At 43.2% G+C, this 51809-nt stretch carries 40 protein-coding genes; 22 read left to right on the top strand and 18 right to left on the bottom strand.

Annotated features, from left to right (window positions below; translation table 11 throughout):
• From AC1DXF_RS27065 to AC1DXF_RS27075, 3 genes are all read left to right on the top strand, one after another.
• Window positions 1-393, top strand: a 393-nt coding sequence (locus tag AC1DXF_RS27065; protein WP_477451811.1) for a transposase, incomplete at its 5' end; no start/stop codon positions are given.
• A 463-nt stretch (window positions 394-856) separates the two neighbouring features.
• A complete protein-coding gene (locus tag AC1DXF_RS27070) occupies window positions 857-1405 on the top strand; it encodes a flavodoxin domain-containing protein (RefSeq protein WP_477451812.1) in 549 nt (182 codons plus the stop codon).
• Window position 1406: 1 nt separating this feature from the next.
• The gene (locus AC1DXF_RS27075) at window positions 1407-1859 is read left to right on the top strand and encodes a pyridoxamine 5'-phosphate oxidase family protein (protein ID WP_477451813.1); all 453 of its coding nucleotides are present in this window, start codon (window positions 1407-1409) and stop codon (window positions 1857-1859) included.
• 891 nt (window positions 1860-2750) lie between these two features.
• Here the strand turns inward: AC1DXF_RS27075 and xth are convergent.
• The 6 genes from xth to AC1DXF_RS27105 form a co-directional block, all read right to left on the bottom strand.
• Window positions 2751-3527 carry an exodeoxyribonuclease III gene (gene xth / locus AC1DXF_RS27080; protein WP_477451814.1) on the bottom strand — a complete coding sequence of 259 codons (777 nt, stop codon included), beginning with the start codon at window positions 3525-3527 and terminating at the stop codon, window positions 2751-2753.
• Window positions 3528-3618: 91 nt separating this feature from the next.
• Window positions 3619-3795: a hypothetical protein gene (locus tag AC1DXF_RS27085; protein ID WP_477451815.1), complete on the bottom strand. Its 177-nt coding sequence runs from the start codon at window positions 3793-3795 to the stop codon at window positions 3619-3621.
• 398 nt (window positions 3796-4193) lie between these two features.
• On the bottom strand, window positions 4194-5315 hold the full coding sequence (locus tag AC1DXF_RS27090) for a glycoside hydrolase family 76 protein (RefSeq protein WP_477451816.1): 1122 nt from the start codon (window positions 5313-5315) through the stop codon (window positions 4194-4196).
• Between the two features lie 101 nt (window positions 5316-5416).
• Window positions 5417-7219, bottom strand: coding sequence for a RagB/SusD family nutrient uptake outer membrane protein (locus tag AC1DXF_RS27095; protein ID WP_477451817.1), 1803 nt, complete (start codon window positions 7217-7219; stop codon window positions 5417-5419).
• Window positions 7220-7238: 19 nt separating this feature from the next.
• Window positions 7239-10574 carry a TonB-dependent receptor gene (locus AC1DXF_RS27100; RefSeq protein WP_477451818.1) on the bottom strand — a complete coding sequence of 1112 codons (3336 nt, stop codon included), beginning with the start codon at window positions 10572-10574 and terminating at the stop codon, window positions 7239-7241.
• 237 nt (window positions 10575-10811) lie between these two features.
• Entirely contained in the window at window positions 10812-11990 is a 1179-nt protein-coding gene (locus AC1DXF_RS27105; RefSeq protein WP_477451819.1) for a FecR family protein, read from the bottom strand.
• A 226-nt stretch (window positions 11991-12216) separates the two neighbouring features.
• Here AC1DXF_RS27105 and AC1DXF_RS27110 point away from each other — a divergent pair, with 226 nt between their 5' ends.
• Window positions 12217-12435 carry a hypothetical protein gene (locus tag AC1DXF_RS27110; RefSeq protein WP_477451820.1) on the top strand — a complete coding sequence of 73 codons (219 nt, stop codon included), beginning with the start codon at window positions 12217-12219 and terminating at the stop codon, window positions 12433-12435.
• 26 nt (window positions 12436-12461) lie between these two features.
• Here AC1DXF_RS27110 and AC1DXF_RS27115 read toward each other — a convergent pair whose 3' ends face one another.
• Complete coding sequence (locus AC1DXF_RS27115; protein WP_477451821.1) at window positions 12462-13043, bottom strand: RNA polymerase sigma factor; 582 nt, start codon at window positions 13041-13043, stop codon at window positions 12462-12464.
• A 303-nt stretch (window positions 13044-13346) separates the two neighbouring features.
• On the bottom strand, window positions 13347-15521 hold the full coding sequence (locus AC1DXF_RS27120; protein WP_477451822.1) for a glutamine synthetase III family protein: 2175 nt from the start codon (window positions 15519-15521) through the stop codon (window positions 13347-13349).
• A gap of 623 nt (window positions 15522-16144) precedes the next feature.
• Between AC1DXF_RS27120 and AC1DXF_RS27125 the strand changes: the two genes are divergently transcribed.
• From AC1DXF_RS27125 to AC1DXF_RS27135, 3 genes are all read left to right on the top strand, one after another.
• Window positions 16145-17767: an ammonium transporter gene (locus tag AC1DXF_RS27125; protein WP_477451823.1), complete on the top strand. Its 1623-nt coding sequence runs from the start codon at window positions 16145-16147 to the stop codon at window positions 17765-17767.
• Between the two features lie 185 nt (window positions 17768-17952).
• Complete coding sequence (locus AC1DXF_RS27130) at window positions 17953-19020, top strand: porin (protein ID WP_477451824.1); 1068 nt, start codon at window positions 17953-17955, stop codon at window positions 19018-19020.
• Window positions 19021-19243: 223 nt separating this feature from the next.
• Complete coding sequence (locus tag AC1DXF_RS27135) at window positions 19244-19837, top strand: DUF4468 domain-containing protein (RefSeq protein WP_477451825.1); 594 nt, start codon at window positions 19244-19246, stop codon at window positions 19835-19837.
• A gap of 557 nt (window positions 19838-20394) precedes the next feature.
• Here AC1DXF_RS27135 and AC1DXF_RS27140 read toward each other — a convergent pair.
• Both AC1DXF_RS27140 and AC1DXF_RS27145 read right to left on the bottom strand, forming a co-directional pair.
• Complete coding sequence (locus AC1DXF_RS27140) at window positions 20395-21702, bottom strand: ammonium transporter (RefSeq protein ID WP_477451826.1); 1308 nt, start codon at window positions 21700-21702, stop codon at window positions 20395-20397.
• A 331-nt stretch (window positions 21703-22033) separates the two neighbouring features.
• Window positions 22034-22390 (bottom strand): hypothetical protein, encoded by a 357-nt coding sequence (locus AC1DXF_RS27145; RefSeq protein ID WP_477451827.1) that lies wholly within the window; start codon window positions 22388-22390, stop codon window positions 22034-22036.
• 296 nt (window positions 22391-22686) lie between these two features.
• On the opposite strand from AC1DXF_RS27145, the gene AC1DXF_RS27150 reads away from it, so the two are divergent.
• The 3 genes from AC1DXF_RS27150 (at window position 22687) to AC1DXF_RS27160 (ending at window position 25777) form a co-directional block, all read left to right on the top strand.
• Entirely contained in the window at window positions 22687-23544 is an 858-nt protein-coding gene (locus tag AC1DXF_RS27150; RefSeq protein ID WP_477451828.1) for an energy transducer TonB, read from the top strand.
• A 207-nt stretch (window positions 23545-23751) separates the two neighbouring features.
• On the top strand, window positions 23752-24588 hold the full coding sequence (locus AC1DXF_RS27155) for an energy transducer TonB (protein WP_477451829.1): 837 nt from the start codon (window positions 23752-23754) through the stop codon (window positions 24586-24588).
• A 361-nt stretch (window positions 24589-24949) separates the two neighbouring features.
• Entirely contained in the window at window positions 24950-25777 is an 828-nt protein-coding gene (locus AC1DXF_RS27160; RefSeq protein WP_477451830.1) for an energy transducer TonB, read from the top strand.
• Between the two features lie 117 nt (window positions 25778-25894).
• On the opposite strand, the gene AC1DXF_RS27165 is transcribed toward AC1DXF_RS27160, so the two are convergent.
• Entirely contained in the window at window positions 25895-26350 is a 456-nt protein-coding gene (locus AC1DXF_RS27165) for a GNAT family N-acetyltransferase (RefSeq protein ID WP_477451831.1), read from the bottom strand.
• 163 nt (window positions 26351-26513) lie between these two features.
• On the opposite strand from AC1DXF_RS27165, the gene AC1DXF_RS27170 reads away from it, so the two are divergent.
• The 4 genes from AC1DXF_RS27170 to AC1DXF_RS27185 all read left to right on the top strand — a co-directional run bounded on the left by AC1DXF_RS27170 (window position 26514) and on the right by AC1DXF_RS27185 (window position 32176).
• Complete coding sequence (locus AC1DXF_RS27170; protein ID WP_477451832.1) at window positions 26514-27035, top strand: hypothetical protein; 522 nt, start codon at window positions 26514-26516, stop codon at window positions 27033-27035.
• A gap of 132 nt (window positions 27036-27167) precedes the next feature.
• Entirely contained in the window at window positions 27168-27359 is a 192-nt protein-coding gene (locus AC1DXF_RS27175) for a cold-shock protein (protein WP_090648758.1), read from the top strand.
• Window positions 27360-27580: 221 nt separating this feature from the next.
• Window positions 27581-29395: a cell envelope integrity TolA family protein gene (locus AC1DXF_RS27180; RefSeq protein WP_477451833.1), complete on the top strand. Its 1815-nt coding sequence runs from the start codon at window positions 27581-27583 to the stop codon at window positions 29393-29395.
• Window positions 29396-29626: 231 nt separating this feature from the next.
• Window positions 29627-32176, top strand: coding sequence for a DUF5686 and carboxypeptidase-like regulatory domain-containing protein (locus AC1DXF_RS27185; RefSeq protein ID WP_477451834.1), 2550 nt, complete (start codon window positions 29627-29629; stop codon window positions 32174-32176).
• A gap of 205 nt (window positions 32177-32381) precedes the next feature.
• Here AC1DXF_RS27185 and AC1DXF_RS27190 read toward each other — a convergent pair whose 3' ends face one another.
• Both AC1DXF_RS27190 and AC1DXF_RS27195 read right to left on the bottom strand, forming a co-directional pair.
• Window positions 32382-32936, bottom strand: a complete 555-nt coding sequence (locus AC1DXF_RS27190; protein ID WP_477451835.1) for a hypothetical protein — start codon at window positions 32934-32936, stop codon at window positions 32382-32384.
• 71 nt (window positions 32937-33007) lie between these two features.
• The gene (locus AC1DXF_RS27195; protein ID WP_477451836.1) at window positions 33008-34015 is read right to left on the bottom strand and encodes a dienelactone hydrolase family protein; all 1008 of its coding nucleotides are present in this window, start codon (window positions 34013-34015) and stop codon (window positions 33008-33010) included.
• A 605-nt stretch (window positions 34016-34620) separates the two neighbouring features.
• Here AC1DXF_RS27195 and AC1DXF_RS27200 point away from each other — a divergent pair.
• Genes AC1DXF_RS27200 through AC1DXF_RS27210 form a run of 3 tightly spaced genes read left to right on the top strand, consistent with a single transcriptional unit; the run spans window position 34621 to window position 41806 of the window.
• Window positions 34621-37911, top strand: coding sequence for a tetratricopeptide repeat protein (locus AC1DXF_RS27200; protein ID WP_477451837.1), 3291 nt, complete (start codon window positions 34621-34623; stop codon window positions 37909-37911).
• Window positions 37911-39833 carry a DUF3857 domain-containing protein gene (locus tag AC1DXF_RS27205; protein WP_477451838.1) on the top strand — a complete coding sequence of 641 codons (1923 nt, stop codon included), beginning with the start codon at window positions 37911-37913 and terminating at the stop codon, window positions 39831-39833. The genes AC1DXF_RS27200 and AC1DXF_RS27205 overlap by 1 nt, the downstream gene beginning before the upstream one ends.
• On the top strand, window positions 39830-41806 hold the full coding sequence (locus AC1DXF_RS27210; RefSeq protein ID WP_477451839.1) for a DUF3857 domain-containing protein: 1977 nt from the start codon (window positions 39830-39832) through the stop codon (window positions 41804-41806). The genes AC1DXF_RS27205 and AC1DXF_RS27210 overlap by 4 nt, the downstream gene beginning before the upstream one ends.
• A 219-nt stretch (window positions 41807-42025) precedes the next feature.
• Here AC1DXF_RS27210 and AC1DXF_RS27215 read toward each other — a convergent pair whose 3' ends face one another.
• The 4 genes from AC1DXF_RS27215 to AC1DXF_RS27230 all read right to left on the bottom strand — a co-directional run bounded on the left by AC1DXF_RS27215 (window position 42026) and on the right by AC1DXF_RS27230 (window position 44746).
• A complete protein-coding gene (locus AC1DXF_RS27215; RefSeq protein WP_477451840.1) occupies window positions 42026-42595 on the bottom strand; it encodes a dihydrofolate reductase family protein in 570 nt (189 codons plus the stop codon).
• A 71-nt stretch (window positions 42596-42666) separates the two neighbouring features.
• The gene (locus tag AC1DXF_RS27220) at window positions 42667-43542 is read right to left on the bottom strand and encodes an alpha/beta fold hydrolase (RefSeq protein WP_477451841.1); all 876 of its coding nucleotides are present in this window, start codon (window positions 43540-43542) and stop codon (window positions 42667-42669) included.
• A 334-nt stretch (window positions 43543-43876) separates the two neighbouring features.
• Window positions 43877-44308, bottom strand: a complete 432-nt coding sequence (locus AC1DXF_RS27225; RefSeq protein WP_477451842.1) for a hypothetical protein — start codon at window positions 44306-44308, stop codon at window positions 43877-43879.
• A gap of 156 nt (window positions 44309-44464) precedes the next feature.
• Entirely contained in the window at window positions 44465-44746 is a 282-nt protein-coding gene (locus AC1DXF_RS27230; protein ID WP_477451843.1) for a hypothetical protein, read from the bottom strand.
• Between the two features lie 484 nt (window positions 44747-45230).
• Here AC1DXF_RS27230 and AC1DXF_RS27235 point away from each other — a divergent pair, with 484 nt between their 5' ends.
• On the top strand, window positions 45231-45803 hold the full coding sequence (locus AC1DXF_RS27235; RefSeq protein WP_477451844.1) for a hypothetical protein: 573 nt from the start codon (window positions 45231-45233) through the stop codon (window positions 45801-45803).
• A gap of 266 nt (window positions 45804-46069) precedes the next feature.
• Here AC1DXF_RS27235 and AC1DXF_RS27240 read toward each other — a convergent pair whose 3' ends face one another.
• Entirely contained in the window at window positions 46070-46285 is a 216-nt protein-coding gene (locus AC1DXF_RS27240; RefSeq protein WP_477420782.1) for a hypothetical protein, read from the bottom strand.
• 674 nt (window positions 46286-46959) lie between these two features.
• Between AC1DXF_RS27240 and AC1DXF_RS27245 the strand changes: the two genes are divergently transcribed.
• From AC1DXF_RS27245 to AC1DXF_RS27260, 4 genes are all read left to right on the top strand, one after another.
• The gene (locus AC1DXF_RS27245) at window positions 46960-47919 is read left to right on the top strand and encodes a hypothetical protein (RefSeq protein ID WP_477451845.1); all 960 of its coding nucleotides are present in this window, start codon (window positions 46960-46962) and stop codon (window positions 47917-47919) included.
• 35 nt (window positions 47920-47954) lie between these two features.
• Window positions 47955-48542 (top strand): hypothetical protein, encoded by a 588-nt coding sequence (locus AC1DXF_RS27250; RefSeq protein WP_477451846.1) that lies wholly within the window; start codon window positions 47955-47957, stop codon window positions 48540-48542.
• 58 nt (window positions 48543-48600) lie between these two features.
• On the top strand, window positions 48601-49326 hold the full coding sequence (locus AC1DXF_RS27255) for a hypothetical protein (RefSeq protein ID WP_477451847.1): 726 nt from the start codon (window positions 48601-48603) through the stop codon (window positions 49324-49326).
• A gap of 483 nt (window positions 49327-49809) precedes the next feature.
• Window positions 49810-51084 (top strand): glycosyltransferase, encoded by a 1275-nt coding sequence (locus AC1DXF_RS27260; RefSeq protein WP_477451848.1) that lies wholly within the window; start codon window positions 49810-49812, stop codon window positions 51082-51084.
• Window positions 51085-51809: the final 725 nt, after the last annotated feature.

Raw genomic sequence — 51809 nt, forward strand, 5'->3', positions numbered from 1 at the left:
CCCGAACAAATTATCATCACTACCGCATCTGAGAGCGATTTGAACGTCTTTAAGCAGGATTGGGGCGGCATAACAAACCGGACCTTCTTTGGAGACAAAATATATCATGATATACCATACTTTAAAGACTTAGAAATAAAAGCAAACGCAACTATGCTTACACCTGTCAAAGCTGTAAAGTGTCAAGCAGAAGAACTTAAACAACGAGATAAAGCTGCAAATGATTTATTTGGAACGGCCGTTTCAACGRTTAGGCAACCTATTGAATCCCTATTTAATTGGTTGATTGAAAAAACAGACCTGCAAAGAGCAAGTAAGGTCAGGTCTACCAACGGGCTGCTCGTACATGTATTCGCCAAAATCGCCGCCGCTTTCATCTATCTTATTTTTTAACCCTTGATTCGCATTAGTTAGTATCAAGTATCAAGATTTTTTTGGGGAAAGTATGGAGTAGTTGGTATTCGACGAGGGATTTTTAGGGTTCATTACGATATGACTTTATGACCAAATAACCGCCATGCATAGTTCGCGATTGCCGCGCTGCGCTCGCAATGACATAGGTTTATGACCGGATATATTACCGCAGCTGTTTTGCGACTTGCTACTTGCTACTTGCTACTTTTTCATGCAACTGTCTTGCTACTTGATACTTGCTACTTGCTACTTTTTCATGCAGCTGTCTTGCTACTTGCTACTTTTTCATGCAGCTGTCTTGCTACTTGATACTTGCTACTTGCTACTTGACACTCGCTACTTGATACTAAAAGAGACGCCCATCAGCTATTCCCATGACCATGGTCATTTTCCGCAAGGACGCGGTTACCTAAATTGCCGAAAATAAAAACCGGGAAAAGCCATGAATGGGATCATTATATATCAGGGTAAATACGGCGCAACTGAGCAGTATGCGCAATGGCTGGCGGGTGCGCTGCATATGCCATTTTTGAAAGCAGACCAGGTTACGCCCGCAATACTTGCCAGTTATGACCTGGTTATTCTTGGCAGTTCTGTTTACGTTGGTAAATTTACCATTGGAAAATGGCTGAAACGGAACATTAGCTTACTGACGGGCAAGAAGCTATTCTTATTTATTGTGTGCGGTACGTCGGCTGAAGATAAGGCAGAGCAGCAGCAGTTGCTGCAGACGAACCTGGAACCCGGGGTTATGAAAACGAAGGGGACATTTTTTCTGCCCGGGCGGTGCGTTGTTTCCAAACTGTCGTGGAAAGATCGCTTTGTGTTAAAAATGGGGGCCATGCTACAAAAAGACCCACAAAAGAAAGCTGTTATGAACCATGGGTTTGACCATATGGACAAAAAATGTTTGCGGAGCCTGATTTTGGCGGTAGGCCTGGAACGTGAATTGAAAGGGGCGACGATGCCTAACGCAAACGGGAGACACTGAAATGTTAGGGAAACTGAACGAAACGCAGATAGAAGAACTACTTAAACGACAGGTTACCGGCCGCATAGCCTGTACTGACGGTGGCATGCCTTATATTGTGCCCGTGAATTATGTTTACGATGGAAAACAGGTTATCGGGCATAGCACAACGGGTAAAAAGATGGAGATGATGCGTAAGAACCCGCGGGTGTGTTTCCAGGTTGACGACATAAAAACTATTTTTAACTGGCAAAGCGTGATTGCCTGGGGGCGGTTTGAAGAGATTACCGATATTACAGAAAAGGAGCAGGCCATGACGGCCATTACCCACCGTTTAATGCCCTTTGCCGAAAAAACGGCCAATCACCCTTCCCACGGTTTGGCCGAACGAGAAGAGGACATCGGCACCAAACTCGACCTCATCCTATACAAAATAGTACTTGTTAATAAAACAGGCCGGTTTGAACGGAATTAATCGGGGGTATCCTGGCTGGATTTTTAGAGGGCATGGGCGCATTGTGCTTATAACGATGTGTTTGTAAGTTATTGATTGTCAGTATTATTAAAATTTAATTATGTCATTGCGAGGAACGAAGCAATCGCGAACTATGCAAAGCGGACCAGCACAGTTCGCGATTGCCACGCTGCGCTTATAATGACATGTTTGTAAATAGCTGACTTTCAGCTCTATATTTTTTAGTGATTTATGTCATTGCGAGGAACGAAGCAATCGCGAACTATGTATGGCGGACCTGCACAGTCCGCGATTGCCACGCTATCGCTTATAATGACATCGATATAAGTTATTGATTATCAAATGTATTTTTTATTCCCCTCTCGAGAGGGGGCGGGATGGGGAGTGCGTTGGCAGGGGTGTGTTTTTCCGCGTTCATTGCGCGTGCATAAACACACCCCTCCGCCCCTCTCAAGAGGGGAATCGCACATTTCCACCGCTTTTTAAAAGGGATCCGCAAAATTTTTCATCTCTACATTAAGTCCCATTTGCAATCATGTCATCCCCATTTTTTCCAGGTTTTACCTGATGGTTACTCGCAATGACATAGTTGTTGTGATGCTCTGGAACCAACACGTCATCCCCATTTTTTTCTGGTTTTACCTGATACTCACTCGCAATGACATGGGTTTATCATGCCAGCGATGTGTGGCACCGAAATAAATTCCGCATAATTGCGAAAATCTAAAACAAACCCTGTCGTGAGCAATTTTCACCACTCACCACTCACCACTCACCACTCACCACTCACCACTCACCACTCACCACTCACCACTCACCACTCACCACTCACCACTCACCACTCACCACTCACCACTCACCACTCACCACTCACCACTCACCACTCACCACTCACCACTCAATCTCAATCCACACCGGGCAATGGTCGCTGGTTTTTTCCCAGCCGCGTACGTGGCGGTCGACGCCGGCGGATTGGAGGCGGTCGGCTACGTGGGGGCTGAGGAGGAAATGGTCGATACGGAGGCCGGCGTTGCGGCCGTAGGCATTGCGGAAGTAGTCGAAAAAGGTATAGATCACCTCGGTGGGGTATAGTTTACGGATGGCATCCGTCCAGCCCTGGTCGACCAGGTTTTTGAAGGCCAGGCGCACTTCGGGGCGGAAGAGGGCATCGTCAAGCCAGCGCTCGGGTTTGTAAACGTCCAGTTCGGTGGGCATTACGTTGTAATCGCCGGTAAGTATAGCAGGCATACCATGCGCCAGCAAGCCCGATGCATGACTGGTAAGGCGCTCGAACCAGCGCAGCTTGTACTCCAGCTTGGGGCCGGGCGCCGGGTTGCCGTTGGGCAGGTACAGGCAGCCGATGACAATGCCGTTTACAAAAGCTTCGATGTAGCGGCTGTGCTCATCGTCGGGGTCGCCGGGGAGGGCATTACGGAGTTCTTTGATCTCGTAATCTTTACGGGCCAGGATGGCTACACCGTTCCAGCTTTTTTGGCCATGCCATATGGCGTTGTAGCCGGCATCGGTAATGGCCTCCAATGGGAATTTATCCTGGGGGGCTTTTAGTTCCTGCAGGCAAACTACATCGGGCGTGGTTTCGGCAAGCCAGCGCAACAGCACCGGCAGCCGGCCGTTTACACCGTTAACATTATAGGTGGCAATTTTCATTTGTTATTAGTTGATTTTTAATGAAAACCAGTTACGAAAATTAGTCCATAAATGTCAAAAAGTATCATTTTTTTGCATAAAATTTGATAGGCTAAGAGAACAACCCGTGTGTGACTTCTTCAGTTTCGGAGTCGCCATAATAAAAGATGGTTAAGCCGCGTGGGCCATCGGTGATGGTAAGAATGTCCTGGCGTTTGATATTGTTTTCGTTGATAAAAAGCGCCAGCCGGTCTGGGGTGTTGAAAGAGTCGGTTTTTACGATGATCATGGGAGCATATTTTTGTATTAAGATAGCGTTTCCGGTAGTTTGTTACAGCGGTTACGGGGGAGTCTTAAGTCGGAAGTCTGCAGTCCAAAGTCGGAAATGTTTTGGGTATTAAGCCGGAAGCCCTGGGTTGAAAATCCTGAGCCTGTTGAAGCAGAAAATATGACTTTGGACTTAAGACTTATGGTTTTTTGATCGAATTGTTAAAGTGTTGATTTTCAGGCTAAAGGTGTTCCATGTCTTGTTTTTGCAAATATGTAAAGTGTTGATAATGAACGATGAAGATGTTCCACCCGTTCCATGCGTTTCACCCGTTCCGGTGGAACGCTGCAGCGGTAATATCCTGCAAAAAAGCCCGCCGTTTTTCAACGGGCAGGCCTATCATAGGTACAGGTAGGGTGTTACTTTGTTGTGGGCGGGCAAAGCTGCATAAAGGTTACTATACTGCTGGCCTCATATGATTGTATGTTGCCGGTAGGGCAGGCTACCGCGTAATTGCGGTAGGTGAGGTTGCGGCTAGCGTCTCGGTTTTTCCAGCCGGTATTTACATTGTTTTGAATCCAGCTTAAATACTGGCTTTGGCCAGCCTCGGTTATCAGCTGCATTACGTACTGGGCAAATATGGCTTTGAGTACGCCCTGCTCATTAAAGTCGCCCTCGGCGGGTAGTATGCCATTGGTACACAGGCTGTTCTTTACATAATCGGTGTATAGTTTGGCGTCGTTAAGGTAGGCGGCATCGTTAGTTTGCTTGTACAAAGCTAGTGCGGCCCCAATTGCCGTGCCCGAGTTATAGGTGTAGTCCTGGCCGCCGGCGGGGTTATTGCCAATTTTGTTATCGTTCACCTTGCCCGTCGCATCAACCAAATTGGCTTTGCTCCAGGCATATATGGATTTGGCTTTATCAAGGTAGCCGGTATCGCCGGTAATGTTATACAGGCGCATGGCCGCTATCACGGTAGGGAAGTTGATACAGGCGTTTTTGCCGCTATGCTGAAAATCCCAATACATGCCACCATTCACAGGATCATATGAGCCCGCCCATACATGATCAAACCCTTCTTTGGCTTTTTGCAGGTAGGTAGCATTGCCGGTAACCTGGTGGGCGCGGGCCAGGGCCATTACCCACCACATCATATCGTCGTAAATAAACCATACGGTGTGGTTGGTCCAGTTGTAGGCATCGTAGTGGTTATAGTTGCCCTGGTAAACATCGCCAATCATAGTCATCTGGGCGGGGGCTTTGGTGCGCTGGTATACGTTCATGGCCATATCCCAGTAGATGGCCTGTGTCCAGATAGCGGCCACGCCATCCTTTTTAGTCGTGCTGTAATACAGCTTGTTAGCCGTATCATAAAATGCGCTGTTAAATGCGCTGTAAGCCAGGTCGGCATCGCCTGCGGTAAAATCCTGGTTAATGGGTTTAACCACCGAGGTTTTGGCGGGCTTGGTATCTTTGCCCTTACTGCAGCCGGCAAAGCTTATAAACAAACTCAGTGCTAAACAACAGGTTAACTTTTTCATAGTGAGGTTTTAAATGGAACAATACCCCTGGATAGGATAGGGGGACCGGTTAAAAAAGCAGCAACGGGTTTTCCGCTGCTGCTGCAATTGTGCGGCTGGTATTACCAGCCCGGGTTTTGGACTAATTTTTTATCAGTATCCACGTCCCTCTGGGGAATTGGGAAAAAGTAATGCCGTTTGCTGAATACGCGTGTTTCAAACGTTACCACGTTCAAAAAGTCGGGTAAATCGGCATTGATATTAAGGCCTTTGATAGGGCCGTTATCTGTTTGCTCGGCAATTTTCCAACGGCGTACGTCAAAAAATCTTACGTTTTCAAATGCAAGCTCAACCCGGCGTTCCTTGCGGATGGCTACACGCATTTCGGCCTGGCCGGCGGGTACCGGCAGGTTTGTTGATCCGTATACCGGGATACCCGCCCTATCGCGGATGAGGTTCAAATATTTAAGGATATCGGGGTCGCCGGGAGCGGCCTCGTTCAGCGCTTCCACGTAATCCATGTAAATGTTGGCTAAGCGCAACAGCATAAGCGTACGGCCGCCAACGTTCCAATTGCCCAGTCCCATCATTTTGCGTACTACGTAGCCGGTAGGGGTATAGTCGTTACCGCCGGTTGCCTTGCCCGAGTTTCCGTGGTTGTACAGCTGCGTGATAAGTTCGCCGCCGTTGGTGTTTAACCAGGTGCTGCCATTGTAAGTGATGTCAACATAAAACCTCGGCTCGCGGTTCACCCATTGGTTGTAAATGCCGGCTTTGGTGTATTTGGTATCGGTAGTTGAGTTGCCACTGCTTACATAGCCCGAACCTGCATCGGTAATGCTTTTGCCATTGGCCATAAAAAAGGCATCAACTATGTTTTGCGTGGCACCCAAACCTCCGGAACCCCGTTTTTCGGACGGAGCGCCATTATGATAGGGCGTCAGCTCGTACTGGCGGGAGTTTAAAGAATTGTTGGCACGGGCCAGGATAACCTCTTTATTCCAGTCGGTTAACCACAAATCGCGGCAACTGAGGTAGGGATCATAATTGCCCGAACCATCATTTTTGCGGAACAGGTCGTACACCGTAGGTACAAACTGGGTTATAAAGTCCTTATAGGCATCGGCTGCCTTTTTCCATTTGTTAACATCGGCGGTCTGGCTTATCAATTGTTTACCATCCGCGTTTTTTAATGCGGCCTCATCGGTATTGCCATTATATAACGGACTTGCCGCCATCAACAGTGTTTGCGCCCTGAAAGCTAAGGCAATACCTTTGGTGATACGGCCGTAGTTGCTATCGTTATTGGGGGTAACCGGCAAATTATCAGCTGCTGCTTTCAACTCGGTTTCAACATAGGCAACGCACTCATCAAATGAGCTACGGGGCAACTGTACATCATCAAAGCCGGCATCGGGGGCTATAACTTCATCTCCTAATAACACTACCGGGCCATAAATACGCATCAGGTAATAATAAAACATGCCGCGTAAAGCTTTTGCTTCTGCTCTGTATTGTGCTTTAAGCTGATCGGACATATCCTTTACTTTATCTACATTGGCAATAAAAAAGCTTGCCGAGCGGATGCCCTTGTAATAGTTAACCCAGTAATCAGATACGAAGCCGGAGTTGGCATCCCAGTTACCAATGTTTACATCGTTTGATTGTACAAAGCCCCAATCGTAGTCGGCTTCGTCACATCCTCCTGTCCATAAGCCGGCATTGCGGTTGCCGCCGGGGTTGCGCTGGCCAAATTCATCGGGTATGTTATTGTATATATTGGCCAAAAACTTTTCAGCGCTGCTGCGGCTGTTAAAGGTTTCATCTAATGATAACCTGTCGTTTGGTACCTGGTCTAAATATTTTTTGCAGGAAGTGGTGACCGTTAAGACCAATACCGTTGCGAATAATAATATCTTTTTCATGATGCTGTCTTAATATTGATTAAAATTTCAGGTTAAGGCCTAATGAAAGCGTTTTAACATTTGGATATTTGGCGCCCGTTGCGCGGCCATTGCGGTCGGTGTTCAACTCCGGGTCCCAAAGTTTAAAGCTGCTGAAGGTTACCAGGTTGTAGCCGATAAAATAAATCCTGGCGTTTTTGATTTTGAATTTGCTGAACAGATCTGTTGGCAGATTGTAGCCAAATTCTGCAGTTTTCAGCCGTACAAACCCGACATCTTTTACCCACCATGAGCTTGCCTGCGAGTTGTTGAAGTTTTCGCTGTCGCCATAAGCCAAACGCGGGTAAAATACATTCTGGCTTGGGTTTTCCGGCGTCCACCTGTTGGTTGCATTGTTGTAAATATTGCTGCCGCCATCGCCATTAAACGGAATAGCGCCCGCGCCGCCCAGCATAATATCCGCATGGGCCACGCCCTGGAAAAAAGCACCCGCATAAAAGCCTTTGTAGCCTACATTAACGCCAAAGCCATACACTGTTGATGGTACATCGCCATTGCCAATTTTGGTTTGATCGTAAGCGTTTATCAGGCCATCGTTATTGATATCCTTATACTTAATGTCGCCTGGTTTTACCTTAGTTTTATCGCCCGGTACTGCGCTTTTGTCAATCTCGGCCTGGTCAACAAATAAACCTTCGGCCTGGTAACCATAACGGGCCAATATAGGGTTGCCACGGTGTTCGAGCCATGGATACAGCTGGGTAGGCCTGTCATCCTCAACTATTACTGCTTTGTTATAGGTAAAAGTACCGCGCAGACCTACTGATACTTTGCCAAACTGCGCATTGTAATCGAGAGTTGCATCAATACCTTTGTTATCGGCTACACCCAGGTTGCCCTGTGGCTGACTTACCAAACCAACAAAGCCCGGTACCGACTGTCTGTCTAAAAAGATTCCGGTGCGGTGTTCTTTAAACAAATCCACAACCAACGAAAGGTTATCGTGTAGCGTCTTTATTTCGAAACCCAGATCCTGCTTGTGCGATTTTGCCCAGCTTACCGCTACACCATATTTAGTTACGTTGATACCATTAATGCTTTCGAAGTTTTTGCCGAAAGTATAACCGCCATCGTTTGAGCCAATTTCAGATACGATGGTTAAATAGCCAAAGCGCTTATTCTGCCCAAGATCATCGCTGCCTACAAAGCCGTCGGAGTAGCGAAACTTAAGGAAGGTTATGGCATTTTTAAGCGGATCGAAAAACTTTTCGTTTGATACTATCCAGCCGGCGCCGAATGACGGAAAGAAACCGAAACGCCTGTTAGGATCAAAGTTTTCTGACCCGTTATAACCAAAGTTGGCTTCAAAAAAGTAACGGTCATCATAAGAGTAAGTTCCCCTGCCGGCCAGTCCAAGATACCTGAACGGTATGGAACCCTGGAAATCGCCCGCAAACGCTAAAACCCTGTCGCGCGCGTTGCCCAGCACCAGGCCGCTTACACGATGTTTGCCAAAGCTCCTGTCATAGTTAATGGCTGCTTCGGTGTAAGTTTGTCTTCGGCCATCGTTGCTTCGGCCATAGCTTAAATAATTGCCGCTGCCAGTATAGGTACGCACCAGGTTTAGGGTACCATCTGCATTGTATGGGTTATTTGAATCGGGGAAATAAGTATCCTCACGTTTTGACCGGTTAATGTTATGCGAGCTATAATTGTCAAACGCAAACATGGCGGTGGCGCTTAAACCCGGAGTAATAAATTTAAGATCCTGGGTTAAGCGGAGGTTGGAGTTTACCGTATTTTCGAAAAAAGTATTGTAGCCCCTGCGGGTTAAGTCGGCATAGGGGTTACGGAAACCGCCGTTGGCCGATTTTCCGGGAATAAAACCGCCCGGGTAGGCTATGGGGTACTCTACCGGTGGTACAGATAAGGCATTAACAAACAAATCCTGGGTTGCAATTGATGGCCCGTTTGAATTTGCCGTATAGCCCTGTACGCCCAAATCAAGCTTGGTTGTGCTGGTAAGTTTAAGATTTAAATTACTCGTAAAGTTGTACCTGGTATAAGTTACATCGGAGTTATATTGTGCCAGGTCGTCTGTTTTCAAAAAACCGGCTTCGTTATAATAACCTACCGATACGTAATACTGCGCGTTATCAACACCGCCGCTTGCGTTAAAATTTGCCCGCCTGTTATGCCCGAATTTATTGAAGGTAGCATCCAGCCAGTCGACATTAGGGTACAATAGCAGATCTGTTTGATTGGCCGTATTGTTAATATAATCCTGGGTATATTTTGGTTGCTGGCCACGGGTAGTAAGGGCCTCATTGGCAAGGTTCATAAAAGTTACACCATCAGCCAGTTTAGGGCGCCTGGTAAAAGTGGTAACACCTTCGTTATAATCAAGGTAAATTTGTGTTTTGCCAACTTTTCCGCGCCGGGTTTGCACCAGTACTACGCCATTGGCGCCGCGTACCCCATACACAGCGGTACTTGATGCATCTTTTAAAATAGTAAAGGAAGCAATATCGGTGGGATCGATGGCACTTATGCTGCGCTCAACCCCATCAACCAAAACCAATGGGGATGATGAGCCCCCGCCAAAGGTGGCAATGCCCCTGATCCAGATATCGGCCACATCCTTCCCCGGTTCGCCGGAGCGCTGTACGCCAACCACACCCGAAATGCGGCCTGCCAGCGAAGCTGTAATATTTGAGGTAGGAAGCTTTAATTCCTCGATGTTTACCGTTGATTGTGCGCCTATGAGGCTTACCTTACGTTGTACGCCATAGCCTACTACAGCAACCTCGTTGAGGATATTGCCTGCCTCTTTCATTTTTAAGCTGATTACCGTTTGAGTGCCTACCGGTACCTCGATAGTTTCAAACCCAATGAAGCTAAACACCAGTACCGATTCAGGCGATGGCGCGGATATGGTATACTTTCCATTCGCGTCAGTTGATGTGGCAGAATATGTCCCTTTTATACCAACAGTAACGCCTGGCAAGGGCAAATCCTTGCTATCGGTAATTGTACCGGTTACTACAATAGCCGCCCGGCTTTCTTTAACTATTTCTTCGGACGTCTTGCGTTTAACTACTATGGTATTGCCGTCAATAACATAAGTTAAACGTTTACCGGCCAGGCAAACAGAAAGGGCATCCCGGATGGATGCATTGTGTAAGTTAACATTTATTGATGTCGATTGCTGAATAATCTCGGCATCGCATAGGATATTGAATTTAGTTTGTTTTTGTATTTCGCGAAACACTTCCTCGAGCGAAACATTTTTTTGCGACAGGCTTATTCGCTGGCCATAGCTTTTTGCGCTAACCTGCAATAAAAATCCTATCATTATAACTAAAGTTAGCTTCATTATTAGCAATATCTTAGTATAGATGCCGCTTGGTTTACGGCATAAATAATGAGGAAAAAAATTCATAATTTTGAATAGTTTGGGTTTATAACTGAATATGGTTTGTCAAGATTTATATAAGGGTAACCCGGGCTATTGCCAACAGGCATTTAATTGTCCAGGAGTGTTGCAACCACTTCTGGATTTTTTTTGCACTGTAATAAAATAGCGGGTTTTAATCCCCGGAAGTGTGTATAACTATTTCATCACCGTGATCCTCCTTCCTTCAATGGTAAAGTGGGCAACCCCTGTTAATTCAACCACCTTTAGCACTTCAGATACATTATCAAATTTGGATACTGTACCCCATATCGCTTTTTTAGGTGCGTTTTCCTGGTACACAATATCTACGTTGTACCACCTGGACACTTTTCTTAATATGCTTTGAATATCTTCACTGGCAAACATAAAATTGTCGTTTTTCCATGCTACGGCTTCTTCAACGTCAGCTTTGGCTACACGGAAGTTGCCGGCTTGTTTATTAAAGCTTCCTTGTTGGCCTGGTGCCAGCATTACCTGCCCGCTATTGCTGGTCAGCTTAACCGAGCCTTCCAATAGTGTGGTTTTTAAGGTATTTTCATCGTCATAGGCATTTACATTGAAGTGGGTGCCCAATACTTCAACCTGTACTTTATTTGCCGTAACTTTAAATGGCATGGCCTTATTTTTGGCTACTTCAAAATAAGCCTCGCCGGTAAGCTCCACATTCCTTTCGGTACCGGTAAAAGCAGTTGGGAACCTTAACGAAGATGCTGCGTTTAGCCAAACCGCTGTTCCATCAGGAAGTATAACCTGGTATTCGCCACCTCTTGGGGTTGATACGGTATTGTATTGAACAGCAGCAACGCCGGCGCCCGATGTTTTGTAGGAAACCAGTCCATTATTTACTTTATTGATGATGGTTTGCCCCTGTTTGGTTATCAAGCCATTTTTTGCCTGGTTAAGAACAATTGTTTGCCCGTTGGCAAGCGTAAGTATAGCCTTGTTGCTACCGGGGGCCACATCGTTTTTAAACCTTTCTTTGCGCGATGCCAATTGATAATTATGGGGCTTTTGCTTAAATAAAAACAAGCCTGCGGTAAGTAAAATGATTGCAGCCGCTGCAACTGAGATCCATTTTTTAAACGGATATGGTTTGCGATGTTGTTCCTGGCCGATGCCAGCCTCCAGCCTTTGCCAAACGCTGTTACTTATTTCAGGATCGATGGCGCGGTGCTGGTTTATTTCCTCGTTGAAACCGGTTTGCAAATTTTTAAGCAGTAAGCGGCCTGCCTCATCTTTTTTGAGATGATCGAATAGTTCTTCTGCTTCGGCAGGAGTACATTCATTCAATAAATACTTGTTCAGCAGGTGCTGGTAATTCTTTTTAGGATCCATAATCGTTTGTATATATCCTAAAGACTGATAGCCGGGGGGGTATAGGCGAAAATATTTTTTTGGCAAATCACAGGCTATGGTGCAACCTTTTGCTCAATGCAAGCGTCACATAACATATAACGCTTATGTATTATTGAATAATTTAATATATAATACAACGTTTATATAGGTATTTATACAATTACATGCTACCCGCACCGAAAAATAACCAATAGCCCCGAATTATATGGAAGATCATATTTGGATGCTTGTTACCAAAAAAATGGCAAATGAGGCTACCGGGGAGGAGTTAGATGAATTAGACAACTTGCTTAAACAAAATCCAATTGCCCATAATTCGTTGAAATTGCTTTTTGATTGGTGGGATACTGATGATAAGCCGGGCGAAGGCAACACCCATTTGCAGTTTAAAAAGATATTGGAAAGGATAAGTTATAAAAAGTAAAACCGAGGCACACTTGCCACTTACTACTATTTCATCAATTCGACAATTAACAAACTAAATACAATATCGGCGTTTTGCCTGAAATATTTTTTAATACTTTTCATGGCGGCCATCATATGCTCTTTAACAGTATGTTTGCTGATGCCCAGTATTTGAGCGGCTTCATCATAGGTTTTGCCTTCCTGGCGGCAGAGGTTAAAAACTTTTTTGCATTGTGGCGGTAACTGTTCAACCGCGCCGCCAAGTAGTCCGGCATATTCGTTCCATTGTAAATCGGCTTCGCTTTCTATGGCCTGTTCTTCAATAATGCTTATTACTTTGGCCCTTAGTTCGGTTTCGACGGCAATTTTTTTAATCAGTTTAAATACCTGGTTCCGGCTTATTTTATACAGGTAACCAGCTATACCGTATTCGGGCTTTAGCTGTTCGCGAATTTCCCATAATTTTAAGAAAACATCGTGGATCACATCTTCTGCCAGCTCAGGCATTTTCAAAAACCTTAATGCGTAATAATATAACTGACTATGGTACTTGTCATAGATTTGCTTATAAGCTTCTACATCGCCGCCCTTTAGGCGTTCGCAAAGCACAATGTCATTAACGGTCATTTAAATAGGTAATTGGATGATGGTAATACAATTATCGCTCAAAAAAATTGGTTTATACAAAAAACTTTCTGAAAAGGCATTTAGCTGAATCCGGATGCGTGTTTATGGAAGTTCCGGGCATGAGTTACACACAGACGACAGCCAACCCGGTAACACGGTACCTTTTTAAGCCGATGCGGGTTTTTAAGTGAAATCCACCCCATATAATATATATAAATAAAAAGCCGCTAATTCCTAAAAATTAGCGGCTCTGTAATAAACAGGCATTCGTAAAATCCGCCTAAATCCGCGTAATTAGTGTGTCTATTTCAAAAATAACAGCTCCCTGAACTTAGGCAACGGCCACATGCCATCGTCTACCAGTTGCTCCAGCTTATCAACCCGGTAACGGATAGGGGCAAAAAATGATTTTACCTTTTCATCATAGTCAATGGCACGCTGGCGGATGTCTTCCACTGCGTTTGCTGTTTTACGTGCATCAACCATTTGGTCAACATTGGTTTTAATGAAGTTTACGTGGTCGGCAATTTTTGTGATTATATCAAGCTGGGCTTCATAGGATGACGGGGCAAGTCCTAAATCTTTTAGGCCTTTCACATTATCTATCAGCTTGGTTTGATAGGCTATTGCCGCCGGGATAATCACATTTTGCACCAGTTCGCCTATTACACGCGCTTCTATCTGTAGTTTTTTGTAAAAGCTGTCTAATAATATTTCGTGACGCGCATGTGCTTCACGCGGAGTAAACACACCCGTTTCGGCAAACAGGATCTCGGCTTTTTCGGCCAAAAATGCGTCCAATGCTTTTGGTGTGGTCTTAATATTAGCTAAACCGCGCCGTTCGGCTTCCTTTTCCCATTCCTCGCTGTATCCATTGCCTTCAAAACGGATGTTTTTTGATTCTTTGATGTATTTTTTAATAACGATCAATAAGGCAAGATCTTTCTTTTCGCCTTTTTTGATCAGTTTATCTACATCATACTTGAATTTCCTGAGTTGCTCGGCCACAATCAGGTTGAGGATGGTCATCGGGCTGGCCGAATTGGCTGATGACCCAACTGCTCTTAATTCAAACTTGTTACCGGTAAATGCAAATGGCGAGGTACGGTTACGGTCGGTGTTATCGGGTAGTATCTGCGGAATCTTCGGAATGCCCTGCCATAACAGGTTATCCTCTTTTATTTTTTTGCTGATGCGCGATGTTTCTATCTCATCCAGCACATCATTTAGCTGGCTGCCCAGGAAAATAGATATGATGGCAGGAGGGGCCTCATTGGCGCCCAAACGATGATCATTGTTAACAGATGCTATCGATGCCCTTAACAGGTCGGCATGTTCATGAACGGCCTTTATGGTATTTACAAAAAAGGTTAAGAACATAAGGTTGTTCTTAGGCGTTTTACCCGGCGATAACAGGTTTTTACCCGTGTTGGTAATTAACGACCAGTTATTGTGCTTGCCAGATCCGTTTATGCCGGCGTACGGTTTTTCGTGCAGCAATACTTTAAAGTTATGCCTGCGCGCCACGCGGTCCATCAAATCCATCAAAAGCTGGTTATGATCAATGGCCAGATTTATTTCCTCGTAAATTGGGGCACACTCAAATTGCGATGGGGCAACCTCATTATGGCGTGTTTTTAACGGTATACCTAATAATAAGGCCTCGGCTTCCATATCCTGCATGTAAGCATACACCCGCTCCGGTATCGAACCAAAGTAATGATCTTCTAACTGCTGGTTTTTGGCAGATATATGGCCAAAAAGGGTGCGGCCGGTTAAATAAAGATCGGGGCGTGCGTTAAATAAGGCAATGTCGACTAAAAAGTATTCCTGCTCTAACCCTAATGAGGCATTCACCTTCTCAATTCCTTTATCAAAATAGTGGCAAACGTCAACCGCTGCTTTATCAAGTACGCTTAAGGCTTTTAATAAAGGTACCTTATAATCTAAAGCCTCGCCGGTGTATGATACAAATACGGTGGGGATGCATAAGGTACGCGCCATTAAAAAGGCAGGAGACGATGGGTCCCAGGCGGTATAGCCGCGGGCCTCAAAGGTGTTACGGATGCCACCGCTTGGGAAACTGGATGCATCGGGCTCCTGTTGCGATAAGGCATCGCCGCTAAAACGCTCAATAGCGCCGCCATCAGCTGTAGATTCAAAAAAAGCATCGTGCTTTTCGGCGGTGGTGCCGGTGAGCGGCTGAAACCAGTGCGTATAATGAGTGGCCCCTTTGCCCAAAGCCCATGATTTCATGGCCGAGGCTATTTGCTCGGCCAGGTCGCGGGGAATAGCTTCACCTTTTTCTATGGAATTAACGATACCCTGGTACGCTTCTGTAGAAAGGTATTCCTTCATTTTCTTTTTATCGAAAACATTGGCGCCAAAATAATCTGAGATTTTGGCGGCAGGCGGTTTAACTTCAGGGATGGTCCTGTTCAGAACGTCCTGAAGCGCTTTAAATCGAATGTTAGGCATTTTTATATATAGGTTTATATACGGTTTTAAATAAAGACAAATTCAAAAATAGAACTATCCTTTAAAATATGCATTAAAATTTGACGAAATAAAATGATTTGAGCTGCTATTGTACCGTAGAAGCCATAATCTGTTTGAATGATGATGGCTGTTTTTTTTGACCAGATGGGATGGAAAATTACTTTTTATGTTAATTTATTTCGTTTTTATTGGTAAAACAGGCTGTTTTTGTCGTTTTGTATGCTAAAACACCTTATTTAAATGTTTAAATCTGTTTTATTGGTATTTATAGCTTTTTGGTATTTAAAATTCATTAAAATTTATCCTCTTTTTGGGTTTTGAATTGCGATTTTTGTAATTTTTATAATTTTTATTATGTTTTTTTTGTTAAAAATTTGTTATTGTTAAAATTACTACCTAATTTCAGGAAATAATTTAGATAAACCCTGTAAATATTATGTTTTTTATAAAAAAGTGTAGGGTTTATTGGTCAAAACCTAAAGAGCGGTTTTTTAAGGTTGTTTTTTGAAGAATTTATCCCTTGCAATCAGACTATTAATATAATACAACAATCAAACTAAAATTAAACTATTAAAAAACAATCAAACTAAATTAAAAAACAAATGAAAGTAAGTTCTACAAAATTAGACCTCCTAAGTTCAGTCCGACAGCTGACACGTGAGAAATGGGCGCTGGGAGCTACCATTTTTACAGGAAAAATGATTGGCCTATTGCTGGTTTTTGCCGCAATGATGGTTTTACCCGGTGTATTTGGCACATCTGCGCATGCTGCCGATACGTATACGGCCCATGAAACGTCGTTAATTAATACAGTTAACACTGTGTGGACACTGGTTGCTGCCTTTTTAGTATTTGGTATGCAGGCGGGTTTCGTAATGCTTGAAGCAGGTTTTGCCCGCAAAAGAGAAACGGTGAACGTTTTAATGGAGTGTATTTTTGATACTTGCCTTTGCGGTTTGTTATTTTACGCCATAGGTTACGCCTTTATGTTTGGCAACGGTAACGGCTTTATTGGCTGGGGCGGCTTAGGTGCTGATGGCAAAACCATCACCAACTGGTTCTTCCTGCAAAATACGCCCGAAACTTATGGTTCAACAGGTATCCCCGTTTTGGCACACTGGATATTCCAGTACGCTTTTGCCGATACTTGCTCAACTATCGTATCTGGTGCAATGATTGGCCGTACCAGCTTCCGTGGCGATATTCTTTACAGTATAGGTATTACAGGTTTTATTTATCCAATAATTGGCCACTGGGCCTGGGGACCGGATGGTTTCCTTGCGTTAATGGGTACTTCTGGTATTTTCCAATCAATAAGCGCTCAGCCTTTCCGTGACTTTGCTGGTTCAACAGTGGTACACACTATTGGTGGTGTTGCTTCCCTGGCAGGTGCAATGGTATTAGGCCCGCGGTTAGGCAGGGTTTTTGCCCGTGACGATAAAGAAAAAGGCGGATTACCTCCGGGTCACAACTTATTGGTTGCCGCTGTGGGTGGTTTCATCCTTTGGTTTGGCTGGTATGGTTTTAACCCTGGTTCAACATTATCGGCAATGGATATGCAGGGTATTGGCCGCGTAGCTGCCAACACTACGCTTGCTGCCTGCGCCGGTGGTTTTTCTGCAATGTTATTTGCATTATGGTTTGGCCCAACAAAAGGAAAGTTTGACCTTGCTTTTACTATCAATGGTTTCTTAGCTGGTTTAGTTGCTATAACCTGCCCTTGTTACTGGGTTAGCCCGTTGGGTTCAATCCTGTTAGGTGCGGTTGCTGGTGTTATCATATTTGCAGGTGTTTACCTTATTGAGTGGTTCCGTATCGACGATCCGGTTGGTGCGGTATCTGTACACGGTTTAAACGGTATCTGGGGTACTTTATCATTAGGTTTCTTTGCATCCGGTCAATATGGCTTCACAGGCCCAACTGGTCCTGATAATACAGCACCGGTTACCGGCTTATTTTATGGTGGTGGTTTTGGTGTGTTAAAAGCGCAGTTTATTGGTAGTTTAACTATCACGCTTGCTGTGTTTGTTGTAACCTTTGCAATGATGTTTATCATCAACAAACTGCCTAACCCATGGAAACTACGTATTGAAGAAGAAGGCGAAACAGGTGCCGGCGGTATCGATGTATTTGATCATGGTATTGAAGTTTACCCTGCTCAGGATGATGAGATCAGCTTAAGCGGCCTTTTTGATAAAGATGTAAAATCTCCATCTGCAGTATAATAAAATTCTATAATGCCTTGTGCGGTTGGTTATTAAATACCGACAATCTTTTATCGCCAACCGCACAGGTATTTTTTCACAATCTTATAAATTCAACCAGCTTCACTAAGGGCTATTGTTGTGCATTAGCCTAATGGGGAAGCTTTATTCAACCAAATCAAAATCAAATCAATTAAATCGTTATCATGAAAAAAACACTTTTACTTTTATCTGCCCTTTCAATTGCTGCTTTTACGGTTAAAGCACAGGATACGGTGAAAACCACATCGGATGCCCCTTTGGTTATCTACGGTTCGGTAGATACCTACTTCAAAAAAGATTTTGCTAATAAACCAAATATTCAAACCTCTTTCGGATCTGATAATAATTCAGTATCAATTGGTATGATCGATTTGGGTTTGAAGAAAAAAGTAGGCAAAGCAGCGTTTGTAGGCGAAATGTCTTTTGGGCCGCGTGGCCAGGAGCAATCAATTCCTGATGCTATTTATGGGTCATTGCCGGCTGGTACTTCAAGCTACCACATTCAAAACTTATACGTTTCTTATGATGTAACAGATAAGTTTAACTTAACCGCTGGTTACATGGCTACATTTGTAGGTTACGAGGTAATTAGCCCTGTGGGTAACTTTAACTATTCAACTTCTTATTTATTCAGCGCAGGCCCGTTCCAAAATGCAGGCTTTAAAGCAACTTACGCTTTCTCTGATAAAGTAAGCTTGATGGCCGGTATTTTTAACGACAACTGGAATACCTACAAATCAAATTCAGCTACACCAGAAGTATCAACCTTTGGTACGCAGTTATTTGTATCGCCTGTTAAAGGCTGGACCGCTTATATTAACTTTGCAAGCGGCAAATACTCTGGTACTATATTGGATTTAACCACCGCTTACCAAATAACCGATGCGTTTAAATTAGGTTTAAATGCTGCGCGTAAAACCGGTATGGGTGCTTATAATTACTATGGTTATGCTTTGTATCCTCAATTGGCTGTTTCAAAAGCAGTTACTTTTGGTTTAAGAGAAGAATATTTCAAAGCCAAAGCAACAAATGGTGGTCCTGATATCGGCATTACTCCGGGCAACTCGGTGTTTGCTTCAACTTTAACTTGCAGCATCAAATCAGGTCCTTTAACTTTTATCCCTGAGTTTAGGTTAGACCATACTAAAACCGCTGATGTTTTCTGGAAGAGTGATGGCACTCCTTCAAAATCAGCCGGTCAGTTTTTATTAGCCGCTGTATACGCGTTCTAAATTTAAATTAAAACATTATTTTACAAAAAGCCTCCCGATATAACCGGGAGGCTTTTTATCTTTATAGCTGCGTAGAGTCAAGAGTTAAGAATCAAGAATTAAGACAAGGACTTCAAAGTTGAATAGATTTGAAGCCCTTGCCTTGGTTTGCTGATCTCTAAATAGCAAAGCAGGTGTGCTTTTTATCTTGACTCTTGATTCTTGACTCTTGATTCTTATTTATATGAAAAACATCTTCATTGCTCTAATCTGTATTCTTTCTGTAAAAAATGCCGTCGCCCAAAAAGACACGCTGGCTTTTGATGAACATAATAAATATATTTATTATCAAACCGCTGATCAGCCGGGGTTAAGGAAGGATACCTTGTACAGCCGGGGATTGTATTTTATGCACAAAGCTTATCCAAAGGGTAAGCTAAAAATTACCAAAGCTGATGAAACCCAGGGTGTGTTGAACGGAGAGGGTAGCTTCGTAGTGTCAAAACGGTCGCTGTTATCGGGCAGTCTGGGCGGCGAGATAAGCTACACGTTAAGAATAGAAGTTAAAGATTCGAAATACCGCTATTGGTTTACCGATTTTAAGTTTACCCCTTATAAGCGCGACAGGTATGGTATGGAGGTTTTAGATCCTGGCATTACATTCCCGATGGAAGAGGCGAAAAACAAGCTGGAAAAAAGGGATGTTGCCGTTTATTTGGATAAGATACTCAATTATAGCAGGCAAAACGGTACGGTTTTAAAATCATATATGCTAAAAACAACGCCAGCGAAAAAAACAATCCAGGAATTAAAAAAGATATCAACCAAGGATTGGTAGTTCATGGTATTAGTTCATTGGTTCACTGGTTCATTAGTTCATTAGTTCATTGGTTCATTGGTTCATTGGTTCATTGGTTCATTGGTTCATTGGTTCATTGGTTCATTGGTTCATTGGTTCATTGGTTCATTGGTTCATTGGTTCAAACTGCGGGGGCGATTTTGTTTTAAATATTTTATTTTTGGCCATTGTTGCCGTGCTGGTTGTTTGATGCTTGATATTCTTTTCTTCGATACGATAACCCGTAAGCGCCTCCTCTTTATTAACAGACTTTGAAGTAGATTGGTGAAATTCGACCCAATTCGTGAAATTCGTGTAAATCAATTCGTGTGAATCAAAAAAGCCGCCCCTTAAATTTAGGGCGGCTTTAGTTTTTAAATTAGCCTTGGCGAGACAATAGTAAAAACGTGAATTCTGTTTTGTTAATTGATATTATGTTTGATTTTCTTTATCCAATACGATAATTTGTAAAACAGCTCCTTTTTTGTAAAAGTTTTTAAAGCTGATTAGTGAAATTCGATCCCATTCGTGAAATTCGTGTGGATCAATTCGTGTTATTACAATTCCTCGTCGTGCTGGCTGATATCCAAACCTGCTAATTCCTCTTCAGGTGTAACGCGTAATGTGCTTATCATATCTGTTATTTTTAACAGTAATAATGATCCGAAGAAGGCAAATGCCGACACGCCAACTAAAGTGATCAGATGAAGAAAAAACAAATGAGTTTCGCCATAAAATAAACCATTACCTGTAGTGTTGGCACTATTTACATTTTGATGCGCGAATACACCGGTTAACAGCATACCAACCATACCGCCTACACCGTGGCAAGGGAATACATCAAGTGTGTCGTCAATGCTGGTTTTGCTTCTCCAGATAACTACAAGGTTGCTTACAACCGCAGCAACAATACCAATTATTAATGAGTGAGGAATGGTTACAAAGCCTGCTGCAGGTGTAATTGCAACCAGGCCAACTACGGCACCAATACAGGCACCCAGTACACTCGGCTTTTTGCCGCGCAGGATATCAAAAAACATCCAGGCCATTGCTGCTGCTGCAGATGCTGTTGTTGTAGTAGCCAAAGCGGTAGCTGCAAGTGTGCCCGAGCCTAAAGCAGAGCCGGCGTTAAAGCCAAACCAGCCAAACCATAATAAACCTGTACCTAATAATACGTAGCTGATACGGGCAGGAGAGTGCGCTGTTTGGTTACGGCCTTTTAAGTATAATGCTGATGCAAGGGCTGCCCAGCCGGCGCTCATGTGTACAACGGTACCGCCTGCAAAATCAAGCACGCCTTTGCCAAACAGGAAACCATCAGGATGCCAGGTAGAGTGGGCCAAAGGCGCATATATAAATACCATGAACAGGCAAAGGAAAATAACATAGGAGTTAAACCGGATACGCTCGGCAAATGCGCCGGTAATAAGGGCCGGGGTAATAACCGCGAATTTTAACTGGAACATGGCAAACAATACCAATGGGATGGTAGGCGCAAGTTTCCAGGTGGCGTTCCCAAGGGTGCCCTTCATCATAAAAAAGGTACGCGGATCGCCAATGAAACCGCCAATGGTATCGCCAAAGGCAAGGCTAAAGCCAAAAATAACCCAGATAACGGTGATAACGCCCATACAAACAAAGCTTTGCAGCATGGTTGATAGTACGTTTTTTTTGCTCACCATACCGCCATAAAAAAAGGCAAGTCCGGGTGTCATGATCAAAACAAGAGCGGTACTAACCAATAGCCAGGCAGTGTCGCCGGTATCAATTTTACTGTCTTTAACGGTTGTTAATGTAACCGATGGAAATATAAGGGCAAGTACTATAATAAGTATTAGTATGCCAAATGGTATGAATTTTTTCATGCTTGGGGTTTTAGGGAATGGTTAATAAAAAGCTGAAAGCTTAGTGCCTAAAGCAGAAAGCTTTTTTTACAAAAGCCAGGTTTATACAGAATTAGTGAGCCCTGATTGTACGGGCTTGCCATGATTATGTATAAACAAGAATTAGTTAATAAATGATTTTAGTTTAATTGATAGTTTAAGAAACTGCCCGGTACCCAATCAAAAATACCGGGCAGTTCAACAATTATACCGCAGGCATCCAATCAAAATGCCTTTGGATATTTAAACTAATTTTTAAAAAACAATAAACACGGTTGTGTAATCAGCACAGCCGCGTGTAATTGTTTAACTATTACCAAAAAGCGTGGAATGGAAAAAGGATGAGTTTGCGGAACCGCGATAGCTCGCTTGTACCCCTGCCGCAAATGAAGTTGAGATACTTAACGTGTATGGTGTAAAAGTTGGGGCTTGTATAAAGGAATGGCAGCGAATGCGGGCCACGATGTTGCTGCAGGTTTATAACCTGTACCGGTGCGTTATTAAGGCTGTAATCATAGTTAAAAGGAGTGTGATGATTGACAGCGGCCGATACTGATGTCTTTTTGCTCTCTTTATGGTTAATATGATACAATCCTCCCCTTGCCGAAGCAGAAAGCCCCGAAACTAAGAGGAAAATTGTGACTATAAACCGATAAAGCCTGCTGATCATGTCTAAAAGTAAGAAAAAAATAAAATAAACGTGATTTTTTTACAAGTATTTTAACTTTTTATCGGTTTGTATATAAAATATGTAGCGGTTTTGATTTTTAATATACTGATTATGAAAAAAATGTACGCAATAAAAGCCCTTTTTAACTGATTTATAAGGCAAAATATGGTCTTGATGATTTTTTTGTTGGCGAGGTAATTTTTGTCATTTCTGTTTAATAATAAATGGATTATTGCTTGTTTGTAAAATATAATGTATGTAAAATCGTTATATTGATGTAATTAATTCTTGAAAAAATGCATTCGGCCAAATTTGATTTGTACAGGGTTGAGTGGCTCGACTTTGTATTTGACCATCGTAACAAAGTGTACGGTGCTTACGAATTAAGGCAGCATTACGGGCGTACTATGACGAGAGCACTGGCCATAACATTAGCCGGTGTTGCGGTTTTTGTAGTGCTAAGCTTGATTTTTAAACCAAAACCGCCCGAGATTTTTAAAATAACCGTGGTTGATTTAAATCCGCAGCTTGTAAAGCCTGCCGAGCCTTTGAAACCAGCCGAACCGGTAAAGCCTGCTGAACCACCAAAACCAGTGGCACCGGTTAAGGCCGCGCAACAGGTAGCAACCACCAGGTTTGTTACGCCTGTGGTTGTGAATACCGAACCAACTGTTGAGCCGCCGGTAATTAGCAAAATTGAAGGCGCTATTGGTAATGCGGATATTAAGGTTGCGGGCGGCGGAAATGTTCAAAACGTACTTGACAATACCGGGACGAGGGACGGCACCGGTACAGCGCCGGTGGTTGTTCCTGTAGTGGATAACACCATCCATGATTTTAATGCCCTTGAAGTTATGCCCGAACCCGCCGGCGGTGCAGCGGCCTGGAGCGGTTTTTTGCAGAAAAACCTGCGGTTCCCGGTTATAGCCCAGGAACAAGGTGTATCCGGGCGGGTGATCATGAGTTTTGTTATCGAAAAAGATGGTCATTTATCAAACATAGCAGTTGAGCGCGGCGTAGGGTTTGGGCTTGATGAAGAAGCGTTGCGGGTACTAAAACTGGCCAGGCCCTGGAAGCCGGGTATGCAGAACGGCCAGCCGGTGCGTGTTAAATATGTAATACCAATTAAGTTTCAATTAGCTGATAGTAATTAAAAGCGGGCTTCCAGGTTGCAGGAGCCCTCATGTTATGATGGGCAGGAGTGGGCGATTGGCCCCGCACAACGCGGGGCCTTTTGCTATCCCGAAACGAAGGTTTTTGATGGCTTGCAGAATTTTATTTGGTAATAATCGATTTTTTCAAAATAAAATATACTATTTGTTTTGAATTGTCGTTATTTTCGAAACTAAATTCTTTAAAAGATGTCAGCAACAAAATTTAATTTGTACAATGCCGAGTGGCTCGACCTTGTATTTGATCATCGTAACAAAATGTACGGTGCTTACGAACTGCGTCAGCATTACAGCCGTACCATGGTTAAAGCTATGGCTTTAACCTTTGCCGCTATTACTGTTTGGGCGGTGGCGAGCGTGGTGTTCAGGCATAAACCAGGGGCCGAAGTTATCATTAGGGATGTTCCTATATTGAAAGTATTGCCACCGCCCCCGGTTTCGCCCAAAGTGCACCAGGTGATACCACCTCAGTCTGCCGGAACTCAGCTACCCAAGGATCTTTCAAGAAAAATCAATTTCCCGCCACCTGTTGTTGTGCCCGAAGAAAAAGCTATCGATCCGCATACGGTGGCAGAGCTTCAAAAGGCAACTATATCCAATACAGATCAGGCCGGGCCGGACGCTCCTGCAGGAAATATTTTAGATGTTGATGTAATAACCGAGGGGCCTGGTACAGGTGCTATCACCGAGGATGAAAAGGTAAGGCCTTTTAACGAAGTAGAAGTATTACCACAGCCCGATGGCGGTATGGCCGGCTGGGCCAGATTCCTGCAAAAGAACCTGCGTTATCCTGCGCCCGCCCGAGAAGTTAATATATCGGGCAAAGTGTTAATCAGCTTCATTGTTGAAAAAGACGGCCAGCTATCAAATATAAAAGTAAGCCGCGGTTTGGGTTATGGGTTGGATGAAGAATCTGTCAGGGTGTTAAAACTGGCCAAACCCTGGAAGCCAGGCATCCAGAACGGGCATCCGGTACGTGTAGCTTACAGTATCCCATTTGTCTTTCAGTTGGCGGAGGAGAATTAGTGATGGGTTTGTTGGGAGAAGGCTCGGTGTGCGGGTTGCGAGGTTCGAGAGAGAAGGTGCGGGTTGTCTGGATCGGGTTGCGATAGTCGATTAAAAAGGTTCGTGTTGCGTGTTGCGAGGCTCGGGCAGAATAGGAGCCAGGCAAAGTAAAGGGTTCGGGTTGCGGGGGGATAATAGGGGCGAGCCTAACTAATCCATGCGCCATTATCTGTGCAACCCGCAACCCGAACCAGGCAACCCGCAACTCACAAGAAAATGAAATTTTGATGAAATTTATTTTTTTGTAATTTGATCTTTTTTTGAGTTTTGTAAAATATAACAAATGCTTATTCGTTATAGTAGAAATTTAATTCTTTAATTTATGCCTATCACAAAATTTGATTTGTACAATGCCGAGTGGCTCGACCTTGTATTTGACCATCGTAACAAAGAGTACGGAGCTTATGAATTAAGGCAGCACTACAGCCGGACCATGAGCAAGGCCATGGGCTTAACTTTTGCAGGTTTAGCGGTTATTGTAATATCGGCCTTTGTTTTTAAAGGCAAACCGGCAGCAATGGTTAAAATGACCCCTGTTGATCTGACTACCGTTCTGACCCAGCCTCCGGTGGCGCCGCCAAAAAAAGCTGAGCCCCCAAAATCTACAGAACCGCCTAAGCCTGCTGAGCCTGTAAAAACAGTTGCAAGCCTGCCGCCGGTTGTAGTACCTAATGACCCCATTGTGCAACCGCATACTACCGCCGAATTACAGGCAAGCACAATTGGAGCCACCGATAGTAAGGGAGCTGATAAGCCCGGTAACGCCATGGATGTTAATACAAATAAGGGTACAACAGGCACCGGCCCTGCAGTTGATAATGCCATACATGATATGGATGGCAGCCTTGAAGCAATGCCTGAGCCGGTAGGTGGTGCAGCGGCGTGGAGTAAATTTTTGCAAAAGAATTTGAGGTTCCCGGCAGTAGCGCAGGAGCAGGGGGTATCTGGTAAGGTGTTGATGAGTTTTGTGATAGAAAAAGACGGTTCGCTGTCAAATATAAAGGTAGAACGTGGCGCCGGTTACGGGTTTGATGAAGAAGCGTCCCGGGTGCTAAAGCTGGCCAAGGCCTGGAAACCCGGCATGCAAAACGGCCAGCCGGTGCGTGTTAAATATGTAATACCAATGAATTTTCAGTTAGCCGATCAGTAATATTTAAGTTGCGGGTTTCGGGTTGCGAATCTCGTGGGTGTTGTGATGACAGATGTGTGTGATTGTGTGTTAGCCTCCGGAAAGATCTTCGGGGGCTTTCTTTTTTGGCAAGGTTACTTACAATGCCTTCCTGAAACAGATGCTATCCGGCAAATCAACATATGGCCCGTATTTGGGGATAGGCAGGTAGCCCGATCCGGGATATAAGCTTAAAGCTTCTACCTGTTTTTCGCCGGTTTCCAGCACGGTGTATGTGTAGCCTAAACTATGCGCCCAGGTTTCCAACTCATTTAATATCAATTTGCTGATGCCATTACCGCGCGCATCGGGGCGTACAAACATCCGTTTTACTTCCGCAGCTTCGGCATCATAAGGTTTAAAGCAACCGCATCCTGCAGGCTGATCGTTAAGATAAGCTACCACCACGGTATCATTTTTTTCGATTACGTTGTGCCGGTCGTAAATATCCATCATATCGCCGTTGCGATCACGCAAATCGGCATCAAGCTGGGTTACAAGTGTGCGGAAATCGGGATTGTCGCTGGTTGTGCGGGTAAGGCGTACTGCTTTCATCAAGGTAAAAATAGCAGAAGATAAAGATAAGTTGGGTTTGAGAAGAGATAATTTTAGGGAATTGAATTTTATCAGCTTTGAGTTGCTTGTTAAAAGATAAGTTATGTGCGTATTAATCAAACCTTTTTGATAATATATTGTCGTACTTTCAAATTAACTTAATATGAAAAAAATAATTTTCGCCGCAATGGCATTCCTAAGCTTTTTTAGCTTTAAGGCAGCCGATGCCCAGGTAAGTGTTAGCCTTGGTATTAATATAGGGAGCCAGCCCGCATGGGGCCCCGTTGGTTACGACTATGCCCGTTACTATTACATGCCGGATATTGATGTATACTACTCTGTGCCAACACATCAGTATGTTTATTACCAAAACAATGCTTGGATAAAGGCAAGTGTGTTACCCGGCAGGTACGGTAACTTTGACCCGTATCAAAGTTATAAAGTTGTAATAAACGAAAGGGACCCGTGGTTAAGGAACAACGTTTACCGTACAAAGTACGCAACTTACAAGGGGCGCCGTGACCAGGTTATTATCCGCGATAGCCGTGACGAAAAATATCGTAAGCATTGGGACAACGGTAAGCATAAAGGCTGGGACAAGCAAAAATATAAAAAGAACGATGGGGGTAATGATGGCCGTGGCAATGGACACGGTAAAGGACATGGTCATAAAGACAAAGATTAACGGCCTGCATTTAGCAAAGCTGTTCGTGTTCAGGGTTAACTTTGTTTTTTTTACCCAAAATTAAACTATTTTACCAATAGTAAAAATGTCGATTATTTAGCGTATGTTTGCAACTTATTAATATACAATATAATGCAACAAGGAACAGTAAAATTTTTTAATGACGAAAAAGGTTTCGGATTTATTACACCGGCAAACGGCGGAAGCGAAATCTTCGTACACTCATCTGGTTTAATTGACAACATTCGCGAGAATAACTCAGTTAGCTATGACGTAGAAGAAGGTCGTAAAGGCCCAAATGCAGTAAATGTTAAAATAGTTTAATACTCTATATAATCATTTGTAAAGCCCGCTCCTGCAAAGGAGCGGGCTTTTTTGATGTGTGTATGCTTTTTGACGGGGGGTATTCTCTATCCGCTTACGTAAATCAATTTCAGCCGTCTGCTTTTCAATTTTTACTTTTCAAATCAATTTATCCATTCCCTTGTTAAGCAATTAGTAAAAGTCGCCGTGGTGGTTGCTTAATGCAAAAGCAAAATCAATATATGACGGCTTGGGTTTTTAAAAATAGGTGGCGAAAAGTAGTGACAATTGGTGTGGCAGCGGTGGCCGTTATCCTGTTGGTAGTGGTGTTTTTTTTAAACAGTTTTTTAAGCAGCACCCTCTCCGCGAAGCTTAAAGAAGCTGTGCTTAAAGGTACCGATAGCTTGTACCGGGTAAATTTTAGCAAACTTGATCTTAATGTATTTAAAGGCAGCGCTGTACTGCACAATATCACTTTTACACCTGATACCGCCTTATATCGCCGGTTACAACATGAGGGCCGCAGCCCCGGCCATTTATTGGAACTGAAAGTAAAGCGACTGGAAGTTTCGGGCGCGCACCCGTTAGATATCTGGCTGCATAAAAAGGTAGATATAGGATTGATCGATCTCAACGATCCCGAAATATACATCAGCAAAAACGGCGATAAACATCAGCCTAAAAAAACGGTAGATAAGCGTACCCTTTATCAAAAGCTTTCTGAAAGCTTTACGCTTATCCATGTTGCCAATATCCGCCTGGGCGGCATCAGCTTTACCTACCGGGATAAATCGGGCCCGAAGCCATCCGTTCATGTATTAAAAGAGGTGGATATACATGCTACCGACCTGCTTATTGATTCTGCAACGCAGGCCGATACCTCACGAACGCTTTATTGCCGTGATATTGTTACCCAGCTTAAGCATTATACAGGCAAATCTGCAAACGGACTGTATACCTGCAAAATAAATTCCATGAAGTTATCCACTAAAACCTCCAGGCTGGATATTGCCGGGATAGATGTGCAGCCGCTTGCCATAAGTACGTACCTGGCCAAAAGTCGCACTGATCGTTTTGGTCTGCACCTGGATGCCATTACCCTGCACCATTTTAACTACCGGAACTATCGCCGGGGCAACAGTTTGGATGTAGCCAGGATGGTGCTGAACAGGGGCGAATTCAGCATGTTCAGCAACCCCAACGGGCCGCTTAAAACTACCGATAGGCTGGTCACTTTTCCCAATTGGGCCATCCGCCGGTTAAAAATGGGGCTGCAGATTGACACCCTTGATATCAAAAACCTTGATGTAAATTACAGTGAATTCAAAAAAAACAAATCGCGCAAAACCGGTACTGTAAGGTTTAACGCTGTAACGGGCAGGTTTCTTAACCTTACCAATAAAAAGGCCTTGCTGCAAAAACAGCCCCTGGCTACTGTAAACCTTAGCACATTGTTTATGGGCAAAGGCAGGCTAAACCTTAGCTTTGGCTTTAACCTGGCCGATGCCGGCTATAGTTACAGCTACAAAGGCCACCTGGGCGCCATAAACCTGGCCGATGTCAATGCCGCCGTAATGCCGCTTGGATTGGTGCGCTTTACATCCGGCAGGGTAACCAGTCTTGATTTCAATATCCATGGCAACCGGCATTTATCTACAGGCAAGGTTACGCTTTTGTACAACAACTTAAAGGTTGATATACTGAAGCCAGACGATCAACAAGGGTATGCCACAAAAGGCATCAAATCGTTATTGGTAAATACACTGATACTTAAAAGCGATAACCCCGATAACGGCAAAACCATACCTCGCGTTGCCGATGTCGCTTTTATCCGTCCAAAAAACTTTCCTTACTTTAAAACTATCTGGCTTACCCTACTCGGCGGTCTTAAAGGCTGCGCCGGCATAGGAAAGGCCGACGAAAAGGCAAAAAATCAACCGCTAACCCAAAAAGAACAAAAAGAAAAGGCCGAAGCGCTAAAAAAGGCGCAGGAAAAGAAGGATAAAGAAGACCAAAAATTTAAAGAGAAGCTGAAAGGTAAAGAAAAATCAAGTTGATAAACATCAGACCGGTAGTGTTTTTGGCCTGGTGGCGCAACCTGCATTTTAATAATTATGTGGAAACATAAATACTTCAAATCTGTTCTTAACGTTAAAGTGTTTAATTTGCTATTTACTTTTTTGCCACTAACTTTTTGTAACCCCGCCAGTAAGCTAATTTTGCTACCGCGGCACATACGTCGTTTTTTTCGGAATTTGATTGCCGGTAGTAAACGAAATAAAGGCAGCTTGATTTTTTTTCTTTTATTTTCATTACATGCCGCTGCGCAGCAAACGGATAGTGTAAAAACAGCTAATAGCCGTACTACAACCGTGAGCGGCCATATTGTCGATGATGCTTCCGGTTTACCACTGGCTTATATCAGCATTGTTTTTAATGGCAGTAGTTTTGGCGCAACTTCCAATCAGCAAGGTAATTTTCAGTTAAGCGCGCCGGGTGCGTTCACCCTGGTTAGGTTTTCGTACGTGGGTTATCAGTCGGTTACCAGGGCTGTTAAGCCGGGGCAGGTTAACAATTTTCAAATCCGGATGCGCAGCCGCCAAACCGAGCTAAAGGAAGTATCCATTAAATCGGGTAGAAAGCAGCGTTACCGCAATAAAGACAATCCCGCTGTCGAACTCATTCAGCAGGTGATAGATCATAAGGACCAAAACCGGATGGAAAGTGCTGATTACCTGCAGTACGACCAGTACGAGCGCATCGGCATGTCGCTTTTTCACCTGTCGCCAAAGCTTATTAATGGCAAGTTTTTTAGCAAGTATAAATTCATGATCGATACAACGCTGCAAATAAACGGGCAAAAGGAAACTTCCCTGCCGGTTTATTTTAGCGAGAAGCTGTCTCAAAATTATTACCGTAAAAACCCGCCCAAATCTATCAGGGTTTTAACCGCCCAAAAAGAAGTTAATATTATTAAGTTTACTGATACCGTTGGGTTGGCTATTTACTTTAACCGCCTGTACGGTAATACTATCGATATTTACCAAAACAACATCTTTATAATTACCAACCAGTTCCTGAGCCCCATTGCCGACCATTCGCCGCAGTATTATAAATTTTTTATTACCGATACCATTCAAACCGAAAAAGGCAAACTGATCGAGCTCAGCTTTACGCCACGCAACAAAGGCGATCTCCTTTTTGAGGGCCGCATCCTGATCACGATGGATGGTCGTTACGCCGTGGAATCGTGCGAACTGAATGTTAACAAGCAAATTAATATCAACTTTATGCGCAGCCTCAAAATCAATCTTGATTTTGAACCGCACGCCGATGGGCGCTATTACCTTAAAAAGAGCGATGTGGTGGCCGACTTTGGCGTTATGAAAAATAAAGGTACCGCCGTATATGGCCGGCGCACCGTGAGCTATGATAATTACAAGCTAAACCAGCCACAGGCAGCGCTGTTTTACGAAGGTAAAAGCGAGCAAACGGCGGCAAATTCAAACAAGCCCGATACCGCTTACTGGGCGCAGCACCGGGCCGACAGCCTTACCACCCAGCAATCCCAACTGTATGCAAATATCAACAAGCTGGAGGCTATGCCTTCTTTTAAAAAACTAACCTGGATAGCTGCTACCCTTACCAGCGGGTTCGCAAGTGTGGGGCCTACCCAGCTGGGGCCATTAGGGTCTTTTTTTGCTTATGATAACCAGGAGGGCGCCCGTTTCCAGGTGGGCGGGCGCACAACGCCCAAACTCAGCAGGTTCATTTTCCTGGAGGGCTATACGGCCTACGGTATAAAAGATGAAAAAGCTAAATACAATTTAGTAACCTATTTTTCTTTAAACAAAACAGCGCCATACGTTTACCCTAACGACTATTTTAAAATAAGCTACCGGTATGATGTGGACTTGCCGGGGCAAAGCTTTGCGGTAAGCAATCAGCAGGCCGCGCTTACATCGTTTCATACCGGTACCACCAATTACTGGCTGTATAACCGCATTTTTACGGTGGCCTATGTTAAGGATTTCGAAAATCATTTCTCGTACAACCTGGCCTTCCGCAACTGGAACCAGCGGCCTGCCGGCACGTTGCTGTTTCAATCAAATAACGATAATAGCCTGATCAACAGTCTCACAACCAGCGAAGTTGCCCTGGGCCTGCGGTATGCGCCCCACGAGCAAATTATACAAGGCCCGCGCGAACGGCATACCATTTACAGCAAATATCCCATTTTTAACTTACAAATTAACCATGGCTTTGCCGGCCTGCTCAACGGGGCTTATGATTACAATAATATCTCGGCAAATATTTACAAGCGCTTTTACCTTTCGCAGTTAGGCTTTACCGATGTTACGCTGCTGGGTACCCTCATCACCGGCAAAGTGCCGTTCCCCTTGCTCAATATTCCCCCGGCCAATCAGTCGTTACGGTACAATCCCGATGGCTATAACAACATGAACTACCTGGAATTTGTGAGCGACCATTACGCGGGCATCAACATAACCCATGCCTTCAACGGCTTTTTCCTGAACAAGATCCCCCTGATCGAACATCTTAAATGGCGCGAGTTTATCTCGTTTAAAGCGATATATGGCGGTTTACGCAATGAGAATAATCCGCTGCTCTCTGCCAACCTGTACAATCTGCCCCCCGCGCTGGGCAACGCCAATGGCACCTATGCGCTGGGCAGCACCCCCTACATTGAAGCCGGCGTTGGCATAGGGAATATATTTAAACTGCTGCGGGTTGATGTCATCAAACGTTTCAACTACCTCGATCATCCCGGCGTAAACCAGTACGGCATTAAGTTTAGTATTAACCCGGATTTTTAGGGGAGCGATAGTAGCCGGTGCAAAGCCAGGGAGGGGTTTGCCGCCAAATCCTTGCTTTAGCTTTTGGGCCTCCCGGCTAAGGTTGAAAAATTGTACTGAAAAGACATATGCCAATTACGCTAAATAAAAAACAGGTTGACTTTTTTGAGCCAACCTATTTTTTTATCATTTTTATTGATGTTTATTTCTCTATTAAATGCCCGTATTACTTTAAACTCACACCTACCGCTGCCCTTGTTTCGTCATAAAACAAATTCAATGTTTTGGGCTTAGATCCGGTTGGCAAACGGTAAGTTATCTCGTTTGATTCTTTTGTAGATTCGGGTTCGGCAGAAACGTATCCTCCTGATGTTTGCGATATGGAGGTGTTATTATCAAGCACCAACCTAAAATCCGACGGTGAAACACCAACGCTGTTGCCGCCAATTTTATTTTTATTGGTAACCGTAATCTTAAATGTCATTTCAATTCCTTCCGATTTTCCATCTGGATCGCTTAGGTCTGTTGCGCTTACCGGGCTTATTTTTATGCTTGCTTCTTTTTGTTTGCCAACTAGGGCGCTATCGGGCGTAAACGATATAACGTACGTTTTGGGGGTGTTACCGGCCGGCGCGTCGGCTTGGGCCACAGTCTCTTTCGGGGCATCTTGTTTAACTGTACTATCAGTTTTGCCATTAGCTTCACCGGCGCCGTTTTTGGGCTTACAGGCAAATACAAGCAGTGAAACAGAGAGCATGGCGAATAACGATTTTTTTTTCATAGTGATTTTATTGTAGTTGATAATATATTGATTTAGTTTTTTGTGGGTATGGTGTTTTTGGTGTTTGTCTCCTAATTACAGTTAGCGCTTCTTGGATTAGTTGGGCTTCCGCAAGAGAACTCATATTTACTTTGACTGTATTTGGGGCTGGGGTTATCGGTAACCTCAAGCGGGGCCATAAATTGACCATTATAGCCCGGCATGGCCACTTGTTGGGCCGAGCCATTACCCAACGCCACGTTTTTGCCGGCAGCGCTGCCGGCAAAACTATAATCCATCAGCGCATCCAGCAGCCTGTATACCCCGTAGTAATCATAAGCATCATACGCGTTTCTTGAATTGGGCAGCGTGTGGTATGTGGTATAATTGTAACCGGCCACTGTAGATGGTTTCAGGTAATAAAAGTCTTTTTCGCTGTTGGCTATATTGATGTTTTTAAAAATATCAATGGCCAGCCGGTGGTCATTAATTACATCTTCATCATAAACCTGGCTTATCATTTTGGTATTGGCCGGAAAGCTTTGCAATTGGGCCTGGGTAATTTGGTAACTGTACCAGGCCGCCATGGTGAACAGGAAGCGGCCATTTTGTCCCCAATTGTTTTGGGTAAATGCCTTGTAGCCCAGGCCTATGGAAGCCCCGCCGCCGAAAGAATGCCCCATAAAACCCACTTTTTTGGTGTCAATAATATTGGGGTAATCTGCCGCTGCTTTGGTAAAGCCGGTCCACAGGGTGTAGTAACGATGATCGATACTGATATCATTGGTTGCATACGGAACAAACACTACCACATAGCCTTTTTTTGCGATGAATTCAAACAGTCCCCGGTTGTATTCCTTGTTTTCGCCCCCATAGGGGTGGGAGTAAAATATGGTTGGCCTGGGCGTGCTGATACCGGCAGGATAAAAAATGGTTACGCTGGTGCCCGCGTATTCGGGATTGGGAAAACTGATTTCGGCAACCTGGTAGGCGCCATCGGCTCCGTATCCCGATGCTGGCCGGGAAATAGGCCCCTGCAGGTCATCATCCGGCGGTTCGGTGTTGGTGGTGTTGCTGCTTTTGGAACATGCTGACAACATTATCAAAAGCAAGAGAATGTTTTTAGTTAAGATGTTTTTCATTTTTTGTATTGCTTTTATTTAAAAGTTTAACCTTTTTTTGATGCATGACCGTAAAACAAGGCCTCAGTTTTACAAACAACGCTAAACTTCCGAAAAGAAACGGAACCGGAGGAATGCCTGTTTCCTGTTCCGTTTTCCGGCCTATTAAGCTTCACGCCGGTTTATACCGTGCAAAGATGGGTTGCAAAGGGCAGCGGAAAAGTATAAAAGGGGCGAAGCTGTAAAAACAGGGGGTGAAATGATTTAAGAGGATGGGTGGGGTAAAGGGGGATTATACAGGCCGAATATTCATAATTTTATACTTTACAGGTTGAAACCTGGTGTATACTAAGCATGCAGATTACGGATAGGGGAGGCTGGCGCACCGAAAGCAGTCCTTGTAGTTTTATGTAAAACAATTAATATCAGGATCTTTTTGGAGATGCGGAGATTAACGCAATTATTTTAGTCCCTGCCATTTGATACAGTTAAGCATCGCGATTTTTTATTTCAAAAAGCTTTAGTTTGTTTTCAAAAAAAATAATAATTTCACTGTCCGAAGGCCTTGTTTGAAACCTTATCACATGAAATACCATTACTATTTGTTTTTGTTGCTTGCTGTACTATGCAAAGCTTCTTTTGCCCAAAAAATTGAACTTGTTAATTCGGGCGATGTAATTAAGCAATCTATTACACTTTATGATTCTGCCAGGTATAAAGATGCCCTTAAACTGCTTACCAAAGTTAACCGCAGCGATACCAATTACGTATGGTCGGTTTACGAAAAGGCAGTTAACTGCTCGGCCGATAGCCAATACACTCAGTCTATAAAATATTGCCAGGAAGCGCTTGCGCTTACAACGCAGCGCGAGTATGAGCCAGAATTGTATAATACCTACGGCAACGCTTTAGATGATTTGGGCCAGCCCGAAAAAGCGCTTAAAGTTTTTGATGCGGCTATAGCCAAATATCCGGCATATTCGTTATTGTATTTTAATAAGGGCATAGCTTATATCGCCTTGAAGCGCTATGCCGATGCCGAAGCGATGTTTCAAAAAACGTTGCTGATTAACCCATACATGTACAGCGCGCATTTTCAACTGGGGATCGTCGCACTGCAGGAGGGGAAAATTATGCCTGCGTTTTTGAGTATCGTGGGCTACCTGCTGGTTAATCCCGAAGGCAAGTATTGGTCGCGGTCGATAGGCTTGCTGGATAAAATATCAAAAGGCACGGATGAAATACTTGAATATAAAAAGAACAAGACCGGCCCGCCCGATGAAACCTATGCCGAGGTGGAAGATATTGTGCTTTCAAAAATAGCGCTCGATAAATCATACAAACCCCTGGTTTCTATAGACGACCCCATTTCGCGCCAAATACAGGCTGTTTTTGAAAAGCTGGAATATCAAAAAGACAGTAAAGATTTCTGGATACAGTACTACCTGCCTTATTACAAACAGGTTTTTAGCCAGGGAAAATTCGAATCGTTCATATTCCACGCATTTTCAAACGTGAATTTGCCCGTTGTTAAAGATTACAACAAAAAGCATAAAAAAGAGCTCGATAAATTTATTGAGGAAGCAGCAGATTATTTTAACCAGATACGTTACACGCGCCATTTGAATTACAGTGAACGTGATACTATTAAACAAAAGTATTACTACGAAGATGGCCGGCTGATAGGCAAGGGGGAATTATCCGCCGATAAAAAAAATATTATCGGTCCGTGGCTATCATATTATGGCGCCGGTAACAAAAAAGCTATCGGTGCTTACAATTCTGCGGGAGAGAAAATAGGGACCTGGACCTATTATTTTTATTCGGGAGTTTTGAAAGCGAAAGAGACCTATACCGCCGGTAAACTTAACGGCACGCAGGAATATTATTTTGAAAACGGTAATTTAAGTTCGCTGGAGAATTTTGTTAACGGGAGCCTGGAAGGTATAAGCAATACCTACAACTATGGAGGTAACATTAAATCGGCCGCCACTTACAAGCAAGGCAAAAAAGATGGGGTTGAACGCAAGTATTATGCTAACGGAAGCCTGCTGGAAGTGAATAATTACACCAATGATGCCCTTAACGGCATTGCCACCGAATACTTTAAAAACGGCAAAGTTAAAAGTACATCGCACTATAGTGCCGGCAAAGCCGATGGACCTTATAAGGCGTCGTTCGAAACGTTGGGTATAGCAAACGAAGGCCAGTTTGTAAAGGATAATGCCGAAGGCGAATGGAAGTTTTACTATGAATCGGGCAAGATCAAAGAAAAGCGCAGTTACGTAAATAACAACGAGGACGGCCCGCATACCGAGTACTATGAAAATGGGCAGGTATCTGTTACCTACACTGTTAAAAAAGGTAAAATAACCGGCGAGGCGGTTTATTACCGCGAGGACGGCAAGGTTTGGTCGAAATATGTGTATGATAACAGTATTATCGTATCGGTTAATTACGCTGATGCTGCGGGCCGCCAGCTTTATAGTGCCGAATCGAAAACCGGGATAACCGATTTAGTTACTTACAGTAAGGGTGGTTATAAAAAAATGCACAGACATTTTAATGCCAAATATGAACTGGAAGGGCCGGATACTTTGTTTTACCCATCTGGAAAAGTTAACGAGATTAATGAATATAAAAACGATAAGTTAAACGGCACGTCGCTTACCTGGTACCCAAGCGGTAAAAAGAAATCAGAGATACCTGTAGTTGATAACGAAAGTGACGGTTATGCGGTAACTTACCATGCCAACGGCACGCCGGAGGCAGAAGGCTGGATGAAAGCAGGCCAGCACCAGGGCGAATGGAATTATTATGACGAAAAGGGCAGGCTTAGCAGCCGGTCGTACTATTTAAACAACGACCTGGATGGTTATAAAGAAACTTATAGCCCCAACGGCAAAAAAAACCTGGAGGAAAAATATCACCTGGGCTGGCTGGAGAAAATGACCCAGTATGATACCACCGAAAAAGTAATTGCAGTAGATACCTTCCCCAAGGCTACCGGAAAATATAAACTGGTTTATGACAACGGCAAACCAATGTTAGAAGGTAACTATGTTAAGGGCGAGTTTGACGGCCCCTTTAAAACCTACTATTTTGACGGCAGCCTGGAGAGTAGCTATGTATATAAAAGGGGTGGGATAGATAGCATGTATGTAAGTTACCGCTATGGCGGCAAAAAAAAATCAGAGGGCATGTTTAACAATGGCGATAAAACCGGCACCTGGAAGTTTTATGGCGAAGACGGAAAACTAAGCGGTACCAACAATTATGTGAACGATGAGCTTAGCGGCGAAAAAACCTATTACTTTGAAAACGGGGTTAAGGATTACATCGGCACGTACAAAGCTGGTGTGCTTGATGGGCCGGTCAAAAAATATGATCCCGATGGCAGCCTGGCCTACCAAATCAATTTTGAAGATGATAAAGCAATTTCCTACTCGTACCTGGCAGCAGATGGCAAATTAACCCCGGCGGCTGTTTTAGCATATAACAATGGCACCTTAAAAACCTACTTTGCAAACGGCAAACTATCGAGGGAATGCAGTTATAGCGATGGGGTAAAAAATGGCCATGATGTGATGTATTATACAAACGGACAAATCCGGGACGAAGATAGCCCGGTATATGGGCTGGCCTTCGGGGTAACAAAGATCTACTATCCCAATGGAAAGCTAAAATCTGTATATAGTTACAATATGGATAATGCGAATGGGATTGGTAAGGAGTACTATCTCAACGGCAACATAAAGAAAGAGATGAGCTTTGATAACGACGAATATCATGGGCCGACAAAATACTTTGATGAAAACGGAAAGCTGATGAAAACGATGTGGTATTATTATGATAAACTTATAGCCGTAAAATAATGAATAGATCACATTTATTATTTGGCGCTTTATTTAGCTGTTTTTGCGCGTGTTTTAACACCGCAAATGCCCAGGACTTTGAAACTTTGCGCAAGCAATTCCCCGATGAAAAAGCCGTGGTTTTAAACCGGGTTTTTGAATACAATATCGATATTAAAAATGGCGCCCCGCATGTAGAAAGTAAAGAACTACAGCAGATAGAATACCTGCTGGGCAGCGCTACCGCCTATATGGGCAGCTACGGTTTTTCGCACAGCGATTTTCATAAACTGGTATCATACGAGGCGTTTACACAGGCAGCCGATGGTAAAAAGCTGAAGGTTAGCGATTTTACAACCAACGACGATAAAGCAGGCTTCGTTTTTTACGACGATGTAAAGGAAACAACATTTCACTTCCCATCTGTCGAACCGGGTGCCATCGGTAATTTGAAGGTTTCATGGGCCAATAAAGATCCACACCTGTTATCGCCCTATTACTTCACCGGGTACATGCCCATCATTAACAGCGAGCTCAAGGTATCGGTATCAAAAGATATCTCCCTTAAATACCAGTTTGTTGGGCAGGATACCGGCAATATCAAGGTTAATATCGAAAGCAAAGGCCGTAATAAGATCTATACTTTTCAATATAAAAATTGCCCGGCCGATAGGTCGTACCACAACGCGCCTGGTTATGCGTGGTACTCGCCGCACGTTGTTTTTTATTTAGATAGTTATAAAGACGAAAAGGGTAATACCGTGCCTTACCTATCCGGCCTGGACGATCTTTATCATCTCAGTTACAGCTATCTTAAAAACGTGAATACCGCGGTAACCCCGATAGTTAAGCACATTGTCGATTCGCTTACCGTTGGCATGCATACCGACGAAGAAAAGGCGCGGAGTATATATTCATGGGTGCAGGGCAATATCAAATATGTGGCCTTTGAGGATGGTATGGGCGGTTTTATCCCCCGGGATGCCGGGCTGGTATGTAGCAGGCGCTTTGGCGATTGCAAAGATATGGCCAGCATCCTTACCGAAATGCTAAATGCTGCCGGCGTAAAAGCGTACTTTACCTGGATAGGCACGCGCGACCTGCCTTATAAATTTACCCAAACGCCATTACCGCTGGTAAGCAACCACATGATTTGTACCATTGAAATAGGCGGTAAGTTTATCTTTTTAGATGGTACCGACCCCACCTGTGTTTTCGGCATGCCGTCGTCGGGCATCCAGGAAAAGGAAGCTTTGATAGCCATTAACGAGAAGGAATATAAGGTTTTAAATGTTCCGGTGGTCGAAAAAAATAAAAACATGCTGGTAGATAGCACCTGGCTTGAAATGGGCGTTAACGGCATTAAAGGCCATATAAAACGCGATATAAAAGGCTATTTCGCCATGGAAATGCATGCTAAAATGATGTATTGGGATAAAACAAAGATGGACGATTACATGAAGGCCGAATTTGTGCGCGGATCGAACAAGTTTAAGCTGGATTCTTTTTATGTTGATAAAAAACAAAGCGCCGGCGAACTATCCATACATGCCAATTTTACCCTGCCCGATTATGGTAAAAAGCTTGGCGACGATTATTACCTGAACGTTAACCTGTTTAAGTTTTTTCAGAACGAACAGTTAGATTATCCTAAACGCAAAGCACCCGTTGAGCAGGATTTTAATTTTGTAAAAAAATACGTTACCCTGTTTAAAGTACCTGATGGGTACCAGGTTTCTTATTTGCCCAAAAGCAAAGCTTACCATAACAAAGTATGGGGCTTTGATATTAAATACGAACAAAATGGTAATTGGGTAACCATGACCCAGGAGTTTGATAACGATAACCTGATGCTTGCAGCAAGCCAGTTTGATCAATGGAATAATGTGCTGCAAAACCTATACCCTTTATATAAAGAAACCTTAAGCCTCGCAAAAAAATGAAACTTGTTATAAAAAAATCCCTTGGCCTGTTAACCGTTTTATTAGCAGCCCCGGGCGTGTACGCGCAGTTGCCGCAGATAGAAAAAGAAACCTGGGCAGATAAGCCGGTTATTCACAAAATAGATAGCAAATATGCCAAAGAGTCGGGCGTAGTTGTGCTGGATAAACGCCGGGTAGAGTTTGCCGACGAAGGCAAAGACGCCATTGCAGAGTATTATACGCTGCACAAAATTATTCATATTAATGATGACAGGGGTATCGAGGCTTATAACAGGATTTACCTGGGCATTAGCGATAAAGCCGACATTGTAGATATTAAGGCCCGTAATATTTTGCCCAGCGGCAAAATAATTGAGCTTAACAAAGATGATATCAAAGAAGTAAAAGAAAAAGACGACGAAGTTTATAAGATATTCGCGATGGATGGCCTTGAAAAAGGCAGCGAGGTTGAATACTATTACACGTTTAAAAGGCCAGCTACTTTTTTTGGCCGCGAGATAGTGCAGGGAAGCGCCCCGGTATTGCAAGCCCGGTTTCAGCTGTTTGCACCTAAAAGACTAAAGTTTGAGGTGAAGCCTTATAATACCGAAGCCATAAGCAAGGATACCGTAATTAACGAAAAATCTTTCAGCGAATGCCTTTTTACCGAAACACCCGGTGCCGAAAAGGAAAAATATGCCAACTATTACTCCGACCTTAAAAGGGTAGAGTTTAAACTGGCCTATAACGAAGCCAGCAGCAAAACCGAGCGCATGTATACCTGGAACCAGCTGGCCAAAAGAATTTACAGCGTATACACCGATTATGCTGATAATGAAACCAAAGCCGTTGCCGATATTGTTAACAAAAACGGCTGGGCAACGCTTACCGGCGAGGCAGCCAAAATAATGGCGGTTGAAAATTACATTAAAAAAAATATCTCGTACCACGAAGAGTTAAAGGGCGACAATGAAAACAGGATAACAACCATTCTGCATAATAAAAACGGAGGTACCATAGGGATTATACGGTTATACAGCGCATTTTACCAAAACCTAGGCATAAACTACCAGTTTGTGCTGACTGCCGAACGCGATAAATACCTGATTGATAAAACCTTTGAAAACTGGAATAATTGCGATTACCCGGTACTATATTTCCCGGCCCAGGCCAAATTCCTGGCGCCAACCCGGGCCGACTACCGCTACCCCTGGATCCCTTCACTGTGGGGGGCAACCAATGGCCTGTATTGCAAGCATACCACTTTGGGCAATTTTTCGACAGCTATAGCCGAAATTAAGACCGTGCCGCTGGAGGATTATACCAAATCGATGCAAAACATGGAGGCTACCATAACCTTCAGTAAGGACCTTGATTCGTTAATAACCGATGCCAAACAAATTTTTGGCGGCTATGCGGCAACCGGCTATCGCGATGCCTTCAACTACGCTAACGATGAGCAAAAACAACAGCTGATTAAGGACCTTACCAAAAACTATTTCAGCTCCGAAACCATTCTTTCTTCGGAAGTATTAAACCAGCCTTTTGAAAGCCAGAACACCAACCTGCCGTTAATTTTGCACATCAAGGCCAAATCCGGCGCGTTTTTAGAAAATGCGGGCAACAAGCTGCTCCTGAAAATTGGCATGGCCATAGGCCCCCAGGTAGAAATGTACCAGGACAAGCCACGTCAATTGCCGGTTGATATGGGCTTTGGCCACGTGGAAGAACGTACACTTGAAGTTACCATCCCCGATGGCTATAAGATCAAAAACCTGAACGACCTGAAAATTGACCAAACCTACAAGGAAGGCGACGAATTAACCATGGGCTTTGTATCCAATTATGAACTAAAAGGAAACCTGCTTACCATCCACATCATGGAGCAATACCGCAAACCTATGTACCCTATCACTATATTTGATCCGTTCCGCAAAATCATTAATGCATCGTCCGATTTTAATAAGGTAGTGCTGGTATTGGAAAAGATATAGGGACAGGTGCCCCTCTGATAACAAATGTGGCGCTTTCCCGAACATGGTGTTTTTGTTTGGGGTGAATAACGATATCGCTGTTGCAGACTATGGGTATAGTAGTTGGGAAACAGGTAAAATAAAGAGACTGTCCCAATGAGACAGTCTCTTTATTTTTAATTGTTTGGGTAATATACTGGTCAGGGTGAACAAACCGATAATACCTGAGTCAGTGAAATATCAGGATTTCAGCGGTCCAACGTGTTGGTAAGTGTTGATGAGCAAACCTGTGGGTGTGGTCTTTGAGTCAACAAAGGCAAGTTCCCGGGCGTTAATACTGTCTGATAATAAGCGTTTACCCCGGCCAAGCAAAACCGGGTAGGTGATGAGCACAACCTCATCGGCCAGTCCCTGGTCAAGCAACACCGATGTTAGCGTCGAACTTCCCACCACGATCAGGTCCGGGCCGTCTGTCGACTTTAGATCGCGAATCGCCTGGATAATGTCCTCGCCCAAATGCTGTACCGGGCCCCATTCCAGGCTGTCGGGCCTGTGGGTTGCGATGTGTTTGGTTGCAGCGTTGATGGCATTTGCCATTGGGAAATTTCCGGCAGTAGGCCAAAAGCCGCTGAATATATCATAGGTGTGGCGGGCAAGCAGCAGGTCGAAGTTGGGTCCGTATGCCTCCAGGAGCATTGCCGCCCCGGCAGGGCTCCGATAGGGTGTTGTCCATGCGCCATAGGTGTAGTCTCCGTCGTGTTCTATCACGCCATCCAGCGAGATATGCTCAAAAATTCTGATTTTTCTCATTTGGTTATAATTAGTTCATAGATAAATCTGATATCAATATTCCTTTTTTAAAAATACCAGGTACCATTTTGTTACTTTAAAAAGTCATCCAGGTAACCTAATATGGTTTTAGTCTGCATCATCAGGCTGACATGGCTTTGCGCGGGAACAATGGCCAAACGCGATTTTGGCATCGGCCCCAAATCGGCAGATACGCCGCCTCCCAGTAATTGGTACGTTTTCATCAATTCCACTTTGTCCAGGCCATCATTGTCGCCCGAGATAAGCAATACCGGCGAGGTGATTTTTTTAATATTGGCTTCACCCACGTCAAATGGAACGGCGGCAAAAGCAATCATTTGTTCAATAAACTTTCTCCATTTTGTTTTGTCGGGCGCTACTGCATCATATGCGGTTTTTATAGGCGTATTGTCAAAAAAATCAGGTTTAAAATCTTTAAACCCACTATTGATAACCGGCAGCCAGCCGTTAGTTTTGTAGGTAGAAGATATGATTACTAATTTTCGTACCCGTTTGGGGCTTTTCGCCGCCAACTGGTAAGCTATAGAGCCGCCCATACTATACCCTGCCACATCGGCGCTATCAAGTTTTAAAAAATTCATTACCCCTTCCACATCACTTGCCAGGGTAGCAATGTCTAATTTTCTGTCCGAAAACGGGGTGTGGCCATGTCCCTGCAATTCCAGGGCAATTACCTTTCTTGTTTTCGACAATTCAGGTATTAATTGCGACCAGTTCATCTCAATGGTATAAAATGCACCATGTAGCAAAATAAGAGGCTTGCCCTCACCATATACCTCATAGTAAACCTTAATGCCATTAACAGGCGCATAGCCACTGCTTGCAGGTTTAAGCTGCTGGCCGTTAGATTGCAACACTGTAAAAAATAGAATAGCGATTAATAATACCGGTTTCAGGATAGCAGCTCCTTTAAATACTTTTTTCATAAAATGTAATTTAGGTTGTTTTAATTTTATTGACAATACAAATATCGATTGCAATTAGGGGTTTTACGCTGTGTAAACATGACAAAATTAAGGGTGGATCGCGACAAATAGTGTCGTTATCTTAATCGTGTAATGACGGATAGTCTTTAGCCTAAAGTCTTAAGTTTTAAGTCAGGAATGAACAGATTTATCTTTTGACTTACGACTTAGTACTATTAACTTAACACCAGGTGCCCGGCTGTAGTGCCCGGCAACGAAAAGTACTTGCGGGTGCGGTGAAAATATAGATCATACGCTTAATGCAAGCTACAAATCAATCCGTCAATCAAATTCGCTAAAACCTTCTAAAATTAAAAGCGGACGGAGGTGTTGGAGTGAATATTGTTGCTCTTCGCGATTTAGAATCAGGAGTAAACAAACATTCAGCCAGGGCTTTTACATGGTCCCCGTTAAATGGAATTGATGTGCCTTCCCATTGCCAGTAACTCCGTGCGTCAAAATCCAGATGGAAACTTCCAATGTAGTAGTTTTCAAAATTCTGGCCATAGTTAATGATACAGTAATCCGGCAGGTCGAGATTTTTCATTTCATATAGCTCAAGACCTTTGTAGTAGTCTTCATCCATTAACTCACGGTAGAAATATAGTTTTTCCAGCTTGCCCGATTTTAGGTTCGGTGGTTTTTTTGATTGCAGTAATAGTGGGCTAACATATATAGCACGTTCCCCGCTTTCTGTTTGGATAGTTACCGCATAAAAGTTAAGCATAGTGTTTTAGATTTAGATTGTGGATATCTGCGTGAGCCAGTATATTATCCTTTAATATATGCACTATATTGATAAGTCCAAAATTTGGAGCTGATTGAACCAGGAATTTTTAACTGTTTAACTTTTGGTAAGATATTATGCTGTTTAAGCTCTGAATTACCGGTCGTCCGGTTTCCAAAAGTAAGCAGCTACATCAGCGATCTTTATTTTTGATGCTCTGGTTAAATACGGATATTTAGCTGCCAAACGATCCTGGGTTATTTTATGATTTAAACATTCATCCTCTCCAGCCCATGTAGTATCGTTTACACCATATTGTAATATATCATAGATAATCTTATAAATATTATCCCCATACTCATTTCTGACAGAATTTGAAGAATCTGTAACAGTAACGCAATTTATAATAGCTTCATTCACCCTGTCTTCAATTGTCATATAATCAAAAATATTAAGTTTATCTTTAATAGTCCAAACTTCGCCGCCACTATTCGCGCATAATCATTAACAATTTTCCACCATCTAAACTAGAATAGCGGCCACGGGATGTTTTTCAAGCAGATCCTGAAGGGGCGGAAGTTAAAAGGTCGATAGACTGCTCCAGAGGAGCAAAGCTTTGTAGTATCAATAAATTAATATCTATTGCGTGCCAGAGGTACGCTACCTAATGTATATCAAAAAAACAATTCTTTTTTGGCGATGATTGGCCTGTTGGTGACAGCACACAAAGGGGGCGACAAGAAAATACCAACAATGGCGTAACATGCATATGGTATTTATGGTGCGCCTGCATTGCCGCCCAAAACAAATTAGTAACAATTGGGCGGCAATTGCATCTTATTGGCAATTTATAAACCTACGCATTGGGCAAATGATTAAAAAATATTCAGTTTTAGCGGGAGTAGTAATCTCTTTGATTTTAATGGCGATAGCAATTTCAGTTTACCCGGGCGGCACCATGTACGATGAAACTACTGTTGGCTTTAGCTGGACAAAAAACTTTATAAGCAACCTGTTTGGAACAAGGGCGTTAAACGGCGCCGAAAACCCTGCCATGATTTGGGCATACTCGGGAATGATCCTTTTCCCGTGTAGTTATGCCTTGTTTTTTATTCATATGGGAAAAAAACTACCCGAAAAAAATGCGGGCGTTATACTCAAATATGGCGGGTTGGCCAATGTTGTTTTTACGTTTTTAACCGTAACACGTTATCACGATTTAATGCTGATTATATCAACCACCTTGTTTTGGTCGGGCATAGTTGTTATCACGATTTTTATCCTGAAAACAAGGCTTCATTTGTTTAAGTTCCTTTGTATCATTTGTTTGCTGTTTTTTTATTACGGTGTATACCTGTGGGGCACCAGTAATTGGGACCTATTGCCAATAATACAAAAGGTAAATTTTTTGACTTCGACCTTATTAATTTTAGGGCTTGAGTATTTTACCAAACCCGAAGATTTCGCCCATATTAAAATTAAGAAGGTTCATTAGTGTACTGGTTTATTGGTTCATTAGTTCCTCCGGCTATCGCAAAGTGTTTTCGCCGGCGTTTCAATAAATACCGGGGTGGCTCGCTGGCGGGTAAATGAACCGGGCAAAAGAGTAGTACGAGAGGATTAAGGTTGAGAACAAACATTGGTGATTGTCCTAAAGGGATGGCGTATACGAAGGCACTTGCGGGGAGCGCTTAGTCTTGTATCCTAATTAAACTTTCGGACTTCTTGAACTGTTTGTCAAATGGTTGGATCGTACGAACATTATAATTCATTCAATAATTCTGACGCCGGGCGGCTTTTGATCGTGCCTGCCTTAACTTTATCGGCAAGCTTAAAAGCCTTTTTAATATGGGTTAATTCTTCCAGTACCGCAGCATCGGGCGCAGACAAGGGTTTAGCTTTCACATAGGAGTGGCTTTTAAGCAATTCCAGAAAGCTATCTGCTTTATTATCAGCAATGTCGATTACAAGTTTCATTGTCCTACCTTATACTACAAATGTACCATTAAAACATTAAAAAGTAAATAGGAAGATTGCCGGGATGTAAATCAAATTGTCGCCAAACAGTTGCCTTTGTTACCGCAAGTCGTGCGTTGTGGCCATTGAGCGATGGCCGACTTGACTTTCTTAGTCTGAAAGTTCTGCCTCCATAAGAAACACCGCCCCATCAGCCTAAAGGGTGATACGAGAAGATTTGCGTTACGTGAAAGATTGGTGATTGTCCTAAAGGCATAGCGTATACTTAGCATGCGGGCCACAAGTCGGGGACGCTTGCGGCAGCGAGGGGAAGCATTAGCCGCCCGGTTTTATTACCACTCACACATTAAGAGATTGCGTTATGACGATTGCTTGCTAAACCTTGAAAAAGAATTTTTTATAACAAACCTTTACATATCCCAACGGCTAACAGCACGAACAGAACTTATCAAAAAGCTTGTTGACAAAAAGGCAAATAAACGCGGATTAAAAAAACAATACCCGCATTACGATTGGAATTTAAAAAGCTTTTAAAAGCATTTTAAAGCCTTTTTAAAATTACCTATATTTGTATATGGCTACCATGCCATAAAGCCGTTAAGAGGGCTGTGTCGGTCAAAAGCCGTTGCACAAATCCCGGACTTAACGGCTTTGTAATTTAAACCTTACAGCTTATGGATTTATCAACTATTTTAGCAAGTAACCCGGATTATATATCAAGGGTTAATAATAGTGTTGGTATTCTTCAATCTAACTTTACAGAGATAAAGAAGTATCTTGATGGACCTTTATCCGATGATAATTTCAACAAAACATTTCTATTATTTTTGGATGTTTTCGATCTGATACCACTACTTAAGGCTAAACTTACGATGCCTCAAATAGTAAGGGGTAGAATGCATAAACAGGGTGATTCATTATGTAATGAACGTTGGCAAGTTTCTTACAATTGGAGATTTAAGGACAAAATAAAATTAGGCAGGTTTAATCAAGAAGGTGAACCATTATTTTACGGTTCTTTGCCAACTGAATCGAAAGAAATGGATTATGTGCTTTCTTGTTCTTTGGAATGTTGTAAAGAGTTAGCAGACGAATATAACGCCCCCGATGTGCAAGATATTACGCTTAGTGGATGGCTGATTGACAAACCATTCGAGGTAATAATTCTATGTTTTGACGATCTGCATTTGACGAACAATCCCAATCTAAAACAGGCAGTCGACACATATTTTGAAGCTATTAAAACTCATTTTTCACAGGAAGTCGCTCGTTTTATAGAAGCTTTTTTACGTTACTTTTCTGAATTGAGCCGTACTATTATGGATAAAAACCAATGTTATCAAGTGTTAACGCCAATGTTTATCGCTATGAAGTACTATTCAGAAACCCAAAATAAAGAGCCTATATACGGCTTAATATATCCCAGTGCAATGAGTTTGGCACAAGGATTAAACGTAGTTCTAACCCGCGAGGCTGTAAAGCAATTTCTTAGACTTGACAAAGTAGTTATGTATAGATATTGCCTGGTTAAACCGGAACGTAAAACATGGGTAGCTGATAAATGCAGCGACATTGTGAAGGTTAAAGGCCATAAATTTAAAATAACCGGGTATGTACCGCCTGGACGATATTAACAGCGTAATTTGACAAATCAATAAAATAATAAACCATGGGAAACCCATTTGAACAATTCCAAACAGATACCATAAGAATTATTAGTAAGGATGGTAATAATACTTCCGCCAATCTAAAAGCCCATGTTACCCCCGTAAAAATAAGTTTGTATGATTTGAGTGTAGACATCTTTGAAGGTGATTTTGTGGAACGGGACTTGCCAAATAATCGCGCCGAACGTTATGAAATACTTGAAGCAAATTATCATGATAAATTTCAAGTTATTCCTGCTCATTATATTCTAAAAGTTAGAAAAACAACCGCAATTAAACCAAGTAATCAAACAAAGACAGTTTATAATCTTCACGGAAACAATAGCCGGGTTTATAATCATTCTCAAGATCATTCATCCAATATTATAAATGAATCAAACAATAATGTATTCAACCAACTAAAACAGGTTGTTAATGACAATATTGGTGAAAATACGATATTGCTAACGCTATTATCAGAAATGGAAGAAGCCAAAGGAAAGCCAAATTATTTGGACAAATATTCGGCCTTTATAGCAAATGCTGCTAATCACATGACATTGATAACACCCTTTATACCGGCCTTAACCGCCTTTATTCCAGGGCATTAATATGCATAAACGTTATTTATTGTAATATCACTTAGCGCAAACAATTATATTAAGATTTATGGAGATATCGCAAGAAATAATATTAGAGTACCTAAAAGAAAATTCAATATCACTAACAAAGTCAAGCAGTGATATTGATAGGGACGCATTCCTTTATTTAACTCATAAAGGATTAATGACAAAGCATGCTGAAGGATATGCAACCATTACTATGAATGGCAAGGCCTTTTTAAACAATTCATATTATTTTAACCCTGTTCCCGACACGATTTTCGATTGGAAAATGAATATTATCAATCAATTAAAGGAGAGCGAATGCCAACTTAATGGGCATGGTGACCAGTTCGATGCGGCTATATCAGAACTTAAACAAGATGGAATAATTGAGCAAGGCAATTTTGGATATTATAAAACACTTACCACAAAAGGACGATTGTTTTTAAATAGCGGATTAGGGTACAACGATTTTTTAAGTTCATCCGGCTATTCGGCTAAAACAACTGTTTATAATCTGCATGGGGGTAACAGCCGAATTTACAATCAATCACAAGATTATTCATCTAATGTTATCAATGAATCAAGCAACAACGTTTTCAATCAGTTAAAACAGGTTGTTAATGACAATATTGTAGATAATGAATTAATATTAAATCTCTTATCAGAATTGGAAGAGGCAAAAGGGAAGGCCAATTACTTAGAAAAATATAAGGTGTTTATAGCCAATGCAGCCAATCATATGACTTTATTATCTCCGTTTTTACCGGCCTTAACCGCTCTTATTTAAGGCCATAATTAACCAAATGCGTTAATGAAATTTGGATTCAGAACACCATCATTAAAAAAACATTTCGGCAAGGACATCGTTTAAAAGACGAATAATGCCCAAAATGCCAAAAGGATACGGTTTTTTAAGAAATCCCCTTCGCTGGCGCACGCGTGTCGCGTGTGCCCCGCATGCAAATCACGATTTTGTTGTAAAGCCCGTAACCCCACAATTTCTCCACGTTCGCGTTAGGGATATAAGCGGATACCGGCCTTGTGGCTAATGCCGGTGTAGTATGAGCGTTTAGCCCGGCCCGCTTCTATCAGCGGGAAACGCCCTGTTTAGATATGAGATGAATTTGGTTGATGGTTTCCCTGCTTCTGCCGGATTGTTGTGTATATGTGGACTTATCAGCATCGAAACAGAAAAGCACCCACTAATTTTTTAACAATCACTAAAAGAAGTCCTTTTGTATCAGTTCCTTTGTAAATAAACCAACCACAATTGAACATAGGGATTTTTACTTACGGAACACGGGGCGATATACAGCCGTATATTGCCTTGGCTTTAGGCCTTAGCGACAAAAAACACCGGGTAATTATTGCGGCTCCCGAAAATTTTAAGGAATTGGTGGAGGGCTATGGCCTTGCTTTTCATCCGCTGTATGGAAATGCCGAGGAAATGATGAATTCGCCGGAAGGGCAAAACGTATTAAAAACAGAGAATACCATTAAGCTGATGAAGTACTTTTTTAAAGCGCTTCATGAAATAAGGGTACCCTTGCGCAAAAGCTATATAGCGGGAATTAACCAGGTAGATTTTATTATAGCAAATGCTGCAACGCTGCCAATTACAAGCGCGATTGCAGAAAAGCAACATAAAAAAATTGCGCTAACCTATTTTATGCCCCCGGTTGTCCCTACCACCGAATTCCCTTTGGGCGATTTCGACTTCCTGAATTTCCCCTGGTATAATAAGCTTACCTATAAGCTGGCACACCTGTTTTTCTGGAAATTTGTAAAGAAAGAGACCAACGAATTCAGGCAGGAATTGGGCCTGCCCGTTTTAAAGGAAAACCTTGTAGACTATATTGGCAAACAAAAGCCGCTCGACTTATATTGCTTAAGCCCCAGCCTGATCCCTCAACCCAGAGATTGGGATGATAACCATAAAATAACCGGCTTTTTAACTGTTCCCGAAGAAAAAAGAGCAGGCCATTTTAGGGATGAAAGCCCGGCGGGATTAAGTGATTGGTTGCAGCAGGGTGATAAACCCGTATACATTGGTTTTGGCAGTAACGGTGTCGGCAATACCGAAAAGTTTATAGGCATCTTAAACGCCATCTTAAACAAAACCAATGAGCGCATTTTGTTTTGTACAGGCTGGTCGCTTTTTAAAAACTTACCGGCGCATAAAAACCTGTTTGTAACAAAATATGTAAACCACGGCGCTGTTTTACCCAAATGCAAAGCAGGGGTGTTTCACGGTGGCGCGGGTACACTGGCGGCCATGCTGCGAAACGATTTGCCGGTAATCATTATTTCGTTTTACACCGACCAGCCAACCTGGGGAAAAATAGCCGAACGAATGAAATTTGGCGTTCATATCCCGGTTAAAAAGCTCAATGCCGATAAGCTGATTTCGGCATTAACAAAAATTCAAACCAATGAAGTAAGGAACAATACGGCGGCTATTGGTCGGCAAATAAGGAATGAGAACGGACTTGAAAACGCGGTGAACGAAATTGAAAAGTTCTTTATGCAAGTTGGATCTGCATAGTTTTATACTTAGCAGGCTGGCTCAGGGTCCCTTTCCAAGGAGACCCTGAGGGGACGGAAATTGAAAAGTTCTTTAATGAAGAGCCTGCGGGAAATTAAGGAGCGGGGGGAATGTGGTCTATCGCATGGCGGCGACGACTCACCCCGACGAGGCTACGCCCGTCTCCCTTCTCTCCGACTGCGTCGCATAGAAGGGCAAAAAAATAAACAAAACGGGCTTCACCCTCTTTGCGGCTTCAGCCGGAGAGAGGGTGGCCCAGCGCAGCGTCGGCCGGGTGAGTCTTAGCCGGCGTTCAAGCGAATGTTTATGTAAATTCCAATGCGTCATGGGTAGCCTGTCGAAGACTCGCGCGGAGAGGCCTTTGCAACGTCATTTTCCCTTTCCAAGGCGACCCTAAGGGGACGGAAAGGCCTGTCAGTCTGAGCCTGTCGAAGACTCGCGCGGAGAGGCCTTTGCCCACTATGGTTCGACRGGCTCACCATGACAGCCCTTTAACAACGTTATTTTCCCTTTCCAAGGMGACCCTGAGGGGACGGAGAGGCCTGTCAGTCTGAGCCTGTCGAAGACTCGCGCGGAGAGGCCTTTGCCCACTATGGTTCGACAGGCTCACCATGACAGCCCTTTAACAACGTTATTTTCCCTTTYCAAGGMGACCCTGAGGGGACGGAGAGGCCTGTCAGTCTGAGCCTGTCGAAGACTCGCGCGGAGAGGCCTTTGCCCACTAT

The organism is Mucilaginibacter sp. P2_A5 (assembly GCF_056404995.1).

Bases quoted from the DNA above. Each gene is read 5' to 3' on its own strand.
- AC1DXF_RS27070 (WP_477451812.1), top strand. From the start codon at position 857: ATGAATGGGATCATTATATATCAGGGTAAATACGGCGCAACTGAGCAG.
- AC1DXF_RS27075 (WP_477451813.1), top strand. From the start codon at position 1,407: ATGTTAGGGAAACTGAACGAAACGCAGATAGAAGAACTACTTAAACGA.
- xth (WP_477451814.1), bottom strand. From the start codon at position 3,527: ATGAAAATTGCCACCTATAATGTTAACGGTGTAAACGGCCGGCTGCCG.
- AC1DXF_RS27085 (WP_477451815.1), bottom strand. From the start codon at position 3,795: ATGATCATCGTAAAAACCGACTCTTTCAACACCCCAGACCGGCTGGCG.
- AC1DXF_RS27090 (WP_477451816.1), bottom strand. From the start codon at position 5,315: ATGAAAAAGTTAACCTGTTGTTTAGCACTGAGTTTGTTTATAAGCTTT.
- AC1DXF_RS27095 (WP_477451817.1), bottom strand. From the start codon at position 7,219: ATGAAAAAGATATTATTATTCGCAACGGTATTGGTCTTAACGGTCACC.
- AC1DXF_RS27100 (WP_477451818.1), bottom strand. From the start codon at position 10,574: ATGAAGCTAACTTTAGTTATAATGATAGGATTTTTATTGCAGGTTAGC.
- AC1DXF_RS27105 (WP_477451819.1), bottom strand. From the start codon at position 11,990: ATGGATCCTAAAAAGAATTACCAGCACCTGCTGAACAAGTATTTATTG.
- AC1DXF_RS27110 (WP_477451820.1), top strand. From the start codon at position 12,217: ATGGAAGATCATATTTGGATGCTTGTTACCAAAAAAATGGCAAATGAG.
- AC1DXF_RS27115 (WP_477451821.1), bottom strand. From the start codon at position 13,043: ATGACCGTTAATGACATTGTGCTTTGCGAACGCCTAAAGGGCGGCGAT.
- AC1DXF_RS27120 (WP_477451822.1), bottom strand. From the start codon at position 15,521: ATGCCTAACATTCGATTTAAAGCGCTTCAGGACGTTCTGAACAGGACC.
- AC1DXF_RS27125 (WP_477451823.1), top strand. From the start codon at position 16,145: ATGAAAGTAAGTTCTACAAAATTAGACCTCCTAAGTTCAGTCCGACAG.
- AC1DXF_RS27130 (WP_477451824.1), top strand. From the start codon at position 17,953: ATGAAAAAAACACTTTTACTTTTATCTGCCCTTTCAATTGCTGCTTTT.
- AC1DXF_RS27135 (WP_477451825.1), top strand. From the start codon at position 19,244: ATGAAAAACATCTTCATTGCTCTAATCTGTATTCTTTCTGTAAAAAAT.
- AC1DXF_RS27140 (WP_477451826.1), bottom strand. From the start codon at position 21,702: ATGAAAAAATTCATACCATTTGGCATACTAATACTTATTATAGTACTT.
- AC1DXF_RS27145 (WP_477451827.1), bottom strand. From the start codon at position 22,390: ATGATCAGCAGGCTTTATCGGTTTATAGTCACAATTTTCCTCTTAGTT.
- AC1DXF_RS27150 (WP_477451828.1), top strand. From the start codon at position 22,687: ATGCATTCGGCCAAATTTGATTTGTACAGGGTTGAGTGGCTCGACTTT.
- AC1DXF_RS27155 (WP_477451829.1), top strand. From the start codon at position 23,752: ATGTCAGCAACAAAATTTAATTTGTACAATGCCGAGTGGCTCGACCTT.
- AC1DXF_RS27160 (WP_477451830.1), top strand. From the start codon at position 24,950: ATGCCTATCACAAAATTTGATTTGTACAATGCCGAGTGGCTCGACCTT.
- AC1DXF_RS27165 (WP_477451831.1), bottom strand. From the start codon at position 26,350: ATGAAAGCAGTACGCCTTACCCGCACAACCAGCGACAATCCCGATTTC.
- AC1DXF_RS27170 (WP_477451832.1), top strand. From the start codon at position 26,514: ATGAAAAAAATAATTTTCGCCGCAATGGCATTCCTAAGCTTTTTTAGC.
- AC1DXF_RS27175 (WP_090648758.1), top strand. From the start codon at position 27,168: ATGCAACAAGGAACAGTAAAATTTTTTAATGACGAAAAAGGTTTCGGA.
- AC1DXF_RS27180 (WP_477451833.1), top strand. From the start codon at position 27,581: ATGACGGCTTGGGTTTTTAAAAATAGGTGGCGAAAAGTAGTGACAATT.
- AC1DXF_RS27190 (WP_477451835.1), bottom strand. From the start codon at position 32,936: ATGAAAAAAAAATCGTTATTCGCCATGCTCTCTGTTTCACTGCTTGTA.
- AC1DXF_RS27195 (WP_477451836.1), bottom strand. From the start codon at position 34,015: ATGTTGTCAGCATGTTCCAAAAGCAGCAACACCACCAACACCGAACCG.
- AC1DXF_RS27200 (WP_477451837.1), top strand. From the start codon at position 34,621: ATGAAATACCATTACTATTTGTTTTTGTTGCTTGCTGTACTATGCAAA.
- AC1DXF_RS27205 (WP_477451838.1), top strand. From the start codon at position 37,911: ATGAATAGATCACATTTATTATTTGGCGCTTTATTTAGCTGTTTTTGC.
- AC1DXF_RS27210 (WP_477451839.1), top strand. From the start codon at position 39,830: ATGAAACTTGTTATAAAAAAATCCCTTGGCCTGTTAACCGTTTTATTA.
- AC1DXF_RS27215 (WP_477451840.1), bottom strand. From the start codon at position 42,595: ATGAGAAAAATCAGAATTTTTGAGCATATCTCGCTGGATGGCGTGATA.
- AC1DXF_RS27220 (WP_477451841.1), bottom strand. From the start codon at position 43,542: ATGAAAAAAGTATTTAAAGGAGCTGCTATCCTGAAACCGGTATTATTA.
- AC1DXF_RS27225 (WP_477451842.1), bottom strand. From the start codon at position 44,308: ATGCTTAACTTTTATGCGGTAACTATCCAAACAGAAAGCGGGGAACGT.
- AC1DXF_RS27230 (WP_477451843.1), bottom strand. From the start codon at position 44,746: ATGACAATTGAAGACAGGGTGAATGAAGCTATTATAAATTGCGTTACT.
- AC1DXF_RS27235 (WP_477451844.1), top strand. From the start codon at position 45,231: ATGGCGATAGCAATTTCAGTTTACCCGGGCGGCACCATGTACGATGAA.
- AC1DXF_RS27240 (WP_477420782.1), bottom strand. From the start codon at position 46,285: ATGAAACTTGTAATCGACATTGCTGATAATAAAGCAGATAGCTTTCTG.
- AC1DXF_RS27245 (WP_477451845.1), top strand. From the start codon at position 46,960: ATGGATTTATCAACTATTTTAGCAAGTAACCCGGATTATATATCAAGG.
- AC1DXF_RS27250 (WP_477451846.1), top strand. From the start codon at position 47,955: ATGGGAAACCCATTTGAACAATTCCAAACAGATACCATAAGAATTATT.
- AC1DXF_RS27255 (WP_477451847.1), top strand. From the start codon at position 48,601: ATGGAGATATCGCAAGAAATAATATTAGAGTACCTAAAAGAAAATTCA.